This is a genomic window from Rhizobium sp. AB2/73, from assembly GCF_020871915.1.
Lineage (GTDB): Bacteria > Pseudomonadota > Alphaproteobacteria > Rhizobiales > Rhizobiaceae > Rhizobium > Rhizobium dioscoreae.
In genome coordinates this window covers 2659104-2716774 of record NZ_CP067071.1, presented here as the reverse complement: position 1 = coordinate 2716774, position 57671 = coordinate 2659104, and the positions used below count along the sequence as shown (strand labels likewise).

48 protein-coding genes (2 of these 48 cut by a window edge) are annotated in these 57671 nt (G+C 60.6%); 21 read left to right on the top strand and 27 right to left on the bottom strand.

The annotated features are described in order from the left end of the window. Positions 1–1121: the 3' portion of an FAD-dependent oxidoreductase gene (locus tag I8E17_RS13425; RefSeq protein ID WP_069613324.1), read on the top strand. 388 nt of this gene lie to the left of the window's left edge; only the last 1121 of its 1509 coding nucleotides appear in the window; the start codon falls outside the window, past its left edge; the stop codon is at positions 1119–1121. Positions 1122–1181: 60 nt separating this feature from the next. Here the strand turns inward: I8E17_RS13425 and I8E17_RS13420 are convergent, their stop codons facing one another. Further along, a complete protein-coding gene (locus I8E17_RS13420; RefSeq protein ID WP_069613323.1) occupies positions 1182–2093 on the bottom strand; it encodes a CHAD domain-containing protein in 912 nt (303 codons plus the stop codon). Then, positions 2071–2556, bottom strand: coding sequence for a CYTH domain-containing protein (locus I8E17_RS13415; RefSeq protein WP_069613322.1), 486 nt, complete (start codon positions 2554–2556; stop codon positions 2071–2073). The genes I8E17_RS13420 and I8E17_RS13415 overlap by 23 nt, the downstream gene beginning before the upstream one ends. Before the next feature lie 160 nt (positions 2557–2716). Here I8E17_RS13415 and I8E17_RS13410 point away from each other — a divergent pair, with 160 nt between their 5' ends. The 3 genes from I8E17_RS13410 to I8E17_RS13400 all read left to right on the top strand — a co-directional run bounded on the left by I8E17_RS13410 (position 2717) and on the right by I8E17_RS13400 (position 4482). After that, positions 2717–3355, top strand: a complete 639-nt coding sequence (locus tag I8E17_RS13410) for a 2-dehydro-3-deoxy-phosphogluconate aldolase (protein WP_069613321.1) — start codon at positions 2717–2719, stop codon at positions 3353–3355. A gap of 126 nt (positions 3356–3481) precedes the next feature. Beyond that, entirely contained in the window at positions 3482–4177 is a 696-nt protein-coding gene (locus tag I8E17_RS13405; RefSeq protein ID WP_113367405.1) for a tellurite resistance TerB family protein, read from the top strand. Positions 4178–4266: 89 nt separating this feature from the next. Beyond that, positions 4267–4482 (top strand): hypothetical protein, encoded by a 216-nt coding sequence (locus tag I8E17_RS13400; RefSeq protein WP_176728017.1) that lies wholly within the window; start codon positions 4267–4269, stop codon positions 4480–4482. 37 nt (positions 4483–4519) lie between these two features. Here the strand turns inward: I8E17_RS13400 and I8E17_RS13395 are convergent, their stop codons facing one another. From I8E17_RS13395 to I8E17_RS13385, 3 genes are all read right to left on the bottom strand, one after another. Further along, a complete protein-coding gene (locus tag I8E17_RS13395) occupies positions 4520–5632 on the bottom strand; it encodes a nickel/cobalt transporter (RefSeq protein WP_069613318.1) in 1113 nt (370 codons plus the stop codon). Further along, positions 5626–6285 carry a DUF1007 family protein gene (locus I8E17_RS13390; protein WP_069613337.1) on the bottom strand — a complete coding sequence of 220 codons (660 nt, stop codon included), beginning with the start codon at positions 6283–6285 and terminating at the stop codon, positions 5626–5628. Before I8E17_RS13390 ends, I8E17_RS13395 begins: the two co-directional genes overlap by 7 nt. A gap of 90 nt (positions 6286–6375) precedes the next feature. Beyond that, the gene (locus I8E17_RS13385; RefSeq protein ID WP_069613317.1) at positions 6376–7269 is read right to left on the bottom strand and encodes a LysR family transcriptional regulator; all 894 of its coding nucleotides are present in this window, start codon (positions 7267–7269) and stop codon (positions 6376–6378) included. Positions 7270–7798: 529 nt separating this feature from the next. Here I8E17_RS13385 and odc2 point away from each other — a divergent pair. After that, positions 7799–8932, top strand: a complete 1134-nt coding sequence (gene odc2 / locus I8E17_RS13380; protein WP_069613316.1) for an ornithine/lysine decarboxylase — start codon at positions 7799–7801, stop codon at positions 8930–8932. A gap of 113 nt (positions 8933–9045) precedes the next feature. Further along, on the top strand, positions 9046–9636 hold the full coding sequence (locus I8E17_RS13375; RefSeq protein WP_069613315.1) for an N-acetyltransferase: 591 nt from the start codon (positions 9046–9048) through the stop codon (positions 9634–9636). 57 nt (positions 9637–9693) lie between these two features. Here I8E17_RS13375 and I8E17_RS13370 read toward each other — a convergent pair whose 3' ends face one another. From I8E17_RS13370 to I8E17_RS13345, 6 genes are all read right to left on the bottom strand, one after another. Then, the gene (locus I8E17_RS13370; protein ID WP_069613314.1) at positions 9694–11076 is read right to left on the bottom strand and encodes a cytochrome c peroxidase; all 1383 of its coding nucleotides are present in this window, start codon (positions 11074–11076) and stop codon (positions 9694–9696) included. Positions 11077–11095: 19 nt separating this feature from the next. Beyond that, positions 11096–12724 carry an alkaline phosphatase family protein gene (locus tag I8E17_RS13365; protein WP_069613336.1) on the bottom strand — a complete coding sequence of 543 codons (1629 nt, stop codon included), beginning with the start codon at positions 12722–12724 and terminating at the stop codon, positions 11096–11098. 337 nt (positions 12725–13061) lie between these two features. Continuing rightward, entirely contained in the window at positions 13062–13877 is an 816-nt protein-coding gene (cysE, locus tag I8E17_RS13360; RefSeq protein ID WP_069613335.1) for a serine O-acetyltransferase, read from the bottom strand. A gap of 76 nt (positions 13878–13953) precedes the next feature. Then, positions 13954–14943 carry a WD40 repeat domain-containing protein gene (locus tag I8E17_RS13355; protein ID WP_069613313.1) on the bottom strand — a complete coding sequence of 330 codons (990 nt, stop codon included), beginning with the start codon at positions 14941–14943 and terminating at the stop codon, positions 13954–13956. Next, positions 14943–16046, bottom strand: coding sequence for a GTP-binding protein (locus I8E17_RS13350; protein WP_069613312.1), 1104 nt, complete (start codon positions 16044–16046; stop codon positions 14943–14945). Before I8E17_RS13350 ends, I8E17_RS13355 begins: the two co-directional genes overlap by 1 nt. Positions 16047–16186: 140 nt before the next feature. Beyond that, the gene (locus I8E17_RS13345) at positions 16187–16978 is read right to left on the bottom strand and encodes a creatininase family protein (protein WP_069613311.1); all 792 of its coding nucleotides are present in this window, start codon (positions 16976–16978) and stop codon (positions 16187–16189) included. Between the two features lie 86 nt (positions 16979–17064). Here I8E17_RS13345 and I8E17_RS13340 point away from each other — a divergent pair, with 86 nt between their 5' ends. The 3 genes from I8E17_RS13340 (at position 17065) to I8E17_RS13330 (ending at position 19725) form a co-directional block, all read left to right on the top strand. Next, on the top strand, positions 17065–17577 hold the full coding sequence (locus I8E17_RS13340; protein WP_069613310.1) for a MarR family winged helix-turn-helix transcriptional regulator: 513 nt from the start codon (positions 17065–17067) through the stop codon (positions 17575–17577). Between the two features lie 118 nt (positions 17578–17695). Continuing rightward, positions 17696–18715: a LacI family DNA-binding transcriptional regulator gene (locus I8E17_RS13335; RefSeq protein WP_069613309.1), complete on the top strand. Its 1020-nt coding sequence runs from the start codon at positions 17696–17698 to the stop codon at positions 18713–18715. Positions 18716–18756: 41 nt separating this feature from the next. Further along, complete coding sequence (locus tag I8E17_RS13330; RefSeq protein WP_069613308.1) at positions 18757–19725, top strand: 2-hydroxyacid dehydrogenase; 969 nt, start codon at positions 18757–18759, stop codon at positions 19723–19725. On the opposite strand, the gene I8E17_RS13325 is transcribed toward I8E17_RS13330, so the two are convergent. Continuing rightward, on the bottom strand, positions 19726–20514 hold the full coding sequence (locus I8E17_RS13325; protein ID WP_069613307.1) for a gamma-glutamyl-gamma-aminobutyrate hydrolase family protein: 789 nt from the start codon (positions 20512–20514) through the stop codon (positions 19726–19728). It lies immediately after the preceding gene. Between the two features lie 291 nt (positions 20515–20805). Between I8E17_RS13325 and I8E17_RS13320 the strand changes: the two genes are divergently transcribed. The 6 genes from I8E17_RS13320 to I8E17_RS13295 all read left to right on the top strand — a co-directional run bounded on the left by I8E17_RS13320 (position 20806) and on the right by I8E17_RS13295 (position 27990). Continuing rightward, positions 20806–21912, top strand: coding sequence for a TRAP transporter substrate-binding protein (locus tag I8E17_RS13320; protein WP_069613306.1), 1107 nt, complete (start codon positions 20806–20808; stop codon positions 21910–21912). Between the two features lie 230 nt (positions 21913–22142). Then, positions 22143–24458: an EAL domain-containing protein gene (locus tag I8E17_RS13315; RefSeq protein ID WP_069613305.1), complete on the top strand. Its 2316-nt coding sequence runs from the start codon at positions 22143–22145 to the stop codon at positions 24456–24458. A gap of 228 nt (positions 24459–24686) precedes the next feature. Next, entirely contained in the window at positions 24687–24911 is a 225-nt protein-coding gene (locus I8E17_RS13310) for an aa3-type cytochrome c oxidase subunit IV (protein WP_041677669.1), read from the top strand. A gap of 110 nt (positions 24912–25021) precedes the next feature. Further along, positions 25022–26185, top strand: coding sequence for a Re/Si-specific NAD(P)(+) transhydrogenase subunit alpha (locus tag I8E17_RS13305; RefSeq protein WP_069613304.1), 1164 nt, complete (start codon positions 25022–25024; stop codon positions 26183–26185). Position 26186: 1 nt separating this feature from the next. Continuing rightward, on the top strand, positions 26187–26585 hold the full coding sequence (locus tag I8E17_RS13300) for an NAD(P) transhydrogenase subunit alpha (RefSeq protein WP_069613303.1): 399 nt from the start codon (positions 26187–26189) through the stop codon (positions 26583–26585). 10 nt (positions 26586–26595) lie between these two features. After that, the gene (locus I8E17_RS13295; protein ID WP_069613334.1) at positions 26596–27990 is read left to right on the top strand and encodes an NAD(P)(+) transhydrogenase (Re/Si-specific) subunit beta; all 1395 of its coding nucleotides are present in this window, start codon (positions 26596–26598) and stop codon (positions 27988–27990) included. Positions 27991–28026: 36 nt separating this feature from the next. Here the strand turns inward: I8E17_RS13295 and I8E17_RS13290 are convergent, their stop codons facing one another. The 4 genes from I8E17_RS13290 to rpsU all read right to left on the bottom strand — a co-directional run bounded on the left by I8E17_RS13290 (position 28027) and on the right by rpsU (position 32348). Continuing rightward, entirely contained in the window at positions 28027–29682 is a 1656-nt protein-coding gene (locus tag I8E17_RS13290; protein ID WP_069613302.1) for a sensor histidine kinase, read from the bottom strand. Positions 29683–29936: 254 nt separating this feature from the next. Continuing rightward, positions 29937–31007 carry an FAD-binding oxidoreductase gene (locus I8E17_RS13285; RefSeq protein ID WP_069613301.1) on the bottom strand — a complete coding sequence of 357 codons (1071 nt, stop codon included), beginning with the start codon at positions 31005–31007 and terminating at the stop codon, positions 29937–29939. Between the two features lie 114 nt (positions 31008–31121). Then, positions 31122–31997, bottom strand: coding sequence for a tetratricopeptide repeat protein (locus I8E17_RS13280; protein ID WP_069613300.1), 876 nt, complete (start codon positions 31995–31997; stop codon positions 31122–31124). A 138-nt stretch (positions 31998–32135) separates the two neighbouring features. Next, positions 32136–32348: a 30S ribosomal protein S21 gene (gene rpsU / locus I8E17_RS13275; RefSeq protein ID WP_004117638.1), complete on the bottom strand. Its 213-nt coding sequence runs from the start codon at positions 32346–32348 to the stop codon at positions 32136–32138. Between the two features lie 350 nt (positions 32349–32698). Between rpsU and I8E17_RS13270 the strand changes: the two genes are divergently transcribed. The 6 genes from I8E17_RS13270 to I8E17_RS13245 all read left to right on the top strand — a co-directional run bounded on the left by I8E17_RS13270 (position 32699) and on the right by I8E17_RS13245 (position 38727). After that, positions 32699–32977, top strand: coding sequence for a hypothetical protein (locus I8E17_RS13270; protein WP_069613299.1), 279 nt, complete (start codon positions 32699–32701; stop codon positions 32975–32977). A gap of 162 nt (positions 32978–33139) precedes the next feature. Then, positions 33140–34393: a sarcosine oxidase subunit beta family protein gene (locus tag I8E17_RS13265; protein ID WP_069613298.1), complete on the top strand. Its 1254-nt coding sequence runs from the start codon at positions 33140–33142 to the stop codon at positions 34391–34393. Then, on the top strand, positions 34393–34812 hold the full coding sequence (locus I8E17_RS13260) for a hypothetical protein (protein ID WP_069613297.1): 420 nt from the start codon (positions 34393–34395) through the stop codon (positions 34810–34812). The genes I8E17_RS13265 and I8E17_RS13260 overlap by 1 nt, the downstream gene beginning before the upstream one ends. 15 nt (positions 34813–34827) lie before the next feature. Continuing rightward, the gene (locus I8E17_RS13255) at positions 34828–35193 is read left to right on the top strand and encodes a sarcosine oxidase subunit delta (protein ID WP_069613296.1); all 366 of its coding nucleotides are present in this window, start codon (positions 34828–34830) and stop codon (positions 35191–35193) included. Further along, the gene (locus I8E17_RS13250; RefSeq protein WP_069613295.1) at positions 35190–38186 is read left to right on the top strand and encodes a sarcosine oxidase subunit alpha; all 2997 of its coding nucleotides are present in this window, start codon (positions 35190–35192) and stop codon (positions 38184–38186) included. The genes I8E17_RS13255 and I8E17_RS13250 overlap by 4 nt, the downstream gene beginning before the upstream one ends. Continuing rightward, the gene (locus I8E17_RS13245) at positions 38179–38727 is read left to right on the top strand and encodes a sarcosine oxidase subunit gamma (RefSeq protein WP_069613294.1); all 549 of its coding nucleotides are present in this window, start codon (positions 38179–38181) and stop codon (positions 38725–38727) included. The genes I8E17_RS13250 and I8E17_RS13245 overlap by 8 nt, the downstream gene beginning before the upstream one ends. A gap of 20 nt (positions 38728–38747) precedes the next feature. Here the strand turns inward: I8E17_RS13245 and I8E17_RS13240 are convergent, their stop codons facing one another. The 11 genes from I8E17_RS13240 to I8E17_RS13190 all read right to left on the bottom strand — a co-directional run. Continuing rightward, the gene (locus I8E17_RS13240) at positions 38748–39236 is read right to left on the bottom strand and encodes a MaoC family dehydratase (protein WP_069613293.1); all 489 of its coding nucleotides are present in this window, start codon (positions 39234–39236) and stop codon (positions 38748–38750) included. Between the two features lie 67 nt (positions 39237–39303). Continuing rightward, complete coding sequence (glgX, locus tag I8E17_RS13235; RefSeq protein ID WP_069613292.1) at positions 39304–41274, bottom strand: glycogen debranching protein GlgX; 1971 nt, start codon at positions 41272–41274, stop codon at positions 39304–39306. A 209-nt stretch (positions 41275–41483) separates the two neighbouring features. Beyond that, positions 41484–43112, bottom strand: coding sequence for an alpha-D-glucose phosphate-specific phosphoglucomutase (locus I8E17_RS13230; RefSeq protein WP_069613291.1), 1629 nt, complete (start codon positions 43110–43112; stop codon positions 41484–41486). A 4-nt stretch (positions 43113–43116) separates the two neighbouring features. Continuing rightward, positions 43117–44559, bottom strand: coding sequence for a glycogen synthase GlgA (gene glgA / locus I8E17_RS13225; RefSeq protein WP_069613290.1), 1443 nt, complete (start codon positions 44557–44559; stop codon positions 43117–43119). 3 nt (positions 44560–44562) lie between these two features. Next, complete coding sequence (gene glgC / locus I8E17_RS13220) at positions 44563–45825, bottom strand: glucose-1-phosphate adenylyltransferase (RefSeq protein ID WP_069613289.1); 1263 nt, start codon at positions 45823–45825, stop codon at positions 44563–44565. A gap of 26 nt (positions 45826–45851) precedes the next feature. Then, entirely contained in the window at positions 45852–48059 is a 2208-nt protein-coding gene (glgB, locus tag I8E17_RS13215) for a 1,4-alpha-glucan branching protein GlgB (RefSeq protein WP_069613288.1), read from the bottom strand. Continuing rightward, positions 48056–50518 (bottom strand): glycogen/starch/alpha-glucan phosphorylase, encoded by a 2463-nt coding sequence (locus I8E17_RS13210; protein ID WP_069613287.1) that lies wholly within the window; start codon positions 50516–50518, stop codon positions 48056–48058. The genes glgB and I8E17_RS13210 overlap by 4 nt, the downstream gene beginning before the upstream one ends. Before the next feature lie 295 nt (positions 50519–50813). After that, complete coding sequence (locus tag I8E17_RS13205; protein WP_229002029.1) at positions 50814–52022, bottom strand: TadE/TadG family type IV pilus assembly protein; 1209 nt, start codon at positions 52020–52022, stop codon at positions 50814–50816. Between the two features lie 148 nt (positions 52023–52170). After that, the gene (locus I8E17_RS13200; protein WP_069613286.1) at positions 52171–53049 is read right to left on the bottom strand and encodes a transglutaminase family protein; all 879 of its coding nucleotides are present in this window, start codon (positions 53047–53049) and stop codon (positions 52171–52173) included. Positions 53050–53053: 4 nt separating this feature from the next. Beyond that, on the bottom strand, positions 53054–55471 hold the full coding sequence (locus I8E17_RS13195) for a circularly permuted type 2 ATP-grasp protein (protein WP_069613285.1): 2418 nt from the start codon (positions 55469–55471) through the stop codon (positions 53054–53056). Positions 55472–55484: 13 nt separating this feature from the next. Next, a protein-coding gene (locus tag I8E17_RS13190; RefSeq protein ID WP_069613284.1) for a transglutaminase family protein crosses the window boundary here: on the bottom strand, positions 55485–57671 show its 3' portion. It continues 1134 nt past the right edge of the window; the window shows 2187 of its 3321 coding nt (coding positions 1135–3321); the start codon falls outside the window, past its right edge; its stop codon occupies positions 55485–55487.

Below are 57671 nucleotides of genomic sequence, written 5' to 3'. Positions count from 1 at the left end.
AATTCGGCTGCGAACTGGTTGGTTTCGAGCAAGACCCGAGCGGCGTGACAGCGCGCCTCGCGGGCAAGGCTGAAGAGGAAATTCTTCGGGTGCGCTGGCTCGTAGGCGCCGATGGCGGTCGCAGTTTCGTTCGCCACGCCCTTAATATCGACTTTCCCGGCAAGACCCTCGGCGTTCGCGCCATCGTGGCCGATGTCATTTTGACCGGTGGTCTCACGCGCGATGCCTGGCATCGCTTCAACGACGGCGACATGTCGCGGCAGATCATGGTCTGCCCGCTTGCCGGGACCGAGATGTTCCAGATACAGGGACCGATCCCTCTCGACGGTGATATCGATCTTTCCGCCGAAGGGCTGGAAGCCATGGTGGCGGAGCGGACCGGGCGCGATGATATCCATATCCGATCCGTGTCGTGGTCGTCGGCCTACACCATGAATGCGCGACTTGCCGATCGATACCGTGTCGGCCGCGTGTTTCTCATCGGTGATGCCGCCCACATTCATCCGCCGACCGGTGGTCAGGGCCTCAATACCAGTGTGCAGGATGCCTATAATCTCGGATGGAAGCTGGCAGCGGCCGCCAATGGAGCCGACGACAAGCTGCTCGACAGCTATGAAGAGGAGCGTCAGCCCATCGCGGCTGCGATGCTCGGTCTGGCGACAAGGCTTCTCGATGCCCAGAAACAGGGCGACATGCGGCGCGGTCGCGAGGTGCGTCAGCTCGATATAGGTTATCCTTCGTCTTCGCTCGCGCTCGAAACGCTTGGGCGCAGCGGCCGCCTGTCTGCCGGCGACCGAGCCCCGGATGCGCCGATCCGTGGCGCCGCCGGCCAGGCAAAACGGCTGTTCGATCTGTTCCGAGGCCCGCATTGGACATTGCTTGGCTATGAGGTGCCGCCGGGATCGGTGCCGCCGCGCGCAGGCCTGCATATTCATATTTTCGGCCGATCAGGCGACATGGTCGACGCCGGGGGGCATCTGCGCGACATCTATGCCCTATCCCCCGGAGAATGGGTGCTCGTGCGGCCGGACGGATATATTGGCGCGATCGCTGCCGCCGACGACATTGCGATGCTGGAAGGCTATTTCGCGCAAGTGGGGCTTGGTTCGGCGGATGCGTAGAGCGCCTAAAGCAACGGCCAGGTCGTGCGATTCAACTGCCTGAGCCGGGCGCGTGGCCCCTCAGTCGGCCGCCTCCAGCCAAAGGTGCTTGATAGTCCGTGCTTCGCTCTCCGGTTTGTCGGCGAAGACCCAGCATGCTCGTTCCAGCGCTTCCCCGCGCGCGGTCTGCTGCCGGGCAATGATCGCTTCCAGCAGGCGGGCGTGATCGTCGCTCCTGTCGAAGAGATGCGGCTCGCGGTCTGCGACAGCAGCCAATATCGACATGTCGAGATAGCGGCCGAGTACGTCGACCAATGCTTTGGCCTCCAGCTGCTTGGCATGCATGGCGGCCGGCCAGACATCGCGCAGCAGCATGTGATGCATCCAGTAATCCTGGCTGCATTTGCGCAGATCATGAAAGCTCTCGACGTGGGCATCTTCCGCGTGGCACTCGGACAGCGCCTGCATCGCCTTACGGACATTCCTGCGCCAGCTTTTCTGAAAGAGACGGGCCGTGTCGCGTCGGCCGCAGTGAAAGGATACCTCCTTCAACGCCTCGCGCGCCTCGTCACATATCGCGACTGCTGCCTGTGCCCTGTCTTCGAGATCGGTTTGCGCCGCCGCCAGGCGGTCGCGCCTGGTGGTCAGTAGATCGCTGACGCGGGTCAGCGCGTGCAGTTCTTCTGCGGATCTGGCGGTTGCCTGCAGGTAATGACCGATCTCGATCAGTGCGGTCGCATCGCGCACGCCGGAAAGCGTGCGTGCCATATTCCGAAGGCGGTCATTTTCTCGCTGCTGAAATTCGCGCGCGACCGGACCGATCAACCGGTAAAGCGCGCGCACGCGCTTGATGTTCTTGCGGGCGGCGTGAACCGCTTCGTGCAGGCCCTGCGGCCTGTCCGTCAGTACGGCCATTGCCTTGCCGAGTTGATGAGCGGCTGCTTTGTGCACCTCGTCATCAAGGGCTCGGTCAGGCCGTATGCGATAGCTCATCGTACTCCTGCTCGAACTGTGTCGCGAGGGCCTGATTGGAATAGCGGTATTCGCCGGTTACCTCACGTCCGATCCAGTCCGGCAGTTCCGGATTGTCGCTTTCGTCGTCCATTTCCACTTCAGCGATCACGAGGCCGCGATGGGCGCCGCGGAAGACATCCACTTCCCAGGTAAAGCCCTTGAACTGTACCTTGTGGCGGGTCTTCTCGATGACGAGGCCGATCGCCGTTTCCAGCAATTCCTCCGCCTCGTCGACGGGAATCTCATATTCGAATTCGTCCCTCGTCATCGACTTGCCGATCTTGATCGTCAAGGTTGCCTTGGTGTCGTTCGTCAGCCGTATGCGCACGGAACGGTCTGCCATGGAGGCAATATATCCTTGTCGCAGGATCAGTCGCTCCGAAACGGAATCACGCCAGTGATCGCCGCGCACCAGAAACTTTCGCTCGATCTCTTTTGCCATGCGTTTGACATGCTCCACCGGCACAGATTGGAACAGAGTATAGCAAGTTGCCGCAATTTCCTACCCGTCGTATTTAAAGCGAGCTTTTGTCTCGACAACCACCTTCGGGAAGGCTATTCGAAAGCCGGATTTCAATCGTTTTAAAGGGAGTGCACCGACCATGGGCGAGAAAACCGAGAAGCTTCTTTCCATCCTGAAATTGCAGCCCGTTGTTCCCGTGCTGATCGTCGACGATGCGAAATCGGCGGTGCCACTCGCCCGCGCGCTCGTTGCGGGCGGTCTCAAGGCCATCGAGATCACGCTGCGCACCGCCGGTGCGCTGGATGCGATCCGTGCCGTCGCCGAAGAAGTCGAGGGTGCCGAAGTCGGCGCCGGTACGATCCTCAATGTCAAACAATGGGACGCGGCCGTCGAAGCCGGTTCGAAGTTTATCGTCAGCCCCGGCACGACGCAGGAATTGCTCGATGCTGCGCGCGGTTCGCATGTGCCGCTGCTGCCGGGTGCCGCAACGGCCAGCGAAGTGATGGCGCTGCGCGAAGAGGGCTATACGGTACTGAAGTTCTTCCCGGCCGAGCAGGCCGGCGGTGCCTCCTATCTCAAGGCCCTGTCATCACCGCTTGCCGGCACGGTCTTTTGCCCCACCGGCGGCATCTCGCTGAAGAATGCGCATGACTACCTTTCGCTGCCGAACGTCATCTGCGTCGGCGGCTCCTGGGTTGCGCCGAAGGAGCTCGTTGCATCGGGCGATTGGGCCGGGATCACCAAGCTTGCCGCCGAGGCCGCCGCGCTCAAGGGCTGAGCGGCTGCCTCCCGTCGGTTTCGAAGGCGCGCAGGCTTCTGCGCGCCTTTTTGCATTCTGCGGATTGGTATTTGCGGTTGCGCTTCCTATCTCCCTCTCACCATCAAAGGACGGAGGAGCATCCATATGATCGACGCCCGCAAGCTTCTTGACCAATTCCTGGGATCACAGGTTCCGGGAGTCCAGGGGACCGTGAGAGACAGGGCAACCCAGGCCATCAATCTTGCCAGGGACAATCCGATGGCGACGAGCGCCATCGCTGGCGTACTGCTGGGGACGAAGACCGGACGCCAGGTCGCCGGAAATGCGCTGGCGCTCGGCGGTCTCGCAGCCATCGCAGGCCTCGGCTATCAGGCCTACAAGAATTACCGTGACGGCAATCAGCCGCAGCCAGCGCCGCAGGCCGAGCCGCAGTTCCTGCCGCCGCCGTCGGATTCCGGCTTCAGCACGGCGCCGGCCGTCGCCAGCAACGATTTTGCGCTTTCCCTGGTGCGGGCCATGATCGCGGCCGCCCGTGCCGATGGCCATATCGACGATTCCGAGCGCCAGCACATCCTCGGCAAAGTGCATGAGGCTGGTGTCGGATCCGAGGCGGAAGCCTTCTTCCAGCGCGAGCTTGCCAATCCTGTCGATCTCGATGCCATCGTCGCCTCGGCCAAGACCGAAGAACAACGCGTGCAGGTCTATACCGCGTCGCGGCTGGCAATCGAGCCGGATTCGCGGGCCGAACGCGGCTATCTCGATCTGCTCGCCGGCCGCCTCGGTCTGGCCGATGCGCTGGTCGATCATATCGAAGCGACCGTTGCCGGCGCTAAAGTCTGACGCGTGTGACGATAGGGCCGGTTGCCTTTCCTCGGCAGCTGGCCTAAGCCTTCGCCGAAACTCATGTCAGGGCGTCAGGGATGGCTATATTGACCGATAAGAAAAGCGAAACCCGCTCGGCGGCAATCGCGGCCGGCGTTATCCTGCTGGTTGCGACAGCCGTGCTTTACCTGATGCCGAACGTCATCGTCTGGCTCGGAGACATTTCGCCATGGCTCGGCACCGGTTTCGGCGTGCTCGTCATCCTGGCCTTCTTCTTCGTGTTCTGGATGCGCGCACGCTACCAGCGGCGCGATGAGCCGTAAGCCCTAGCGCAAGCTCTCCCGAACCCTCGGAAATCGCTCAGTTCTGCAGCGAGGCGCCGAGCAGGATCATGCCCGTGCAGATGACGAGCAGCGCGCCGAGAATCTCGATACCGTTGCCGACCCAAACCGAAAGTCTCGAGCCCTTGCCGGTGAAACGCACGGCGGTGCCTTTCGCGAAGACCGCGATGATGGCAAGCAGCGAGACGGTCAGCGCGGTGCCGATCGACATGGCGAGGACCGATAGCAGGCCGCCAAGATAGAGCCCGTTCAGCATAGAAAAGGTCATGACAAGGAGCGCGCCGGAGCAGGGACGCAGTCCGACGGCGGCGATGGCGGACCAGGCCTCGCGGGCACTGAATTTTTCGTTCGACAGCATCTTGGGATCGGGAAGATGGGCGTGGCCGCACGTCTCGCAGTAGGCGCCGTCGCCGGTCGTATGGGCTGGATCGTAGCATTGATAGCCGCCGGCAGCGGGCATAGCGGCGCTGCTGCGCGCAAAACCTCTTGCCGAATCCGTGCCGGTTGCTGCTCCCTCGAACAGCGATAGGCTGATTGGACCGGCCGATGTCGCAAGCTGCATTTTCTGATGTTGCGCCCGGCTTTGCATCATCGCCCGCAGCTTACGGAACAGGAGCCAGCTGCCGAACAGGATGACCATGACGAAGCTTGTGATCTCCATGGCATTGGTCGCCATCGTCATGGTGATGCCGGACCCGCGCAGGACGAAGTAGGCGGCGCCAACGACAAGGACGGCGACGAGGCCCTGGATGAGCGCGGAGACGAAGGAGATGCCGATGCCGCGCTTCAGTTCGATCTCATTGGCGACCATGTAGGAGGAAATCACCGCCTTGCCGTGGCCGGGGCCGGCGGCATGGAAAATGCCATAGGCGAAGGAAAGGCCGATTAGCGTCCAGAGCTGCCAGGGGTCCTGGCGCATGGCCTCGATCGACTTGGTGAGTGCGCGATAGAAGGCCTGCTGCTCGTAATTCACGTAAAGGAAGATCGGTGCCAGCGGTCCGCCCATCGGCTGGAAGCTTGGCTCGGCGGTACCGATGCCAAGTGGCGAGCCGGCGGCATGGGCGAGACCGGCTGCCGCCAGAAGGGCGACAGCTGCGGCCGGCGCGAGCGTGCTCATTCTCGAAATCAGCATTGCACATCTATCCGCGTTGCAAAGAGTTTCGACATGGTCGTCCCCGTCGGATCGTTAAAGAAGGCATCCGTCAAGGTGGATTTGTTCTCGGCGATGACCTCATCCGGATTGGGTCGCACGACCTTATGGGTGCAGCTTTTGAAGGCATCGCCCTCCGTCACCAATTCATTGTCGCTCGGGAAATCGATCGAAGTATAGAGTGTCGGATCGTAGATGCCGAAGCTCAGCTTGTTGCCCTTGGCGAGCGGCATCGGCTCGGCCGGCTTGACGGCGAAGAACATCAGGAGCTGGCCATCGCGGAAGTCGACATTGATGACGTCAGGCTTCTCGACCTTGATCACTTTGCCATTGAGCGTCAGGTTCGCATAATAGTCGTAATCGGCCAGAGACTCCCGCACCGTCTTGCCGACCTCCTTCAGTTCGTCGGGATCGAGCTTCAAGTTGGTGTTCTTGTCGAAATCCATGAGGACGGAGGAGGAAAACACCTCGTCGAAGCGCCAGACGTTGCGGAGCTCCTGCACATTGCCGTCCCCGCCGGCGAGCACTTCCAGACGGGCTTCCACGAAAATATGCGGATGCGCCGCTGCTACGGCCGGCATGAGCAACAGGCCGCCGGTCAAGGCAACAGCGTAGGCGGTCGTGGATTTTCTCATGCGTCCGATATATTTCGCGAGCATTGATTCACTTCGTTTTCTGGTCAGGAAATGAGACGGAATTGGGACCGGCGGGCCAACCTTGCCGGTTCAGCCGTTCTTGCGGAACCAGTTGTGCAGGTAGTCAACAAAGATGCGCACCTTGGCCGGGAGGTAGCGGCGGTGCGGGTAGACGGCATAGATGCCGCGGTCCGTCGGTAGGTAGTCATTGAACAGCGTCAGCAACTGTCCGCTTTCGATCGCCGTACGGCCGATGAAATCCGGGACGATGGCAACGCCGAGATCGGCGAGCGCCGCACGCAGCGTCGCATGCGGGCTATTGACCTCGAGCGTGCCGTTGATGGCGACGTTGAAGGTCGTGCTGTCGGCATCGACGAAGCGAATAGTGCCTTGCGAGCGGGTGTTGGTGTCGATGATGAAGGGAATGCGCGCAAGGTCAGTCGGATGTTCCAGCGTCGGATAACGATCGAGGAACGCTTGCGTGGCGCAGAGGTGGACGCGGAAATCGGAAATCTTGCGGGCAATCATGCCGGAGTCTTCGAGCTTGGTGATGCGCACGGCGACATCGAAGCCTTCCTCGATTAAATCGACGAAGCGGTCGTCGGCGGCGATTTCCAGCGCAAGATCGGGGTTCTCCTTGGCGAAATCGATCAGCGATTGCCCGACATCGGCATCGACAAAGGTGCGCGGCACGGAAATCCGCAGCCGACCCTTCAGCTGCTGATTGTTCTCACGCACGAGGTCGGCGAGATTGTCGATCTCCTTCAGGATGTCGGAGGCGGTACGATAATAAGTATGCCCGGCTTCCGTCATGGAGAACTGACGCGTGGTGCGGTTCAACAGCAGCGCGCCGAGCTCATCTTCCAGTTCGCGGACATATTTCGACAAGAGGGCCTTGGAGCGGCCGGTCTTGCGGGCGGCTGCCGAAAAACCCTCGGCCTCGACCACGTCGATAAAGGCGCGAATTCGGGTCAAAGTGTCCATGGTGAAGCCTCCCGCTAACTGTTTCCGGATGTTGAACAAAATGCTTCGATTTGTTCAATTATTTTTTTCGGGCATGGGAGAAAAATTTTCTTGATTATGTCGGCGAATATTCCTATTTCGAAGTCAGCCCAAAGTCGCACGTGCCCGTGGGTGTCCGCCGATCCTCGATGTGGTGAGAAAATCGGTAAGGTACCTGGAACTAACCCCTCCAGTCGCTATTTCGGCCAACCGAAAAATGCGAGGACATCTGAAGCAACGACGGTGCGGGCCTTTTTGTTCTCTCCCGGCTTTCCATCAGCCGGGGATACTGAAGAGGCACACCTTCATTGCCGGAAGTGCGGTTGGGATATTCCCTCCAATCCATGGCAGACAAAGCGAATTAGCGCCGCTTGCGGCACTGGTTCATCATCCGCGCTTCGCGCATTTGCACGGTACCGGGGTCTCCACCGGCTGGTTCCTGAGCGAGTGAGCGTCGCCCTTTGTCCTCTGGGTTTTCCCCGGAGCCTTTGGAATTTGAAAGGGAATTGACATGACCACGCAACGTATTCGCGATTTCCTCGCCGCCCGACGTCCGGACGGTCCGTGCCTGGTGGTCGATCTCGATGTCGTCCGCGACAATTTTCACGCCTTCCGTCATGCCATGCCGGACAGCGCCATCTATTACGCCGTCAAGGCCAACCCGGCTCCGGAAGTGCTGCGTCTGCTCGCAAGCCTCGGCTCCAACTTCGATTGCGCGTCCGTCGCCGAAATCGAAATGGCGCTCGATGCCGGCGCTACCGCTGAGCGTATCTCCTACGGCAACACCATCAAGAAAGAGCGCGATATCGCCCGTGCGCATGCACTCGGTATCAACCTCTTCGCCGTCGACAGCCACGAGGAAGTCGAGAAGATTTCGCGTGCCGCACCCGGCGCCCGCGTGTTCTGCCGCGTCCTGACGGATGGCGAAGGTGCGGAATGGCCGCTGTCGCGCAAGTTCGGCTGCGTCCCGCAGATGGCCGTGGACGTTCTCGTCTATGCTCATCAGCTGGGCCTGGAATCCTATGGCGTGTCTTTCCACGTCGGCTCGCAGATGACCAAGGTCGATGCCTGGGACGATGCTCTTGCCGATGCCAAGCGGGTTTTCGTTTCGCTCGCCAAGCAAGGCATCCACCTGCAGATGGTCAACATGGGCGGCGGTTTCCCGACCAAGTACCTGCGTGACGTTCCCTCGGCCGAAGCCTATGGCAAGGCGATCTTTGCGTCTCTGCGCGCCCATTTCGGCAACCAGATCCCGCACACGATCATCGAGCCGGGCCGCGGCATGGTCGGCAATGCCGGCGTGATCAAGGCTGAAGTCGTCCTGATTTCCAAGAAGTCGGACAATGACGCCGCTCGTTGGGTCTTCCTCGATATCGGCAAATTCGGCGGTCTCGCCGAAACCATGGACGAGGCGATCCGCTATCCTATCCGCACGACGCGCGACGGCGACGAGATGGAACCCTGCGTCATTGCCGGCCCGACCTGCGATTCGGCTGACGTGCTTTATGAGAAGAACCTCTATCCGCTGCCGGTGTCGCTCACCATCGGCGACGAGGTCCTGATCGAAGGCACCGGCGCCTACACCACGACCTACTCGGCTGTGGCGTTCAACGGCTTCGACCCGTTGAAGGCCTACGTTATCTGAGGTCCGGCAGGGATCTGAAGTTCGACAAAGCTGCCCCCGTAGCCAGCCGGGGCGGCACCCTCACAATAGTTCGTCACCACCGCTGATAACGGTATTGGGCACGGGAGGCCGAGATGGCCGCTGTTCTTGATTCTGTCCGCGCATTCTTTGCGCCGTCCACATTCACTCTCGACCTGGAAAACGCAGGCGATGTCGTCGCGCGCGAAAACCTGCTGGATCGCGCTATGGGTCCTGACCGCCGCAAGAAGTCGTCGGAAAAGCTGCGCCAGGGCCGTGTACCGGCCGAAGGTCTGGCGCTCGTCGCGCGCGATCGCGCCGGCCATGTCATCGGCACGGTCCGCCTCTGGAATGTCGAAGCCGGCGTCGATCGGGAGACGCGCCCGGTCGAGGCGCTGCTGCTCGGCCCGCTGGCCATCGATCCCGCCTATGAAGGCAAGGGCATCGGCTCGGCGCTGATGCGCGCCGCCATCCTGGAAGCCAAGAAGCGCGGCCACGGCGCGATCCTGCTCGTCGGCGATGCGCCTTATTACGAGCGTTTCGGCTTCTTTGCCGCAAAGACGCGCCATCTCGTCATGCCAGGCCCGTTCCAGCGCGAGCGCTTCCTGGCCCTCGAGCTCAAGGAAGGCTGGCTCGACAGCGCCGCTGGCATGATCGTCGCCAGCGGCCGCAAACTGGCCCAGCCGCCGATAGCAAAGGCTGCATAAAGCACTCGAACAGTCTCGACGTATTATAAGGCCTCCGCCGCCCGGTCGGAGGCCTTATTATTTCGCAGCCTTCACGCTGTCCTTTGTCGGGTCATAGCCATCCGTCAGCGTTTTGAGGAAGGCGACGACATCGGCTATCTCGGCCTCGTTGAGGGCCGGGGCATCGCCGGGCTTGCGGTTCATCGGGGCGTCGATGACATCGATATTCGCCTGATACTGCGCTGGCAAATCATCATATTTCAGCACCTTGCCGCTCGCATCCTTCGGATAGATCTCATCCGGATTGGTGTCGCGCTTGACATAGAAGCGGGTGACATCCTCCAGTGTGTGGTAGACGCCATTGTGGAAGAAGACATGGCGGGTCGCGACATTTCGCAGCGTCGGTGTCTTGAACAACCCGCAATTCTGCGGCTGGACGGAATAGGTGTCATTGCGCAACGGGCCGCAAATGCCGGTGTCGTAGTAATGCGCATCGGCGTTGGCCGGAATGGCCGGATTGCGCGGTGCGCCGAGCGCCTCGAACTCGAAATCGGTGAAGTTCGGCATCTGCCCGTCGGCGGTCATCTTATCGAGATGGCAGGAGGCGCAATTGCCCTTGTCCGCATCGTCGAAGAGCTTCAGACCCCGCGCTTCCGCATCCGCCAGGATAGCCTTGCCGCGCAGATAGTAGTCGTACTTGCTGGTATAGGGATGAAAGGAGTTTTCCTCGATCTGATAGCGGGCGAGCGCGAACCCTATCTCGGAGATCGTCATGTCCTGATCGCTGAGGATATTGTCGCCGAACAGCGCTGAAATCTCCTTGCCGTAATCCTTCTTGAGCTTGGCATAGACGGTGGCGGCATCGGCATTCGCCATTTCGAAAGGCGAGATCATTGGCTGCAGGGCCTGTTCCTCCAGCGAATCGACACGCCCATCCCAGAACATGCCGCCCTGCGGCACGAGGTTTGCTGCGGCTGCCGCATCGGCCTTGACGACGGCCTGTGCCGTCAGCGGGCCGGTGACGGCGGCGGGGGTATCGGCGAGAGCCACGCCCGATGCTTCGGTCATCGGCGAGGCTTCCGCAGCTTCGTCGGCAGCGCTCTCTTCTCCGATCGAGAAGGAAGGTGTCGACATCTTGTAGGCGAGGCTCGGCACCGCGCGGATGCCCGGCTGATCGAGATGCGGGCCACCGAGCTGGACGACGAGACCATTGGCCGGCGCATAGTGGTTGGCCGGATCATGGCAAGTGGCGCAGGACATCTGACCGCTGCCTGAGAGCGACGGATCGAAGAACAGCTTCTTGCCGAGCTGGGCCACCGCGCTCAGCGGTGCCTGGTCGTCATAGCCGTCAGTCGCCGTGGCGTTCATGGCCGGCTCGCTCGCCATGCCGACAGCCGCACCCGCGAGCGAAAGGCCCGCGAGTGCGAGGATCGGCAGGAGACGGCGGTAGGTCAGGGGCATTTCCGTCTCCCTTCTGGATTTACGATGCTTGGTTGCCGGTCTTCGGATCAAGGATCAGCTTCGGCGTATCACCCTTGGACCAGTCGAACATGGTGTTCAGCGAGCCCGAGAGTGCATCGAAGGAGCCGCCGCCGAGGCGGGCGCCGCCCATCCAGTTATCCTCGATGAAGCGCATGACGGAGGTCTGGTCCGTCAGCGTGTGGTCGACGAAGTTGACCTTGGCATAGGGTGAAATCACGAGCAACGGCTGGCGTGTGCCGTAGCCGCAGCGCCCCTGCGCCGGCTGGCCGTTGACGCCGGGGAGGGCGGTGCCGGTAGAGCAGCTGTCTCCTGTCAGCACGTCGTAGCCTTTGACCGGGATTTTGGACGGATTGACGACCGCATGGGCATGGTCGTACCAGCCGTCGGAATCGTCGTAGAGGATAATGATGGCGGTGTCCTTCCAATCCGGCGAATTCTGCACGGTGTTGACCACCTCAGTTACGAATTCCTGTTCGTCGAGCGGATCGGAATAGCCGGCATGGCCATCTTGATAGGCCGGTGCCTTCAGGAAGCTGACCGTTGGCATGTTGCCGTTCTTCAGCGCCGCATAGAAGTCGGTCATGTCGTATTGGTGATTGGCCGCATCGGTCGTGCCGATCGCCGCTACGGAAGAGGGGCGCGCATGCGTCGGGTTGGCGGTCGAGGCGTAATATTGGAATGGCTGGTGATGCGGAATGTAGTCGGCGTAGTTGACCTTGGTCACGGTTGAGGTGGTCGCGCGCTTGCAGCCGGTCGTGCCATCCGGGTTGGTCAGTGACAGGTCGAAACCGCCCTCGAAGAAGCCCCAGGTGATCTTATGCTCATTCAGCATGTCGCCGATGTTCTTGCCGTACATCAGCGCCGTCTGGCCGACCGAGCAGACGTCGCCGGTCGGATCGAAATCGCTGATCGCGGTCCAGCCGCCATTGCCGTCGGGCACGATGCGGCCCTTGGAATAGGTGCCGTCACTTTCCAGCATATAGCCGGGCGGCAGGATGACGCCGTTGGTCTGACCGGAAATCAGGTTCAGCGCGCCGGGGGTCGAGGGGCCGAAATTGGTGGAGAAGGAATTATCATTCAGCGCATAATGCTGGGCATAATTCCAAAGGGCCGTGACGGTGTTGCCGTCGTAATAGCCCATGACTTGACCCTTGGTGCCGAAGGCGCCGGCAGCACCCTTGGTGCCCTTGCCGGTATTGGCGGGGAAGAGGTCCATGGCGAAGTTGTTGTAGGCCGCCTGTTCGGCGGTATAGCCATGGTTCTGCGACTGGGTTGCGGCCTGCGTGCGGTCGAGCCGGAAGGGGGCTGCCGCATCGGCGCCGTTTGCCGTGTTGGTCTTGTTCGGATTGTTGTCGAGAAGACCGGCATTGGCGAGCGTGTTGATATCGGTCGGCGTGTTGTCGGCAGCCTTGAACGCCGGTTCGCCATCGACATTCGCTGCCTTGGGGTAGGTCGCGAAATAATGGTCGAAGGAGACGTTTTCCTGGAAGATAACGACAAGATGTTTGATGGGGGTCGCTGTATTCGGTGCCGGCGCCATATCGGGGGCACCGGCGGCGGAACAGAGCAAAACAAGGCTAAGCGCGCTGCCGGCTTTAAGGGCGGCACGACGTGAAAAACTGGTCATCGTCATATCCTCTTCGAGTGGGGGCATTGCTCCGGCGCATTTGCGCCACGCCGGGCATAGAGAACCCTTTCGAGCTATCAATGGAGCATGACAGTTCCATGAAGGGTAAGGGGAGCGTTTCCGGTGCTACCTTATGTCACGGACTGGTGGCGGGGTGTTTCCTCACCTGTCCTCGTGCTTCGAGACGGCCCTTCGGGCCTCCTCAGCATGAGGGCTGATCTGCGTGCCTCGCCACGGAACTTGCTCCACCTCATGGTGAGGTGCAGCGGCGTTAAGCGCAGCGAAAACGACGATGCCTCGAACCACGAGGTGGCCACAGTCCGTCATTCAGGCGAAATCAGATATTCTGATCCATCGTCTCGGCCGGGATCTCGTCGGCGCGATGGATGCGCACGACCGCGGCGGGTACGCCCGCGACGGTGCAATGCGGCGGTACGGGTTTGACCACGACGCTGCCCGCGGCAACCTTGCTGAAGGCGCCCACTTCGATATTGCCGAGGATTTTGGCGCCGGCGCCGATCATCACGCCGTGGCCGATCTTCGGATGACGGTCGCCGCTCTCCTTGCCGGTGCCGCCGAGCGTCACATTCTGGAGGATGGACACTTCATCTTCGATAACGGCGGTTTCGCCGATGACGATGCCGGAGCCATGATCGAGCATGATTGAGGTGCCGATCTTTGCGGCGGGATGGATATCCGGGCCGAAGACGAGCGAAACGAGATTGGAGAGCCAACTCGCAATTTCCTTGCGGCCTTCCGTCCAGAGCGCATGGGCGATGCGGTGCGTCTGTAGGGCATGAAAGCCCTTTAGGTTCAGCAATGCGTGCAGGTAGGTCGTGCAGGCGGGGTCGCGGGTTCGCACCGCGACAAGATCCGCTTCCGTTGCCTGCAGGATAGCGGGATATCGCCTCAGCACGTCGGACAGCAGCGAAAGCATGTCGCCGTGCTCGATCCTGACGACGCAGAGCCGGGCGGCCAATACGTTGGCAAGGCTTTCGGCCTCGGAGTTTCCGGCAATCAATTGCGCCTGCAGCAGCGGCGCAAGCGTCGGCTCGCGCGCCGCCAGTTCGGCGGCTTCACAACGGATCACATCCCAGACGTTTTCGGCTGGGGCAGGCGCATTTCCGGCGATTGCCGTTCCTGACTGGGGCATGATCCTGTCTCTCTGCATCTCATTGTTTTCGCGCAATTCAGGACGGAAAACCGCTGCGCACTTTTCTGGAATTACTTTAACCGGAAATGTCCACAACGCCGCAATCGCCGGCTTCGGAGGCGAAGGCGAGAAGCTTGCCGGACTTGCTCCAGCTCATTGATGTGATCGCACCCTTGCCGGGCCGGCGCAAGAGCGCTTCCTTGGCATCGCCGATGCGGACCGCGAGGATCATGCCGTCGATGAAGCCGATGGCGAGGATATCCTCGACGGGATGGAACTTCACCGAAGTCGCCATGATATTGGCGCGCGTGCCAAGCTCCAGCGGCGCCTTGCCCATCGGACCATCCTTGCCCTGGAAGGGCCAGACGATCGCCGCCGGCGCGCCGGAGGAGGCCAGCCACTTGCCCTTGTTGGACCAGGAGAGCGACTTCACCTTGGCGGGATAGCCCGTCATGCGCATGTGCCTGGCTTCGGCGCCTGGCTTCGCATCCATCTTCCAGCCGTGCAGGGCATTTTCCTGCATGGTGGTGACGATGAACTGGCCGTCCGGCGAAAAGGTGACGCTCGTATGGGCGCCCTTCCATTCCAGATTGACCGGCTGCGCGCTCATGCCCACCCAATGCAGGGAGACGCCGTTATAGCGGGCAACGGCGATGCGTAGGCCCTTGGGTGCAAAGGCAATGCCTTCGACGGTGCGTTCTTCCGGAAACTCTCTCGTCGTCCCGTCGGCGAGGCGCACGAAGGTGCTCTTGCCATAGGAATAGGCGACGGCACCCTGCGGGCCGGCTGCAAGCTGGCTGATCCATTTGCGCGGCGCTTCGGCCAGTACCGTCGTGCTGCCGTCGGCTGCGATCCGCAGGACCTTGCCATCCTCGCCGCCTGAAATCAGGCTCTCGCTATGGGAATCGCGGATGCAGGTCAGCATTCCGTGGTGGGCTTCGGTGACCTTCTCTCCGCCTTCGAGGCGATGAACTGCGCCGGCGGCGCTGGCGAAGAAGGGGGTGTCACCTAAAAATTCGACGGCCAGAACGTGGCCGTCGATATCAAGCGGAGCAACAGTCGGCATCAGGCAGACGCCTCGCACGCCTTGAAGCTGGCTTCCAGCTTTTCGCGGTCGAGCTCGCGGCCGATGAAGACGAGGCGACTTTCATGCTTCTCGCCGTCCTTCCAGGGGCGCTGATGATCGCCTTCGATGATCATGTGCACGCCCTGGACGACATAGCGTTCGGGATCGTCCTTAAAAGCGATGATGCCCTTGAGGCGGAGAATGTTCGGGCCTTGCGTCTGCGTGACCTTCTGGATCCAGGGGAAGAAGCGCTCCGGGTTCATCTCGCCGCCGCGCAGCGAAACCGACTGCACGGTCACATCGTGGATCGGCGACAGGCCGTGATGATGATGGTCGTGATCGTGGTGATGATGATCATGATCGTGGTCATGATGGTGGTGATCGTGATCATGGTCGTGATGGTGATGATCGCAATCCGGGCCGCAGACGTGATCCTCGTGGCCATGCTCGAGGAAATGCGGATCATTTTCCAGCGCGCGTTCCAGATTGAAGGCGCCCTGGTTCAGCACGCGCGCGAGCTCCACGCCGGAACGGGTCGTCTTGTAGACGCGGGCAGCCGGATTGATGGCGCGGACGATGTCCTCGATCTGGGCGAGCTCTTCCGGAGAGACAAGATCGGACTTGTTGATGACGACGACGTCGGCAAAGGCGATCTGGTCTTCGGCCTCGCGGCTGTCCTTGAGGCGCAGCGGCAGGTGCTTGGCGTCGACAAGCGCGACGACGGCGTCGAGTTCGGTCTTGGCGCGGACATCGTCATCCATGAAGAAGGTTTGGGCGACCGGAACCGGATCGGCAAGGCCTGTCGTTTCGACGATGATGCCGTCAAAGCGGCCGGGGCGGCGCATCAGGCCTTCGACGACGCGGATGAGGTCGCCGCGCACTGTGCAGCAAACGCAGCCATTGTTCATTTCGTAGATTTCTTCGTCCGACTCGACGATGAGATCGTTGTCGATGCCGATCTCGCCGAATTCGTTGACGATGACGGCGTATTTCTTGCCGTGATTTTCCGAAAGGATGCGGTTCAGCAGCGTCGTCTTGCCGGCGCCGAGATAGCCGGTGAGAACGGTGACGGGAACGGGCTTTTGCGTGGCTGTTTCGGTCATGGGAGCCTCGAAATATGAAAGGTTGCCCCGGGGGAGCAGACATTGGTCGGGTTCCATATAAGGAGTTGGCGACGCCAGTTCAAAGGCTTTTATATGTTATAAGATCACATTGGATTGCGGCAGGCGGCTTGACCATGCGCTTAAGTCAGGCTCGTCGCATCGAATTTATTGATATCCTCGAGCAGTTCGACGAGACCACTGACGGCATGGGCAATCAATCGCTCGCCTTTTTCCGCCGTGGCCGCGGCCACGTTGCCGGCCACACCCTGGCTGCTCAGATCGGCCATTTTCCAGCCGAAGGCGTGAGGTCCATAGGCGCGCAGATGCTTGAAGCCCTTGATGAACTCCGATTGTCGTGACGGGAAGTTTGCTGCCTTCGACATGTCAACCTTCTCCGGATGGAGAGCGAGCATCACCGATGTCTCGATATCGCCGCCGTGAATATCGATGGCTTTGTCGTCGGGCGTGATCAGCCCATCCGGCACGCCGAAGCGGGTCCAGCTGGTGGCGACCGCCAGCATGTTGAAGCGCACACGCGCTTCCGTTGTGACGATGGTCATCAGCGGCGAGTTGCCGCCATGAGCGTTCAGCATGACGAATTTGCGGATGCCGAGATTGTTCATCTGCTCAGCAATGCCGAGCCAGCGCCGAACAGCTTCGTCGAAGGTCAATGTCTTTGTGCCGGCGACATCCATATGTTCGATGGAATAGCCAACCGGCTCGACGGGCAGGAAGGAGACGGGCAGATTTACCGGCAAGGCAACCTTGAGACGTGAGACGATTCCATCGGCAATGAGTGCGTCGGTTTCGAATGGCAAATGCGGGCCGTGTTGCTCATAGGCGCCAAGTGGCAGCACCGCGATCCATTTTGCTCGCTCTTCGGGTGTCAATGTTTCATCATTGTCATCGAAACATGGCAAAGGATGCACCATCTGAGGGTGTGCCTCTTGTTTATGTCAGTAACCTGCGCAATGTCATAGCGTGATGACTTCGCGGCGAAAAGGTCAACGGAATCACGATGGGCAAAAAGAACAAGGTCGGGAAGAAAAGTAAGTCAGGTAAGAAGAAGGATCACCGGGACTACACGCTTGCCGATCTGTCGCCGGCATTGACGCAGGCGGCGCGGTCCATGCGCACGGTGATGACGCGCAGCCTGACGGCGAGCGGCCTCTATGCCGGGCAGGACGGTGTCATTCTTGCTCTGGCGGCAAGCGACGGTCTTCCGGCCGGGACGCTGGCGCAAAAGCTCGGCGTCAAGGCGCCGACGATGACACGCACGATCGGCCGCATGGAGGCGCAAGGCTTCGTCGAACGGCGGCCGGATGCGGACGATGCCCGTCTGACCAAGGTCTATCTGACCGAAGCAGGGCGAAACAGCGTCAGCGAAATCGAAAGTTCGGCTGCCAGCTGCGATGAGCTTGCGACCCGCGGCTTCTCGGAAAAAGATATTCGTTCACTCGTGCGCCTGCTCAAAACGATCGAGCATAATCTCCAGGCCGCCGATGGCGACGAGGATGATGACGAAATCTGAGAATCCTCAAGAATTCGTGTTGCGCGGCATGATTAAAGCTTTTAATTAAAGATTTTAAATTCCGGGATCGTAAAACGAACGGGATATGTTACGGCTGCGTTTCACGGGGAGGGCGCGCGTGGCGCAAAAGATAAAGCTTTCTACGATTGCGGAAACGCTGGGTATTTCAACGGCAACGGTATCTCTGGCCTTACGCGACAGCCCATTGGTTGCGGTCAACACGCGCGAGAAGATCAAGGATCAGGCCCGCGCGTTGGGCTATATCTACAATCGCCGCGCGGCGAGCCTCAGGACATCGCGATCTGGCATCATCGGTGTCGTTGTTCATGACATCATGAACCCCTTCTATGGAGAAATCCTGAAGGCAATCGAAAGCGAACTCGATCGCAGCCGTCACACTTTCATTCTTTCCAATCACTATGATTCGGTGGAGAAACAGCGGACCTTTATCGAGACGCTGCTGCAGCTCGGCGGTGACGGTGTCATCATGTCGCCGGCGATCGGGACGCCGCCGGAGGATTTCGAGCTGGCGGAAGAAAACGGCATGCCGGCCATTCTGGTGGCACGACAGATCGAAGCGCTGGATCTGCCGACTTTTCGTGGCGACGACAGTTACGGCATCTCGCTTGCGACCAACCATCTGATCAGCCTTGGCCACCGCTCCATTGCCATGATCGGCGGCACCGATCAGACCTCGACGGGGCGCGACCGTTACCAGGGCTATGTGAATGCGCTGCGCAAGGCGGGCATCGAGGTTGATCCCAATCTACGCATTCCCGGCGCACGCTCCAAGCAGGGCGGCTTTGAGGCGGCGGTGCACTTCCTGTCGTTGCCGCAGAAGCCGACGGCCGCCGTCTGCTGGAACGATCTGGTCGCCATCGGTCTCATGAACGGCATTTCACGCGCCGGCCTCGTTCCCGGGCGGGACATTTCCGTCACCGGCTATGACGACCTAGAGGAGGCGGCGATCGCAACGCCGGCGCTGACCACGGTCTGGAACGGTCAGGCCGAGGTCGGAAGGCTTGCAGCGCGCGCGCTTTTGGATAGGCTGGCGGGAAGCCATGAGCCGGACGGTATCCATCTTATCAAGCCGGAAATGCGCATCCGCCAATCGACGGCGCCTTACAAAGCTCGCTAGCAACGGTGCGGCGCCGAACTGTCTCTCAAGAGGAAAGATCCATGTCCGATAGTCGCATCGCCGTCCTCGTTCCGGGGAAGATACACCCGCGTGTCCTCGAAAGGCTCGGGAAGCAGTTCGATATCGTTTCGGTCGAACGCGATGGCGGCCCGAAGATCGATGCGGAAACCGCAGCCCGCATCCGCGGCGTTGCCGTTGCAGGCATCTTCAATGCGAGCTGGATCGATGCCTTTCCGAATATCGAAGTCATCGCCAATTTCGGCGTCGGTTATGATGGCGTTGACGTCAAGCACGCAGCCTCCAAGGGCATCGTCGTCACCAACACGCCTGATGTCCTGAATGATGAGGTCGCCGATACCGCGATCGCCCTGCTGTTGAACACGCTGCGGCAATTTCCGAAGGCGGAGACCTGGCTGCGCGAGGGGCGCTGGGTCAAGGAAGGGGCTTTTCCGCTCTCGCCCTTTTCGATGAAGGGACGCCGCATCGGCATCAACGGTCTCGGTCGCATCGGCCTGGAGATCGCGAGAAGGCTTGAGCCGTTCAAGGTGAAGATCGGCTATCACACCCGCACGCCGCGCGACTCCCTGCCCTATGACTACTATCCGACCCTGCAAGAGATGGCGCAATCGGTGGATACGCTAATCTCGATCGTGCCGAAGACGCCCGAGACGCACAAAGTCATCAACACCGAGATCCTGTCGGCGCTCGGGCCGCAGGGCGTGTTCATCAATGTCGGCCGCGGCTGGTCCGTCGACGATGATGCGCTGATAACAGCCCTCGGTAACGGCACGCTGGGGGCTGCCGGTCTCGATGTCTTCTATGACGAACCGAATGTCCCGGCCGGATATCTCTCGCTGCCGAACGTTTCCCTGCTGCCGCATGTGGCTTCGGCCTCGGCGCCGACGCGCGATGCCATGGCCGATCTCGTCGTCGACAATATTATCGAATGGTTCGCCAAGGGTGAGCCCGTGACGCCGGTGCCCGAAACGCCGGTCAAGTCGCGCGGCTGATCATACGGCTTTTTGCGGATACGGAGCGACCGCTGGCCGCTCCTTGCCAGCCGCATAATCGCGCACGGCGTCGCCGAAGGCGGTAAAGAGCTTCAGCGACGGCGAATCCGTTTCCGCCCAATATTCCGGGTGCCATTGTACGCCGACGGCAAAGGCCCTGGCGCCGATAACGGAAACGGCCTCGATCGTGCCGTCCTCGGCCAGTGCTTCCACCTGCAGTCTCGGCGCGGTATCGGCGATCGCCTGGCGATGCAGCGAGTTGACACGCACTTCCCCTGACCCAACGACGCGGGCGATGCAGGAGCCTTCCTTGACGAAGACGCTCTGGCGGATGGAATACATCGTATCGCGATCGACATTCGGCGGCTTGCGGTGATCCCATATGCCCGGCTGGTCCTGGATTTCGCTGGCAAGCGTGCCGCCAAGGGCAACATTCAGTTCCTGAATGCCGCGGCAGATGGCGAGCATCGGAATGGCGCGATCGATGGCGCGGCGGATGAGCGGCAGCGAAGTCGCGTCGCGCGCCGGATCGAAAGGACCGTCGCTTTCAAGCGCTTCCTTTCCATAGAGCGATGGATGCACATTGGTCGCGGAGCCGGAAACGAGTAGCCCGTCCACCCGGTCGAGAATGGCGTCCGCATCGTTGCCATCCTCAAGCGCGGGAACGATCAGCGCCATCAACCCAGCCGCTTTGACCGCTGCGCGGACATATTGCAGCTGCACGGCATGCCAGCTGGTGCCATCGAACTCGCGGATATCGGCGGGAATGGCGATGATCGGTCTGGGCATGCAAGGCTCCGAAGGCTGCAGACATTTGTTCATTGGACCTCTGGACGATCATGATGTCGATCCGAGGACGGATTTACGCCTTACGAACTTACGCGAATACGGCCCGGCCGGCAACGCGCAGAGGTTTTCGTAAGGCTTTGTTTAGGCTCGTTACGCCGATGTACAGGAATCGCCATAATGCGGTGCAACAGCAAACTTGAAAGACCGGGTGCGGCATGGTTAGCTCCATCGCTTGCGCCGCGACGGGGAACGCGCCGTTCCCCGGCAATGCCGTCCGTATGGGAGAATTCGATGGATCGCCGTTCCTTCATCAGGCGGGCAGGAGCTGTTGGCGCAGGTGCTGCCGCTTCCGCGCTTGCGAGCCCTGCTCTTGCCCAGGAATATCCGAAGATCACCTGGAGGATGACCTCCTCCTTCCCCAGGAGCCTGGATACGATCTATGGCGGCGCGGAGGATATTGCCGCGCATGTCTCCGACGCGACCAACGGCAATTTCGTCATCCAGACCTATGAGGCCGGTGAAATCGTGCCTGGTGCGCAAGCCGCCGATGCGGTCAGCGCCGGCGCCGTCGATGCCGCGCACACCTGTTCCTATTATTTCTGGCAAAAGGATCCGACCTATGCCATCGGCACGGCGCTGCCGTTCGGCCTCAACGCCCGGCTGACCAATGCCTGGTTCTATCAGGGCAATGGCAACAAGCTGATGAACGAGTTCTATGCGACGCAGGGCATTTTAGGGTTGCCCGCGGGCAATACCGGTGCGCAGATGGGCGGCTGGTTTCGCAAGGAAATCAATACGCTCGACGATCTCAAGGGGCTGAAGATGCGCATCGCCGGCCTGGCCGGCAAGGTGATCGAGAAGATCGGTGTCGTCCCGCAACAGGATATTGCGGTCAACGGTGTCTATGATGCGCTGAGCAAGGGTACGGTCGATGCGGCCGAATGGGTCGGCCCCTATGACGACCTGAAACTCGGCCTGCAGAAGATCGCCAAATATTATTATTATCCTGGCTGGTGGGAAGGTGGCGCGGTGGTGCATGCCTTCTTCAATCTGGAAAAATGGAATGCCCTGCCGAAGAGCTATCAGACAATCCTTGGCGACGCCTGCGCCTTCGCCAACACCAACATGCTGGCGAAATACGACGTCAAAAATCCCCAGGCGCTGAAGGATATCGTGCAGCAAGGGGTGACGCTCAGACCTTTCAGCCAGGAGATCATGGAGGCCTGCTTCCAGGCAGCCGGCGCGCTTTATGCCGATCTTTCCAAATCAAATGATTATTTCAAGCGCATCTATGAGGATCAAGTCGCCTACAAGAAGGATGCTTATCTTTGGATGCAGCTTTCCGAGTATACTTTCGATACCTTCATGATGATCCAGCAGCGGGCGGGCAAGCTGTAATCGTATTTCATAAGTCTTTTGAGATATATTGTTTTCTTTATTAGTGATTTAAATATTATATCCGTCTCGGGAGGAGCCGGGAATCATTGTGCCAGTGCAGTGCTGATCATGATCCAGCTTCAACTTAAGCTGCCGCTTTGACTGGAAAATCTGTCCGAATGGGCTCTGTTCGGGCAAGTAAATTTTAAAGGGTTTCCACTAGGGTGTCCGCCGCATCAGGGGAAGTCTGAATGAAGCCTCCAAGCCCGGACACCGTGCCGACGGATGTTTATCTGTCGTTCGTCAGTTCGCTTTTCGGAAATCGCAAAACGCTCTTTACGGGCGTGTTCGTTCATATCCTGACATATGTCCTCGTTTTCCTGAGCACGCATGCCGGCATCTATCTGGCCTTTTGCGTGGCGATTGTGGTTGTCTTTGGCTTACGCATCCATTTGTTCCGGCTGTTCGACGCCGCGGATAAGAATGATCTTACGCGCGCCGGTATTGCCGGCTGGGAAACGCGCTATGTGATCGGCGCGGCGGCGACAGCGGCCATCCTCGGCATCGGCAGCGGCTATGCCATCCTCATCCTGCAGAATTCGCTGGCGGAATTCATCTGCGTCGCCGTCACGATGGCGTCGATGGTGTCGATCGTCGGCCGCAACTATGGTTCGCCTCGCGCGGTCGATCTTCAGATTCTGTGCTGCTGCGTGCCGATCATCGTTGCCTGCCTGCTGCTGCAGCAGCCTTACAAGGCAATCGCCTCCCTCATGCTCATTCCGTTTGGGCTGACGACACGCGCAATGGCGAATGGCATGCGCGAATTTCTCTACCGGAACATCATCGCTTCGCGCGAGATATCGCTGATGGCCGACAGGTTCGACACCGCGCTGAACAGCATGACGCACGGGCTGTTCATGCTTGATGCCCAGAACCGCATTCTGGTCGTCAATCGCAAGGCATGCGAGCTCCTTAATTTTGCCGACCCGCAGCGGCTCAAGGACTGCGAATTCGATGTCGTTCTGCGCTACGGCGCGCGCCACGCCTTCATCGACGGATCGCTGCCCGGACTCATCCAGCGGCAGCTGGCACAGCTCGTCAGCGGCACGCTGTCGCGAACGCTCATTCAATTCAACGAGGATCAGTTCCTCGAATTTTCGGCCAGCCGCCGCGCCGACGGGATCGTGATCCTGATTTTCGAAGATGTGACGGTGCGCGTTCGGGCGGAGCGCAAGATCCTACATATGGTGCGCTACGACCCTTTGACGGGGCTGCCGAATCGCGAATATTTCATGGATCTGGTCAAGGAGAGGCTGGCTGCGCGCAAGCGGGAAAGCCGCATCGGCATTCTGGTTCTCGATATCGATGACTTCAAGCACGTCAACGATACCAAGGGGCACGTTGCCGGGGACCGCCTGCTGGTCGCCATAGCCGAGCGCCTGAAGCAGCTTGCCGGCGCCGCAGCGATTGCCGCTCGTCTTGTCGGCGATCAATTCGTGCTGTTCTTTCCCAATGAAGACGATGCTCCTGATATCGATGCCCGCATCCGCACCCTGCATGCGGCAATGGCCGGCACCTACAGCGTGTCGGACAGCAGTTTCCGGATTTCCGTCAGCGGCGGATACATGGCCGTGTCCAGCCGGGAGTTTCGCCCGGAGGAGTGGCAGATCAAGGTCGATCTCGCGCTTTTCGATGCCAAATCGCGGCTGAAGGGCGGCTGCAGCGCCTTCGAGCAGGAGATGGACGCACGCTATGTCGAGCGGCAGAAGCTGAAGGATGATTTGCGCGAGGCGGTTGAAGCCGGCAGGCTTCAGGCCGTCTATCAGCCGATGTACACGCCGGACGGATCCCGCATCGAATGTTGCGAGGCGCTCGCGCGCTGGATTCACGCTGAAAAGGGCTCGATCCCGCCCGATCTTTTCGTGCAGCTTGCCGAGGAGATGGGGATCGTTGCCGGCATCACTCGCTTCATGGTCAACCAGGCCTGCAACGATTGTGCTTCATGGCCTGCGCCGCTCGCGGTTTCCGTCAATCTCTCGGCGCAGGATCTGCGCAATGGCGAGATTGTCAAAATCGTCATGGCGGCGCTTGATGCGTCAGGATTGGAGCCATCCCGCCTGCATCTCGAGGTCACTGAAAGCTGCCTGATGGATGAGGTGGCGACCGTTCGCTCCATCCTCGCCGATCTGCGTACCAAAGGCATCACGATTGCAATCGACGATTTCGGAACGGGATTCTCCAGCCTCAGCTATCTCGATACGCTGCCTGTGGATGTCGTGAAGATCGACCGGTCTTTCGTTCGTGATATCACGACGGATAGCCGCCGTTTCAAGCTGCTATGCGGTATCGTCGATCTTTCCCGCGCGCTCAGCCTTCATATCGTGATCGAAGGCGTCGAGACGCTGGAGCAGCTGGCATTGGTGGTCGAGCGGAACCTGGCGGATATCATCCAAGGCTATGTATTTTCGCCGCCGGTACCGCAGGAGCAGGTCATCGAGAGAGTGGCCAGTCTCAACCGGCGGCAGCCGGGTGCCGGCAGAATCCTGCCGTCCGATGTCACGACCTAGCCGGCGTCATCGTTTCGATGCGGGCGTCTTCGAAATCCCTGGCGATTCCGGCAGCCAATGCCCGCCTGCGACCTTCTCGTGCATTGCATTTTTCCTCGCTTTGTGTAACCCCTCGGTGGAGGAAATTGGTTGCGGCATCCCGTTGCGGGGTGTCCCAACTTTTGAGGATGAGCTCCAGCTGGCAGTTATGTCGTCTGTCGGCGGAGAGGATTGAGGGGAGAATTCTGAATGGCCGAACATCATACTGGACCCGCCGAAGTGGGCGCTCCCATGGACTACAAGGAGCATGAGAAGACCTATAATCTTTTCATCTCGGGCGCCAAGGTCGGATCTGCGATCGTTGCCGCATTGTTGATCGCCATGGCGGCCGGTTTCTTTGGCCATGCCGGTTTCCTCGGCGGCGTCCTGATATTCATTGTTCTGACCATCGCCAGCGTCGTCCTGTTGCGCTGATATTGCAGCGCTGACCGATGCCGGGCCGATCGCCCGCGCTTTCCCATGATTCTGCAGGCTACAGCGCCGCCGCATTCGGGAGCGGCGCCGTCTGATGCGAGGTGTCGTCGTTGAGCAATCTGGTTTTCGTGGCCAAGGAAAGCGTGGCGGAGGAGACGCGTGTTGCGGCTTCCGTCGAGACGGTGAAGAAGATGAAGAACCTGGGTTTCGACGTGGTGATCGAAGCCGGCGCGGGGACTTTATCGCGCATTCCGGATACCGAATACGAAGCCGTCGGCGCCCGGATCGGTTCTATCAAGGATGCGAAGGCGGCGGATGTCATTCTCAAGGTGAGACGCCCGACGAGCAAGGAGATCTCCGGCTACAAGAGCGGCGCGATCGTCATCGCCATCATGGACCCTTATGGCAACGAGGCCGCTCTTGCCGAGATGGCGCGCGCAGGGCTGACAAGCTTCGCCATGGAGCTGATGCCGCGCATCACCCGCGCGCAGTCGATGGACGTCTTGTCGTCACAGGCCAATCTCGCAGGGTATCAAGCCGTGATCGAGGCTGCTGCCGTCTATGACCGGGCACTGCCGATGATGATGACGGCAGCGGGCACGGTGCCGGCGGCAAAGGTCTTCGTCATGGGTGCTGGCGTTGCCGGGTTGCAGGCGATCGCCACTGCACGGCGTTTGGGCGCGCTCGTTTCGGCGACGGACGTACGGCCGGCTGCGAAGGAGCAGGTCGCTTCGCTCGGCGCAAAATTCGTCGCGGTCGAGGACGAGGAGTTCAAGGCGGCGGAGACTGCCGGCGGCTATGCCAAGGAAATGTCGAAGGAGTATCAGGCCAAGCAGGCTGCTCTCGTTGCCGATCATATCGCCAAACAGGATATCGTCATCACCACGGCGCTGATCCCCGGCCGACCGGCGCCGCGCCTCGTCAGCCGCGACATGCTGAAGGCGATGCGCCCTGGCGCCGTCGCCGTCGATCTGGCTGTGGAGCGCGGCGGCAATATCGAAGGCGCCGAATACGGCAAGGTCGCCGAGGTCGAAGGCGTCCGCGTGGTTGGCTATCCCAACATGGCCGGGCGGATCGCGGCCAGCGCCTCGGCCCTCTACGCTAAGAACCTCGTTACCTTCCTGGAGACGATGGTCGATAAGGATACGAAGAGCCTTGCCCTCAACCGCACCGATGAGCTGATCAAGGCGACGATGCTGACCGATGGCGGCGAGGTCGTGAACCCGAATTTCGTCGATCCCGACCAGCCGACGATCAAGAAGGGAGATCTCTGAGATGGCCAGCCAAGCAATGGATCAGGCACTCCAGCAACTGAATGATGCCGTCGCCGCGCTTACGGCCGCCGCAGCACAGACGCCCGAGGTTGCCAGTGCCGCAACCGGTGGAGCGATCGATCCTTTCGTCTTTCAACTGGCCATCTTCGTGCTGGCGATCTTCGTCGGCTATTATGTCGTCTGGTCGGTGACGCCGGCCCTGCATACGCCGCTGATGGCGGTCACAAATGCCATCTCCTCGGTCATCGTCGTCGGTGCGCTGCTGGCCGTGGGCATTTCGGCGAGCGGCCTTGCCACGGGCTTCGGCTTCGTGGCGCTGGTTCTCGTCTCGGTCAATATCGTCGGCGGCTTCCTTGTCACCCAGCGCATGCTGGCGATGTACAAGAAGAAGGACAAGTGAGGGCGGCATGCTGAGCAATATCGCGGCTTTCCTCTATCTCGTCTCTGGCGTTCTGTTCATCCTGGCGCTGCGCGGCCTGTCGCATCCGGCCACCAGCCGGCGCGGCAATCTCTACGGCATGGTCGGCATGGGCATTGCCATTGCCACGACGCTGGTGCTGGCGACGCCGTCTTTCGGCGGCTTCGTGCTCATCATCCTAGGTCTTGCCATCGGCGGCGGGGCAGGTGCTTACATTGCGCGCGTCATTCCGATGACCTCGATGCCTCAGCTCGTGGCAGGTTTCCACTCGCTAGTCGGTCTTGCAGCCGTCCTCGTCGCCGCTTCTGCGCTCTATACGCCGTCTTCCTTCGGCATCGGTGAAATCGGCCATATCCATACGGAAGCCCGCATCGAGATGGCGATCGGTGCCGCTATTGGCGCGCTGACCTTCACCGGTTCGATCATCGCCTTCCTGAAGCTTGACGGGCGCATGTCCGGCAAGCCGATCCTGCTGCCGAACCGCCATATCATCAATGCCGCTTTGCTCGTGCTGATCGTGGTCTCCATCATCAGCCTGGCAGCGAGCGAGAGTCATCTCGCCTTCTGGGCCATCGTCGCGCTGTCGTTGCTTCTCGGCGTGCTGCTGATCGTGCCGATCGGCGGTGCCGACATGCCCGTCGTCGTGTCGATGCTGAATTCCTATTCCGGCTGGGCTGCCGCCGGCATCGGCTTCACGCTCGGCAATCTCGCGCTCATCATCACCGGCGCGCTTGTCGGCTCCTCGGGGGCGATTCTGTCCTACATCATGTGCAAGGGCATGAACCGCTCCTTCATTTCGGTCATTCTCGGCGGTTTCGGCGGCGAGACGGTATCGGGCGGGACTGACCATTCCGACAAGACGGTGAAGCTCGGTTCGGCCGAGGATGCCGCCTATCTGATGGCGAATGCATCCAAGGTCATCATCGTGCCCGGTTACGGCATGGCGGTGGCGCAGGCCCAGCATGCGTTGCGCGAAATGGCTGACAGGCTGAAGGCACATGGCGTCGAGGTCAAATATGCCATTCATCCCGTTGCCGGCCGCATGCCGGGCCACATGAACGTGCTGCTCGCCGAAGCCAACGTACCCTATGATGAGGTCTTCGAGCTCGAGGACATCAATTCGGAATTCGCCCAGGCCGATGTCGCCTATGTCATCGGCGCCAACGACGTCACCAATCCGGCGGCGCGCGATGACAAGACCTCGCCGATCTACGGCATGCCGATCCTCGACGTCGACAAGGCGAAAACCTGCCTCTTCGTCAAGCGCTCGCTCGGCTCCGGCTATGCCGGCATCGACAACACGCTTTTCTACAAGGACGGCACGATGATGCTGCTTGGCGATGCGAAGAAAGTGACGGAGGAAATCGTCAAGGCGATGAACGAGTAGGCTGCCGCTGCGCCCGCAAGAGCGGTGTTTCCGCTCTCAGTTCCTTTGCCGTTCCATCATGCTGCGCGGTGCGGTCAGTATCCAGACGAGGCCAGCCGGGCGGAAATCGACCTCGACATGGCCGCTGAAGGATGCCGCGGCATGGGTTTTCGTGACGGTGGTGCCGAAGCCGGTGTCGCTCGGCGGCTTGACCGGCGGACCGCCGCTCTCGGTCCAGACGAAGCGAATCTTGGTGCCGGTTTCAGCGGCTTCGTTCGTCCATTCGATGGTGATCTTGCCCTCCGGCGCGGAAAGCGCGCCATATTTGACCGAGTTGGTGGCAAGCTCGTGCAGGACCAGGCCGAGATTCTGCACCGCTTCCGGCTTCAGCAGGAAGTCATTGCCGAGAACGTCGAGTTGCTGGGGTCCCTGCAGGAAAGTCGCGAGATGGATGTCGATCACGCGGCGAAGCGACACGCCGGACCATTGTTCGCTGGTCAGCACCTCGATCGAGCGCGCCAAGCCTTCGAGCCGGTCGGCGACAGCTCGCTGGAAAGTATCGACGCTATCAGTCTGCCGCGCGAGCTGACGCGTCATTGCCTGCGCGAGCGCCAGCAGATTCTTGGTGCGATGGACGAGCTCGTGCATGACGAAATGCAGCCGGTCCTCGGTGACGCTGCGGTCGAAGGAGGCGTTGGAAAGCGCGACAGCCACCTGGTTTGCCTCAATGACACTCGTGTCGATCGGTGCCACGATCTCGCCGCGGCCCATGCGGTCCGCCATGTCGGCAATATCCTGTATGGTGGTGCGCACCTGACGTGCCAGGGCATAGACGGCAATCAGCGCAATCAGTAGCAGCGTCACACCGCCATAGATCAGAAAGCGCCAGGTGCTCATCAGCGAAGCCTGCGCGGAGGCGATCGGACCCCAGACGACGGCCTTCCAGGACCAGCCTGAGATTTGCGCGTAACCGAGCACCGCGTTCGGCAGAACCTTGTCATCCTGATAGACGCCGCTGGATGCGATCAGGTTCGGCAGGATGTTCTTATTGAACGCGTCGCCGGGGGCGAGGGTCGTCGGGCCACCGGCGGCAACGACGTGTCCGGATTTGTCCAGAACGGCGGCAGACCAGCCGGGCGGCAAGGCTTCCGTCGTCACGAGCTTGGCGAGCTCGTCGGCATCTTGTGTTACCGCCAAAGCGGCGCCGGCCGGCGAATGCTCAAGGGGCAGGGTGACGTTATAGACCCAGCGGCGGGCGGTCGAGCCTATGAAGACATCGGATGCCTCGATGCGGCCGGAGTTCAGTGCCGATTGAAGCGCGGCGATGTTGCCGGTCTTGCCGAGTGGCTTGCCAAGCGGCCAGCGGGTATTCAGTCGGAGCTGGCCGTCCTTTTCCATAAGCAGCACGAAAAGCGAATCCGTGCGCAATACCGTTTCCGTGCGGGCGAAGAAGGTGGCGATGTCGTTTCGCTCAAGTTCCGGCGAGGAAGACAGAAGGCGCAGCGTCGTCGCCATGTCCTGCAATTGGCGATCGATGACGCGCGAAAGCGCCTGCGCATCCTGAACCGTGTCGCCCTTCAAAGCATCGCGTTCATTATTCTCGAGTTGGACCAGAAGCAGCGCGACGAAGGCGAGAATAGGCAAGGCAATCGCCAGGGCTATGGCGATCAGATAGGCACCAATCGACGCTTTCGGAAAATGCGGCTTCCTCATGGAGCGATCAACCGATCGTGCCTCCATGAGGGTCCGACGCGCTGGCAAACGCGAAGAGAATGATATTGGTCATCATGCCAAGCGCCCCCGTGCCCAGATCATCGAGCTACATGCTCCTGAAGCGCCATGTTAGGGCTCGGTAATTTTCCTTGCAACATCTGAAAAGTCATTATTGCGAAATCGTAAGCGATCTCGGGTATTTACGACTGTGGCAATGCGTCCTTGAAGTTGCGCTGGCAGGTCTTGTGTCCGAGCTAGGTAAAGCGTGAGAGACGGAAGGATGCAAGCTCGGGAGCTTCGCCACCATCGACGATTTCCTGCGCGGCGAGCAGGCCGACGAGCGGCGCCAGCGTGACGCCGGAATGGAGAACTGCGAGGTAGAGGCCAGGTGCCGCGCCGGCACCACCCAGTACCGGAAGGCCGTCTTTCGGTGTCGGGCGATAGCCGATAGTGTAGAAATCAAGCTCCAGCGCCTCGCCGCCTTTCAATGTCGCTTTGACCCTGGCGAAAAGATCGTCGGCTGCCGCTTGTGGATCGCTGCCGGGATCGGTGCCGCCGAAGTCGCCGCCGGCGATGATTCGTCCCCCTGCCGTCTGGCGCAAATGCAGTTCCGGCGCCATCACCAGACCATTCAGCATTTTCTGCACGGGGCGGGAATGGACGATAAGCCCTGGAGGCGTTTCCAGCGGCACGGGAACATCCGCCGAGGCCGCAAGTGCTGGAGTGCCCGCACCGGCGGCCAGAACGACATGATCGGCCTGCATCGGCCCTTCACTCGTTTCGATGCCGACAACCTGCTTTCCCTCTCTGAGCAGGCCCCTGACTTCGACGCCGGATAATAGGCTCGCGCCCTGACGGCGGGCGTCCTCCAGCAGCAGCTTGGCGGCGGCAACAGGTTCGACGGCGCCTTCCTCGGCAACATGCAGGGCATAGTCTGGCGGATTGGCGAGGTTCGGTTCGATCATTGCGCTCGTCGCTCGGTTGACCGGCTGTATGCCATAGCCCCAGCCATGATGCTGTGCCGCATAGGCATCGAGCTCTGCTTCCGGCAGATCCCAGGAGAGGCCGCCGCACCAGGACAAGGGAAGATCCGGTAAATTGTCCTGTAGCCGCGACCATTCGGCCATCGATCGGCGACGGACCTGGAAATAGAATTCCGGATTGCCCCAGCTCGCATTGATCCAGGCAAAGGAGTTCGGAGTTGCGACGCCGCCAGTCTTCTGAGCGACCACCGTCACGGATGCGCCCTTGCGACTCAGATGCCAGGCGATGGAGGCACCGATGATTCCGGCGCCGACGACGATGACTTTTTGTGGGGAGGGCATGTCTTTGTCTCGCTTGAACGGGTGAGCCGAGACTAAGCGGTCGACAAGGCAAAGAAAAGCCGCCGAGCGGATGGTCGCTGGCGGCTGAATGTCTTTACTGCAATATACTCCGTATCAGGCGCCGGCGCCGACACGCGCCAGGCCGTCCCTGGCAGGCTGATAGTTCGGATCGAGATTGACCGCGTGCTGATAGGAGCGGCGGGCTTTCGCCTTGTCGCCCTTGCGCTCATAGACGAAGGCCTGGTTTGCCCAGGATTCGGCGAGCTTGTTGTTCAGCTCGATCGCATGGTTGAAATCGGCAAAAGCGTTGTCGTCGTCGTTCTGCGCGAGATAGGAGATGCCGCGGCTGTTGTAAGGCTCCGGCGAGTTCGGCGACAGCGAGATCGCCTTGGAGAAATCGTCGATCGCCTTATCCTGCTGATTGCGCTTCTGGTAGATCACACCGCGGCCGTTATAGGCGCGGCCGTCCGTGGTGCCGAGGCTGATGGCCTTCGAATAGTCATTGAAGGCATCGTTGTCGCGGCCGGCCTGGCGATAGAGATTGCCGCGGCCGATATAGGCGACATCGTAATTGCCGTTGATCTGCAGCGCCGCGTTATAGTCCGCAACCGCTTCCGGCAGCTTGCCCATGTTGCGATAGATGAGCGCGCGGTTGGCATAGGCCTGATAGAACTTCGGATTGAGCTGGATCGCCTGATTGAAGTCGGCAAGGGCGCGGTTGAAATCACCGCCGCGGCCATAGGCCGTGCCACGCACGTTGTAGCCTTCCGGATCCTGCGGATTGGCATTGATGACCGACGTCAGCGAGGCGATATTTTCGGACGAGCCTTGCGCCTTGTCGATCTGGATCACGTTATCTGTGGTGGCAGTCTGGCAGCCGGAAAGGCTGATTGCGGCAAGTATCGCCAAGGCAGGCAGAGCCGCGGCGCGCTTCGAAACGAATAAGCAGAGATTCGAAGTGCGGAACTTTACGGAAGTCGTCATTGCCATTATCGGGTTCGCTTTCCCCATGCGTCATATCAGGCTGTTCTGATTTAATCCGATTTGCGTAGAGAATAAATCAAAAAGGCGGCGGCGAACGACTCGCCCCCGCCACACATGCATCTGAAAACGTCGAAAAAACGGCGATTACTTGGCAACAAGGCCTTCGCGCTGAGCGCGCTTGCGAGCAAGCTTCCGAACGCGACGAACAGCTTCAGCCTTCTCGCGAGCACGCTTCTGCGACGGCTTTTCATAGTAGTCGCGCATCTTCATTTCGCGGAAAATACCTTCGCGCTGCATCTTCTTCTTGAGAGCGCGGAGAGCCTGGTCGACATTGTTATCGCGGACAAGTACCTGCACGAGAATCACGTTCCTTTGGTTTGGTTGATGCCAGCGGCGACGGCAGCGCCAGGAGGCAAAAATATAACGTTCGCGCAGCCGCAGCCTTGCGATTGGTTAGGCGAGATAGCAGATCGGTTTGTCAAAGTCTAGCCAGATCGTGAGTTTGCAGAGGAAAAAGCTAGTTGTCGAGTACCGAATTCAGCCGGCCGCGTCTGTGACGCTTCATCGAAGCTGTTGATTAAGCCACCGGCCGACCCCGATCTTTGCGTCATTGACATGCTTATGTGAGTATGTCGGATCACAGTCATTCGTGTGCTGCGGCGATTGCATCATCGGAAGCAACAGTCCTGAGCAAGGGGGAATCACTTATGAAATCGTTCGGCTTTGCTGTCGTCGGAAGGCTGCTCGCACCGCCCATGCTGGCGATCGTCGTTCTTGCTGCGGCGGTTGTGCCAGCCACAGCCGGCGAAGTGCGTTTCGGCAAGAATGTCCGGATCGGTGGCCACGATTTTTCCAATCAGACCTTTGACAACAAACACCAGGCGAGAATTTATCTTTACAAGGGAAAGCCGCCGAATGAGGGATGTATCTGGCGCAAGGATAGCCACGGCGCGCGGGTGAAGGTCTGCCATCTGCAGCGCAAATAGATCTGCCAAGCAGTCATGGGCAGGCCACTCGGCTGGTTGGCAATTTTAACCGTGTCGAAAGACGGTCCCTAATGCGTCGCAAAAGAGCCGTTGTGTCGGTTTTCGATTTGCGATTTGTATGACCCACAAAAAGGGCGTCTTGCCTGAAGGAGTTGAGGGCGAATGCGTAAATACTCGGTTTTTGCCGTGGCACGGGAAGCGATGAGGGCTCACAAGGGCTGGGAGGCTCAATGGACCTCGCCAGAGCCGCGCAAGGAGTATGACGTCATCATCGTCGGCGCTGGCGGTCATGGCCTGGGTGCGGCCTACTATCTCGCCAAGGAGCATGGCATCACCAATGTCGCCGTCATCGAGAAGGGCTGGCTCGGCGGCGGCAATACCGGCCGCAACACGACCATCATCCGCTCGAACTATCTCTATGAAGAGAGCATGCACATCTACGAGCATTCGATGAAGCTCTGGGAGGGGCTGTCTCAGGATCTCAATTATAATGTCATGTATTCGCCGCGCGGCGTGATGATGCTGTCGCATAATGTGCACGACCAGCAGTCCTTCAAGCGGCATATCCATGCCAACCGTCTCTATGGCATCGACAATGAATGGCTGACGCCGGAACAGGCCAAGGCTTATTGTCCGCCGCTCGATATTTCCAAGACGGCGCGCTATCCGATCAATGGCGCCGCCCTGCAGCGCCGCGGCGGTACGGCCCGCCACGATGCGGTGGCGTGGGGATATGCCCGCGCTGCTTCCGATCGCGGCGTGCACATCATCCAGAATTGCGAAGTGACCGGCATTCGCCGTGGGCCGGATGGTCGGGTGACGGGCGTCGAAACGAGCAAGGGCTTCATCGGCGCCAAGAAGATCGGCGTCTCCGCAGCCGGCCATACCACCGTCGTTATGCAGATGGCCGGCGTGCGCGTGCCGCTGCAATCGAGCCCGCTGCAGGCGCTGGTTTCCGAGCCGCTGAAGCCGATCTTCCCATGCGTCGTCATGTCAAACACGGTGCATGCCTATATCTCGCAGTCCGACAAGGGTGAGCTCGTCATCGGTGCTGGCACGGACCAGTATAATTCCTACAGCCAGACCGGCGGGTTGCAGATCATCACCCATACGCTCGACGCGATCTGCGAGCTCTTCCCGATGTTCCGTCGCGTGAAGATGATGCGCTCCTGGGGCGGCATCGTCGACAATACCCCGGACCGTTCGGCGATCCAGTCGAAGACGCCGGTGCCGGGGCTCTATGTCAATTGCGGCTGGGGCACGGGCGGCTTCAAGGCGACGCCGGGTTCGGCCAATCTGTTTGCGCACCTCATCGCCCGCGACGAGCCGCATAAGTTCAATGCGGGCCTGACGCTGGATCGCTTCCGCACCGGCCGCCTGATCGACGAGGCGGCAGCCGCCGCCGTGGCGCACTGATGCCGGCGGCGGTCGGGATCGTTCTTGCGGCAGGACTTTCCTTGCCGGTCGGAGCGATCGCGACCGAAGTCAGCGATCTTATTCCGGGAGTTCGGGATTTTCGCATGCAGGTGATCCACAAGGCAAAGGACGAGGCTGACTGGCCCTTCGTGGCCGAAAGCGGAATGTTGCTCTGCGCCAAGGTGCTGAGCGAGCCAACGGTCTATTTCGTGCCGGACCCGACGCCCGAGGCGGCCAGGGCGTTTGTAATCGATACCGACCTGCTGGGCATGAGCCTGGTCAATCTTGGGATGACCAATGTGCTGAAGCCCTATGGATCGCTGGAGGCGCTGCTGAAGCGCATAACACCTTTCGTCATCATGGGACGGCAGCTTTGCGCGCAGCCTCCCGGCACAAGCCTTACAGGCTCCGAGCTTTAACACAGGTAGAAAACGATGCTGCTGATTTACTGCCCCTATTGCGAGGAAGAGCGTTCGGAACTCGAATTCCGCAACGCCGGCGACGCGCATATCGTGCGGCCGGCCAATATTGCCGGGATCTCGGATGAGGAGTTCGAGGAATATTTCTTCCTGCGCGACAATCCGAAGGGGCTGATCTTCGAGCGCTGGCGGCACATTCATGGCTGCGGCCGCTTCTTCAATGCAGCGCGCGACACGGTAAGCGATCATTTCTACCGCACCTACAAGGCGGGCGAGCCGAAGCCCGACCCTGCGACGCTCAAGCCTGGCGCTTCCGAACCGGCAGCGCAGCAACAGAACGAACAAGAACAGACGGCACAAACAGAGGGATTCGTTGAATGAGCGGCGCCAATCGTATCGCGGGCAAGGGACGTCTGACGCCGGCCAGAACCGCTCGCTTCACTTTTGACGGCAAGACCTATACCGCGCTCGAAGGCGATACCGTCGCCTCTGCGCTGCTTGCCAACGGCGTCCATCTTGTCGGCCGGTCCTTCAAGTACCACCGTCCGCGCGGCATTCTTTCGGCCGGAGCCGAAGAGCCGAACGCGCTGCTCGACATTTCCCGCGATGCGGCGCGGCGTCAGCCGAACGTACGCGCCAGCGTGCAGGAAGTCTTCGACGGCATGAAGGCACAGTCGCAGAACCGCTGGCCTTCGCTCGCCTTCGATATCGGCGGCGTCAACAATCTGATGTCGCCCTTCTTTGCCGCCGGCTTCTACTACAAGACCTTCATGTGGCCGAAGGCGGCGTGGAAGCATATTTATGAGCCCTTCATCCGCCGCGCCGCCGGCCTCGGCGTCGCGCCGACGGAAGAAGATCCGGATCACTATGCCAGCCGCTATGCGCATTGCGATGTGCTCGTCGTCGGCGCCGGCGTTGCCGGCCTTTCCGCGGCACTCGCAGCGGCTGAAACCGGCGCCGAGGTCATCCTCTGTGACGAGCAGCCGGAGGTCGGCGGCGCGCTCCGCTTTGACACCGGCATCAAGATCGACGGTGTGGAAGGCTATGAGTGGGCGCAGGTGACCTTCGCCAAGCTCAAGGCGATGCCGAATGTTCAGGTGCTGACCCGGACGACCGCCTTCGGCTATTACAACCACAATTTCTTCGGCCTCGCCGAACGGGTGACCGACCATCTGGCGAAGCCGGGCCGTAACCTGCCGCGCGAGCGCCTGTGGCAGGTCCGCGCCAAGCGCGCCATTCTGGCAACGGGCGCCATCGAACGCCACATGGTATTCCCGAACAACGACCGTCCGGGCATCATGCTCGCTTCGGCCGCGCGCGCCTATCTCAATCATTATGGCGTCGCCGTTGGTGCAAAGATCGGCGTCTATACGGCGCATGACTCGGCCTATGAGGCCGCCTTCGATCTCAAGCGCGCCGGCGTGTCCGTCGTTGCCATCGCCGACAGCCGCGCGCGGCCGGGAGAGGCTGTGTTGGCCGAGGCAAAACGGCTGGCCATCGAGGTGATGACCGACTATGCCGTCGTCGATACCTCAGGCAAGCTGCGCGTCTCTTCCATGACCGTATCGCGCAACGGCAGCTCCGCCACCCGCAAGATTCCCGTGGATGCCCTGCTGGTTTCGGCGGGTTGGACGCCTTCCGTTCATCTCTTTTCGCAGTCGCGCGGCAAGCTGAAATTCGATGCCGAGAAGCAGCGCTTCCTGCCGGGCACCTATGTTCAGGATTGCCTTTCTGTCGGTGCCTGCAACGGCACGGACGGGCTGCAGGCTGCTATCGAGGAATCGCTGGCCGCCGGTGAGCTGATGGCACGCGCCACGGGCAGCACCAATGGCGGCGAGAAGATTCAGCTTCACGCCGAACAGGCTTTCGAGTGGACCGGCGGCATGATCGGTGCTGCCGAAGGCGCCGGGCCGGATACGAATGCGAAGGCCTTCGTCGATTTCCAGCACGATGTCTGCGCCAAGGATATTCGTCTCGCCGTGCGCGAAGGCATGCATTCCATCGAGCACATCAAGCGCTTCACCACCAACGGCATGGCCTCCGATCAGGGCAAGCTTTCCAACATGCACGGGCTGGCGATCGCCGCCGAAATGCTTGGCAAGGATATTCCGCAGGTCGGCCTCACGACCTTCCGCGCGCCCTATACGCCGGTGACTTACGGCACGCTCATCAGCCATTCGCGCGGGGCTCTCTTCGATCCCGCCCGCAAGACGCCGATGCATGCCTGGGAAGAGGCTCAGGGCGCGATCTTCGAAGACGTCGGCAACTGGAAGCGCGCCTGGTTCTATCCGCGCGCTGGCGAGACCATGCACCAGGCCGTCAATCGCGAGTGCCGCACGGCGCGCGAAGTGGCCGGCGTGTTCGATGCCTCGACGCTCGGCAAGATCGAAGTGGTCGGACCCGACGCGGCCGAGTTCCTGAACCTCATCTACACCAACGCCTGGGATACGCTGAAGCCCGGCCGCTGCCGCTACGGCATCATGACCCGCGAGGACGGCTTCGTTTACGATGACGGCGTCGTCGGACGGCTGGCCGAGGATCGCTTCCATGTGACCACCACGACAGGCGGCGCGCCGCGCGTGCTGCATCATATGGAAGACTATCTGCAGACAGAGTTCCCGCATCTGAAGGTGTGGCTGACCTCCACCACCGAGCAATGGGCCGTCATCGCCGTGCAGGGTCCGAAGGCGCGCGAGATCATCGAGCCGCTCGTCGAGGGCCAGGATCTTTCCAACGAAGCCTTCCCGCATATGAGTGTCGCCGAGTGCAGGGTTTGCGGCGTGCCGGCCCGGCTGTTCCGTGTCTCCTTCACCGGCGAAGTCGGCTATGAAATCAACGTGCCGGCCGATTACGGCCAGTCGGTTTGGGAGGCCGTCTGGGCGCGTGCCGAACCGCTGGGCGCCTGCGCCTACGGCACCGAGACCATGCACGTGCTGCGCGCCGAGAAAGGCTATATCATCGTTGGCCAGGATACCGATGGCACCGTCACGCCCGACGATGCCGGCCTTGCCTGGGCCGTGTCCAAGAAGAAGACCGATTTCGTCGGCATTCGCGGCCTGAAGCGGCCGGATCTCGTCAAGGAAGGTCGCAAGCAGCTCGTTGGTCTCATTACCCGCGATCCGAAGGTGGTGCTGGAGGAGGGCGCACAGATTGTCGCCGATCCGAATGAGCAGAAGCCGATGACTATGCTCGGCCATGTTACTTCGGCCTATTGGTCGGAAAATCTCGGCCGCTCCATCGCTTTCGCGCTCGTTGCCGGCGGGCGCGGGCGCATGGGCAAGACGCTCTATGTGCCGATGCCCGACAAGACGATATCAGTCGAGGTGACGGATCTGGTGTTCTTTGACAAGGAAGGAGGCCGGATCAATGGTTGATCTCGCTACCCGCAAACTGCCGCTCGCCGGCCGCCACGGCGGCTCTTCCACCGTCCAGCTGACGCCAGCCGCTCCCGCAAGCCGCATTTCGCTGCGCGCACCTGCCGATTCCGTCGGCGCTCTTTCGCAGGCGCTTGGCCTGCAACTGCCGACCCGGCCGAAGACCTCGGCGAGCGCCAATGGTCGTCATGCCCTGTGGCTCGGCCCGGACGAATGGCTCGTCATCGACGAAAACGGTGTCGAGCTGGTCGGCGTGGCTGGATCGTCTGGCGTGCTACATTCCGCGACCGATGTCTCACATCGCAATACAGCCATCATCGTGTCCGGCCCCGGCACGGAAGCGACGCTTGCCGCCGGCTGCCCGCAGGACCTTTCGCTGAGCGCATTCCCGGTCGGCGCCTGCTCGCGCACACTGCTGGGCAAGGCGGAAGTCGTGATCCTGCGGCTCGATGACGAGACATTCCGTGTCGAAGTCTGGCGTTCCTTCTCCGATTATGCTTTCGGCCTTCTGGCTGAGGGCGCGGAGGATGCGGGTCTGTAAAAGGCCAGCATCAGCGTAGCTCAGACCTCCTCCGGCCTGTCCTTCGGATCGAACTGCGATATGGTCGTCCATGTCGCAGTCAGCGCCGGCTTGCGTTCGTTTTCGATCTCGACCGTTACGTCATAGGTCAGCATCAGCATATTGGCGCCGCGCAGCCGGGTTTCGGCGAGCGTGAAACGGCCGCGCACGCGCGCGCCGCATTTGACCGGCGACATCAAGCGGATCTTCTCGAAGCCGTAGTTAATGCCCATGATCTGTTCGCGGATTTTTGGCAGGGCGCTATAGTTCATCGCTGAAAGCAGCGAGAGCGTCAGGAAGCCGTGGGCGATGGTGCCGCCATAGGGTGTTTCCGCCTTGGCGCGTTCGGGATCGACATGGATGAACTGGTGATCGAGCGTCGCATCGGCAAAAGTGTCGATCATCGTCTGATCGACGGCGATCCAGTCGGAAACGCCGATTTCCGTTCCCGCAAGCTTCATGATTTCAACAAGCGAAATTTCGCCGGGCATGCCATCCTCGTCAGTCTGTGTCGTCAAAGCCCTTTCTGGCGAATCGAGACTGAAAGTGCAACCGCGATCAGTCTTCCAGAAGGAAGGCGACAGAGCGGGCAGGGATGGTGATTTGCCTACCGGCTGCATTCTCGGCCGCCGTCGTCAGCAGGGACCAGCCGCCGCTTTCGGAAGCCGGCAATATGACGGCGCGTTCGTCTGCGGCGCGATTGAAGACTACGGCGAGTCGCGTCGATCGGTGGGTCGCGCGATCCGTTGTTTGCAGCGCCATGCCAAGCACGGCCGCTCCTGGCGCCTCCCAATCCGGCACGGTCATTGGCGTCCCCGCGCCTGAAAACCAAAGCACGTCACCATCACCACGGAAGAAATTCATGTCGCCAAAGGCGGTGAAGCGGCGGCGCAGGCCGGCGAGCCAGGCGGTATGGGCGATCAGTTCCTCGTCCAGCGTCTTCCAATCCATCCAGGTGATGGCGTTGTCCTGGCAATAGGCGTTGTTGTTGCCCTGCTGGCTGCGGCCGCCTTCGTCGCCTGCCGTCAGCATGACCGTGCCTCTCGTGGCAAAGAGCGTCGACAGCATGGCTTCAATATCGGCGCGGCGCTTGGACTGGATCACCTGATCGCCCGTTTTTCCCTCGATGCCGTTGTTCCACGAGAAGTTCTCGTTGTGACCATCGCGATTGTTCTCGCCATTGGCCTCATTGTGCTTGTTCTCGTAGGACACGAGATCCATCAGGGTGAAGCCGTCATGGGCGGCGACGAAGTTGACGCTGCGCGTCTGCGTCCGCCCGTCACGGCTGAAGATGGACGAGGAGCCGGCCAGGATCGTTGCCAGATCGCCGATGCCGGCGTCGCCGCGCCAGAAACGGCGCAGATCGTCGCGGGCTCGGTCGTTCCATTCGAGAAACGGCATCGGGAAATTTCCGAGCTGATAGCCGCCGGGACCGATGTCCCAGGGTTCGGCGATCATGATTCGATCCTGCAGCACCTCGTCCGCCAGCATGGTGCGCAGCGTCATGCCTTCCGGATCGAAGCCCTTGCCGTTGCGGCCGAGCACGGTGGCGAGATCGAAGCGGAAGCCGTCGATCCCGGCATTCCGCACGAAATGGCTGAGGCTGTCGATGACAAGCTTGCGTGTGGCCGGCTGATCGCACGCAACGGTGTTTCCTGTGCCGGTATCGTTTACCAATGTGCCGGGCTGATCCGGCAGGCTGCGGAAATAAGTCGGGTTGTCGAGGCCGCGCAGGGATAGCGTCGGGCCCTGACGGTCGCTCTCGCCGGTATGGTTGAAGACGAGATCGAGGATGACGGCGATGCCTTCGGCGTGAAGGGCGGCAACTGTCTCGCGCAACTCCTTCATGCCGCCGGGTACGAGACGCGGGTCGAGCGCCATGAAGGCGACGGGGTTATAGCCCCAGCCATTGGTGAGACCGAGCGGCGGCAGATGCCGTTCGTCGATCCATGCTGTGATCGGCATGAGCTCGACGGCGCTCACCTGCAGGCGCTTGAGATGGGCGATGATTGAGGGATGGGCGAGGGCGCCGAGGGTGCCTCGCTTCTCAGCCGGCACATCCGGATGCAGCATGGTGAACGGCTTTACCGCGATTTCGTAGATCAGGCAGCCCGGCTGAAACAAGGGCTTGGCTGGCTTTACCGCGATATCGCGCGAGACGATCGCCTTCGGCATGAGATCCTGCGTATCGGCGCCGTAGACCCCAAGGCGCGGATCGTAGCGAAACGGCCGATCGATGTCCTTGGCATAGGGATCGACAAGCAGCTTGGATGGGTCGAACCACAGGCCGCGATCGGGATCGTAGGTGCCATGGGCGCGCAGGCCGTAGCGCGTGCCTTCCCCCACATCTTTCACAAAGAGGCGGTGTTCATCACCGTCGCGGGCGAGCGGCAGACGGGCGATTTCCTTGTGGCCCTCGGCGTCGAACAGGCAAAGCTCTATCCGCTCGGCATGCCTAGAATAGACAGCAAATTCGACACCCGAGTCAGTGAGGGTGGCGCCAAGGCAGCAGGTTGTCGGTTCGGGCATGTCTCGCGGGCTTTCCATTTTAGGACGTTGGAACGAACGTGATGCAATTTGCCGTCGTTCCCGGATAACCTCCTCATCCGTCTTTCGGCGATTTCGCTCCGCTCAATCACCGAAATCCACCTTCCCCCGAGGGGAGAAGGTCCTTATGGCACAATCCCCCTCTCCCCTCGGGGAGAGGGCAGGGTGAGGGGGTTCTGCAAAAATTGCCGTCAGGTAATCACCGTCGGTGCATCGCGGCCGGTGCGGCCCTTGATGTCCGCGATATCCTGAGCGGCCGTGATGAGATCGGCCAGCGCTTCCTGGGTCTCGATATTGTGGCGGGTCGAATCGGGCTCGTAACGCTCGATATAGACGCGCAGTGTCGCGCCCGTCGTGCCGGTGCCGGAGAGGCGGAAGACGACGCGCGAGCCGCCTTCGAACATGATGCGGATGCCCTGATGCTGGCTGACCGACTTGTCGACCGGATCGTGATAGGCAAAATCGTCGGCGGCGGAAACCGTGAGGTCGCCGAACTTCGTGCCCGGCAGGGTCGGCAGCTTTTCACGCAGCGCTGCAATCAGGCCGTTGGCAGCATCGGTATCGACGCCCTCATAGTCGTGGCGGGAATAATAGTTGCGGCCATAGGCGGCCCAATGCTGCGTCACGATATCGATGACGCTCTCGCCGCGCACGGCAAGGATGTTCAGCCAGAGCAGCACGGCCCAAAGGCCATCCTTTTCGCGAACATGGTTGGAGCCGGTGCCGGAGCTTTCCTCGCCGCAGATCGTTGCCATGCCGGCATCGAGCAGGTTGCCGAAGAATTTCCAGCCGGTCGGCGTTTCGTAGATGCCGACACCGCGCTTTTCGGCAACACGGTCGGCGGCGCCGCTTGTCGGCATCGAACGGGCGATGCCGGCGATGCCATGCGAGTAGCCGGGAGCGAGGTTGGCGTTGGCTGCCAGGATCGCCAGGCTGTCGGACGGTGTGACGTAGATGCCCTTGCCGATGATGAGATTGCGGTCGCCGTCGCCGTCCGATGCTGCGCCGAAATCGGGCGCATCGTCGCTCATCATGTCGTCGTAGAGCTCCTTGCAGTAGACGAGGTTCGGGTCCGGATGATGGCCGCCGAAATCCGGCAGCGGCAGGAAGTTGCGCACCGATCCATCCGGGGCGCCAAGACGGATTTCAAAGATTTCCTTGGCATAGGGGCCGGTGACGGCGCTCATCGCATCGAAGCAGATGCGGAAGCCGAGGCTGATCAGGTTGCGGATGGCGCCGAAATCGAACAGCTCTTCCATCAGGGCTGCATAGTCTTCGACCGGATCGATGACCGAAACGATCATGCCGTCGATATCTTCGCGGCCGATGCGGTCGAGGTTGATATCCGGGAAATCGGCAATCTTGTAGCTTTCGATCACCTTGGAGCGCTCGTAGATAGCGTCGGTGATCTTTTCAGGGGCGGGGCCGCCATTGCCGATGTTGTACTTGATGCCGAAGTCTTCCGTCGGGCCACCGGGATTGTGGCTGGCCGACAGGATGATGCCGCCGAAGGCTTTATACTTGCGGATGATGTTGGAGGCTGCGGGCGTCGAGAGGATGCCGCCCTTGCCGACCATTACCTTGCCGAAGCCGTTCGCGGCGGCCATCTTGATAGCCTTCTGAATGACTTCGCGATTGTAGTAGCGGCCATCGCCGCCGATGACTAGGCACTTGCCCTGATAGCCTTCGAGCGAATCAAAAATCGACTGGATGAAGTTTTCCGCGTAGTTCGGCTGCTGGAATACCGGAACCTTCTTTCGCAGGCCCGAAGTACCTGGTTTCTGGTCCGCGAAGGGGGTGGTGGGTACTGTTTTAATCATCGGGTTAAGCGCCTCTCGAGACTAGACTGGAGTAGAGAGCGGCGTAGCGTTCTGCGCTTCTGCCCCAGGATACGTCGGATTTCATGCCCTGCTTTTGCATCTGCGTCCAGACCTTTCGATCCGGGAAAAGATGCATGGCACGGCGCACGGCCTGCAAAAGCCCCTCCGCGGTGATGGGCGAAAATTGAATGCCGGTCGCGACTTTTGCCTGCAGCGCGGCATGGTTGGCGTCGATAATCGTATCGTTCAGCCCGCCCGTTCGCGCAACGATGGGTAAGCAGCCATAGCGTAAGCCATAAAGCTGCGTGAGGCCACAGGGTTCGAAGCGCGAGGGAATGATAATCGCATCACAGCCGGCCTGCATCAGATGCGACATGGGTTCGTTGTAGCCGGCCGAAACACCGACGCGACCGCGATGACGGCCGGCTGCGGCAAAAAGCGCGCCCTCCAGCGCCGCATCACCTGCGCCGAGAATTGCGAGCTTGCCGCCCATGTGGACGATCTCGCTGGCAACTTCAGCCAGAATATCCATGCCCTTCTGCCAGGTTAGGCGGCTGACGACGCAGAAGATCGGACCATCATCCTCGTCCAGGCCGAAATGCTCGACGACCCGATGGCGGTTGATGGCGCGATCCTTCAGCGTCGCCGCGCTATAGGTCTGCGCGATCATCGGATCGGTCGCAGGGTTCCAGATGTCATCGTCGATGCCGTTGACGATGCCATAGAGATTATAGGCCCTGCTGGCGATGACTCCTTCGAGGCCCATACCGAATTCCGGCGTCAGGATTTCTTCCGCATAGGATGGGCTGACGGTGGTCAGGGCATGTGCCGTCTGCAGCCCGCCTTTCAGGAAGCCGACATCGCCGTAATATTCGATGCCTTCCATGGAGAAAGCGTGGGCCGGCAGGCGCAGGCCGGGGAAGATGTCGGCGCCGAACTGACCCTGGAATGCGATGTTGTGGATGGTCAGCACGCTCGGCAGCTCCGGCGTCGGATAGTAGCGCATGTAGACCGGCACCAAGGCCGACTGCCAGTCATGGGCATGCACGAGATCCGGCCGCCAGCCGGGCAGGAGGCCGGCGGCAATTTCCGCACCGGCGAGCGACAGCGCGGCGAAACGACGCCAGTTGTCGGGGTAATCCTTGCCGGTCGCATCCACATAGGGGCCGCCGGTGCGGCTGTAATAGGCCGGCGCATCGAGCACGAAGAAGGAAATTCCTGCGTGCTCGACCTCGAGAATGGTGGCTGCCTCGCCAAGGAGATCCGGAAGCTCCAGACGGGCAACCGGATCGCGGATGGCTTTCATGACCGCAGGGTAGCCCGGGATGAGGGTCTTGGTTTCAACGCCATAGGGCTTGAGTGCAATAGGAAGGGCGCCGGCCACATCGGCAAGGCCCCCTGTCTTGATCAGGGGGAAGACTTCGGACGAAACCGAGAGAACCTTCATAGGTTACAAATCCAGCTTGTCGATCATCGATTGGGTGATGAGGCAGATGCCGCTTTCCGTGCGGCGGAAACGCTTGGCATCGAGTTCCGGATCCTCACCGACTATCAGACCTTCCGGAATTGTGACGCCATGGTCGATGACGACATTCTTCAGCTGCGCGCGGCGGCCGATCTTGACGCTCGGCAGCACGACGGCGCCTTCCAGCTTGGAGTAGGAATTGGCGCGGACACCGGTGAAGAGCAGGCTGTTGTAGAGGCTCGCGCCGGAAATGATGCAATCGCCGGCAACGACCGAGGAGATGGCGGAGCCGCGGCGATCTTCGTCGTCATGGACGAATTTGGCCGGCGGCGTGATTTCGGCATAGGTCCAGATCGGCCAGGATTTGTCGTAGATGTCGAGCTCCGGCACCACGGCGGTCAGGTCGATATTGGCCTGCCAATAGGCGTCCACCGTTCCGACGTCCCGCCAATAGGCCTCGCGCTCGAAATCCGAGCGAACGCACGATTGCGTGAAGCGGTGAGCGATGGCTTTGCCGTTCTTGACGATATGGGGAATGATGTCCTTGCCGAAGTCGCGGCTGGAATTCGGGTCGGCCGCATCGCGCTTCAGGCATTCGATCAGGAATTTCGTGTGGAAGACGTAGATGCCCATCGAGGCGAGCGCGAAATCCGGATTGCCGGGGATGCCTGGCGGATCGGCCGGCTTCTCGACGAAATCGATGATCTGATCCTTGTCGTCGACATGCATGACGCCGAAGCCGACAGCTTCCATACGCGGCACTTCCAGGCAGCCGATGGTGACATCGGCGCCGGAATCGACATGTTGCTGCAGCATCCATTCATAGTCCATCTTGTAGATGTGGTCGCCGGCGAGGATGACCATGTATTCCGGACCATAGGGCTCGATGATGTCGATGTTCTGATAGACGGCGTCCGCGGTGCCCTCGTACCACTGCGTTTCAGAAACGCGCTGCGAGGCCGGCAGGATATCGAAGCTTTCGTTTCGTTCGGGACGAAAGAAGTTCCAGCCGCGCTGCATGTGGCGGATCAGCGAATGGGCCTTGTATTGCGTCGCGACGCCGATGCGGCGGATGCCGGAATTGAGCGCGTTTGACAGCGCGAAATCGATGATCCGGGTCTTGCCGCCGAAATAGACGGCTGGTTTGGCACGGCGGTCGGTCAGTTCTTTCAGGCGGCTGCCGCGGCCCCCGGCAAGAACGTAGGCCATGGCATCGCGTGCCAGCGGCTGGAAACGTTTTTCTACCATTTTATTCCTCCCTGTCCGTAGTGATCTCAGAATTCCGGTTCGAGCATGATGGTCGCCAGCGGAGGCAGCGTTATGATCGCCTGTACGCCTCCGCCTGCATTGACGGCCTGGACACGCCCGCCATTCCCCTTGCCGCTGCCGCCGTAGATATCGGCATCGGTATTCAGTATCTCGCGCCACCGCCCCTCAGCTGGCAGGCGCAAGGTGTAATTCTCACGATAGACTGGCGTGAAATTGGTGATGACGGCAACCGGCTTTTCGCCTGGCGCCTTGCGGAGCCATGCGAAGACCGAGTTTTCGAAATCGTCGACGACAAGCCATTCGAAGCCATCGCCCTCGCAGTCGCGGGCGTGGAGTGCCGGCTTGCTGCGATAGGTGAAATTGAGGTCGCGAACGAGGCGGCGCATGCCTTCGTGCATGCGGTACTGCAGCAGGTTCCAGTCCAGGGCACGTTCCTCGCTCCATTCGCTCCATTGTGCGAATTCCTGGCCCATGAACAGCAGCTTCTTGCCGGGATAGCCCCACATGAAGGCATAGTAGGCGCGCAGATTCGCGAATTTCTGCCAGTCGTCGCCGGACATCTTGGCGATCAGTGATCCCTTGCCGTGGACGACTTCATCATGCGAGAGCGGCAGGACGAAGTTTTCCGAGAAGGCGTAGATCAGGCCGAAGGTCAGCTCGTTGTGGTGATATTTGCGATGCACGGGCTCGCGAGCGAGATAGCTCAGCGTGTCGTGCATGAAGCCCATGTTCCACTTGAAACCGAAGCCGAGACCGCCTTCATGAACCGGCTGGGATACTTTCGGCCAGGAGGTCGATTCCTCCGCGATGGTCATGACGCCGGGATGTGCGCCATAGATCCGGGTATTCACCGACTGCAGGAAGCGCACGGCTTCGAGATTTTCGTTGCCGCCATATTCGTTCGGGATCCATTCGCCGTGCTTGCGGGAATAATCGAGATAGAGCATGGAGGCGACGGCATCCACGCGCAAACCATCCAGGTGGTATTTTTCCGCCCAGTAGAGTGCATTGTTCAGCAGATAGGCGAGAACCTCGGTGCGGCCGAAATTGTAGATCGCCGTATTCCAGTCGGGATGAAAGCCTTTGCGCGGGTCCTCGTGCTCGTAGAGGGCGGTTCCATCGAACCAGCGCAGGCCATGCTCGTCGGTCGGAAAATGCGCCGGCACCCAATCGAGGATAACGCCGATGCCGACCTTATGGCAGCCGTTGACGAAACGGGCAAAGCCTTCCGGTTCTCCGAAGCGGGCCGTCGGGGCGTAAAGACCCGTGGTCTGATAGCCCCAGGACGGATCGTAGGGGTGTTCGGTGATCGGCAGGAATTCGATATGGGTGAAGCCCATGTCGACGCAATAAGGGATGAGGCGCGAGGCAAGCTCGTCCCATGACAGCATCGAACCGTCGTCGCGGCGCTGCCAGGAACCGGCATGCACCTCGTAGATGGAGATCGGCTGGCGGCGCTGGTCGACGCTTGCCCAATGTTCGCGATGCGCCGAATCGTCCCAGACCTGAAGCAGTTCGTTGGCGGTGACCGAAGCCGTCTTCGGGCGCAGCTCGCTGCGTCGGGCAAAGGGATCGGCCTTCAGCGGCAGCAATACGCCATCATGGCCACGGATCTCGAACTTGTAGGCGACTCCGGCGGGCACATCCGGGGCGAATATCTCCCAGATGCCGCTGTCGGCACGGAAGCGCATGACATGCCGGCGGCCATCCCAATTGTTGAAATCCCCGACGACCGAAACGCGCTGCGCATTTGGCGCCCAGACGGCGAAATGAAAGCCCTGCACGCCCTCGTGCTTCAGGGGATGGGCGCCCAACTTGTCGAACAGGCGCAGATGCGTGCCCTGGCGGGCAAAGTAATCGTCCATCGGCCCGAGAACCGGACCGAAGCTATAGGGATCGGTTACCGCCCATTCTGCATCGCCGCGCCGTGCGCGATAGCGGACCGGCTGCTGCTTGGCGAGCTTGACGTCGCCGGAAAAGAAGCCTGCCGGATCGAGGCATGCGAGCTCGCCGATGACGGAACCGTCGAGTGCCGTGGCGGTGACGGCTTCCGCGCCAAGGATGAAACAGCGGGCGACATAGCCGTCATCCGTCTTGTGAACGCCGAGAACGGCGAACGGATCGGAATGGGTGCCTGCGAGAATTGCAGCAATATCCTCTGCCGAAATATCGCTCGAGCTCGTGGCGTCAGCGGTTTTTTTCGGCTTTTTCATCCGGCTCTCCAGATTTCCTTGGCGTATTGACGGATCGTCCGGTCGGAGGAGAACCAGCCCATGCGAGCGGTATTGTTGATTGTCTTTGCGTACCACTCCGACGGGTTGGCCCAGAGAATGTCGACTTCGCGCTGTGCCGAGGCATAGGCGTCGAAATCGGCGGCGACCATGAACCAGTCGTGGCTGTAGATGCCGTCGATCAGGCTGGCGTAGCGGTTGCGATCGTCGGGAGAGAAGACGCCGGAGGCAATGGCCGAAAGTGCTTGAGCCAATTCGCGCGAGCGCTCGATAATGGCGCGTGGATTGTGACCGTCGCTGCGCAGGTTTGCGACCTCATCAGCCCGCAATCCGAAAATGACGATATTGTCCTCGCCGACATTGTCGCGCATTTCGACATTGGCACCATCCAGCGTGCCGATGGTCAACGCGCCGTTGAGGGCGAATTTCATGTTGCCGGTGCCGGAGGCTTCCATGCCGGCGGTCGAAATCTGCTCTGAAAGGTCGGCGGCCGGAACCATGACTTCCGCCAGCGAGACGTTGTAGTTCGGCACGAAGACGATCTTCAAGAGGCCGCGTACGGACGGATCGTTGTTGATGACGCGGGCGACGTCGTTGATCAGCTTGATGATGAGCTTCGCGTTGTGATAGCTCGGCGCCGCCTTGCCGGCAAAGAGCTTGACGCGCGGCTGCCAGTCGAGTTCCGGATGCGAGCGGATCTGGTCGTAAAGTGCCACTGCCTCAATGACGTTCAGAAGCTGGCGCTTGTATTCATGGATGCGCTTGATCTGGATATCGAACATCGCGTTCGGATCGAGCTTGATGCCCATGCGGCTGGCGACGAGGTTGGAGAGCTGCACCTTGTTGGCGCGCTTGACGGCGGCGAACTTCTCCTGGAAGGCGCTGTCGCGGGCGAACTGATCCAGCGGCTTCAGCTGTTCCGCATCGTCGAGGAAGGCGTCGCCGATGGTTTCCCGCACGAGATTGGTCAGGCCGGGATTGCACTGCATCAGCCAGCGGCGCGGCGTAATGCCGTTCGTCTTGTTGTTGATGCGGTCCGGATAGAGCTTGTGCAGGTCGGCAAAGACGGTGACCTTCATCAGGTCGGTATGAAGCGCGGAAACGCCGTTGATCGAATGCGAGCCGACGAAGGCGAGATTGCCCATGCGCACGCGGCGATCGCCATTCTCGTCGATGAGCGAGATCGAGCGGATTTCGGTATCGCTGAAATTGCGCAGCTTGCGCGCTTCCAACAGTACCTTGGCGTTGATGGCGTAGACGATCTGCATGTGCCGCGGCAAAAGCCGCTCGAAGAGCGGTACGGGCCAGCTTTCGAGCGCTTCCGGCAGCAGGGTGTGGTTGGTGTAGCCGAAGGTGTTTCTGGTGATATCCCAGGCCTTGTCGAAATCGAAGCCGTGGACATCGATCAGCAGGCGCATCATTTCCGTGACGGAGACGGCCGGATGCGTGTCGTTCAGCTGGATCGCAACCTTGTCGGCGAGATTGGTCAGGTCGTCATATTGCTGCAGGTGGCGGCGCAGGATGTCCTGCAGCGAGGCCGACGAGAAGAAGAATTCCTGGCGCAGGCGCAGTTCCTGACCGGCCGGCGTCGCATCGGCGGGATAGAGAACGCGGGTCAGGCTTTCGGCCTTGTTGCTTTCGCGTAGCGCGCCGATGTGGTCGCCGGCGTTGAAGGCATCAAGCAGGATCGGGTCGATCGGTTGCGCCGACCAGAGGCGCAGCGTGTTGACGCGCTTGCCGCGCCAGCCGACGACGGGCGTGTCGAATGCCGTGGCGATGACGCGCTCGGCCGGCTTCCAGACGTAACGCGGCTGATCGTCGTGACCGCCGATGGTCTCGACAGCACCGCCGAAGCCGATTTCATAGGAGCTTTCCTGGCGTTCGAATTCCCATGGGTTGCCGTGCGCCAGCCAGGTTTCGGGCAATTCCACTTGCCAGCCATCGGCCATCTGCTGACGGAAGAGACCATGCACGTAACGAATGCCGTAGCCATAAGCCGGCACATCGACGGTTGCCATGGATTCCATGAAGCAGGCGGCAAGACGGCCAAGACCGCCATTGCCGAGCGCTGCGTCGGGCTCAAGGCCGGCGATGACACGAATATCGACGCCCAGCGAAGCGAGAGCGTTGGTGATTTCCTCCATCAGGCCCAGATTGGAGATGGCGTCGCGCATCAGGCGGCCGATGAGGAATTCGAGCGACAGATAGTAAACGCGCTTGGCACCCGTCTGATAGGCTTTTCGGGTGGATTCGATCCATTTGTCGATGACGCGGTCGCGGATGACAAGGATCGTTGCCGTCAGCCAGTCGTGCGGCTTGGCGACCTTCGCATCCTTGCCGATGCGGTATGTCAGGCGCTCGATGATTTCCTCGGCAAGGATTTCGGGGCGGGAACTGCGCGGGGCTGGAACGGGTAGATCGGCTTTCGTCAAGTTAGTCATACTATCAACTCTCGCCATTTATGATTTATATTCAGCGTGTTACACTTAATTAAATCGATTTGCCTTTCCGTGTCACTATCAGTTTACGCACTGATGTAAAGCAGTTGCAACAAGCGAGTTGGGCGGATGCGAAAAATGCCGCCCAAGGTCTGCCCCGAGTCGGAAAAGACTTGATTCCGATGATGTTTCGGGCTTTTATTCGCGCATCGATCAAACGAAAAACCGCGCGATACTCGCATCGCGCGGTTTTTCCTTGTCTTCTATTTATGGTTGCTTGAGGCTCTTGCCAGCGAGATCACTTGGTCAGCAGCGTCATCTGCTTCGATGTTTCCGTGGCGATCGTCTTGAAGGCGGCGACCAGATCCGACATCTGTTGCGCAGCAAAGTAGTTTGATAGACCCGTTGCGCAAGCCTGGAGCAGACTTTGGCCGCGTGCTGGAGCCATGAAGGCAACAGTATAGATTTTGATACCAGCGGCCTTTGCAGAATTGCAGGTTGCCAGTGTCTTCTGATCCGAACTGGTGTCGTTGTTTTCTCCATCTGTCATCAGGACGATGTACTTCTGGAAAGTCTTGTTATTGTTCTTTGCTTGTGCAGCTGTTTCGGAAGTCGACATAAGGTTGTTGAAAGCCATTGTCATCGGTGCACTGGATTCGGTACCGCCCTCAGCATTCAATCCGCTGACGACGTTGGTGCGAGTCGACTTTGTTCCCCAATCGAGATTGCTGTAGCTATCGACTTCGCTGCTCCACGCGATGGCCGCAGTGCGAACGTATTGCGAGGTGGGATCGGCCGCATCCAACTGGTCCAGAAGGCTGCTGACCGCTGTTTTCAGTGCCGCAATCTTTTTGATGTAGCAAGGGCTCTGAGGCTTTGAATACTGATACAGATAATTCCCTTTAGTATAATATTGGATACAGCTTGCTTGAGTAGTGTCGATAACTTCCGTATTCAGGAGCATCGAACCCGACTTATCGAGCGCGATCTCCATCGACAGGGCATTCTTCTGGGTTTCGGTAGTCTTTCCGCTGGTTGACGTGCTGGACGCAGAAATGTTCAGGGAACTCTGCCCCGTCAGGCGGGTCATGCTGTTCACGGACATCGAATAGGATGCATTTACAACGACCGTGTAACCCGAATTCCCGGAGGAATCGGTCGTTTTTGTTACCGTCGTGCTGGTGCCCGCTTTTAGTGAATTCGTAGCATCCGTATCGCCGGCGAGATAGTTCGACATTTGGCCGAGGACAAAATTGTTGGCGAGATCCTTGGCGGTCGTGGTGGTCGCACTGCCGTCCGCAAGCGCGGTTGCCGTAGCGAGCGCGGCGGCGTCCGTTGATTCCTGAAGCTGGCTGCGTGTCAGCGACATGTTCGTAACATCGACCGCTACACCTCCCGCCACAGCCAGCACAGGTACGGCAATCGCCGTCAGGATGCCAAAATTTCCGGCTCTATCGCGTAGAAGTTGTTTAAATGCCCAAAGCATATCGGAGCCGGCAATCATCATGTCCGCCTATTGGAAAGAGTTAGATTCTCAAGAACGGCGGGACTATCAATTACAAATATTAGTTGAAGGTTTAAGCGCTCATTTGATTTTTAACAAACTACATAATCTGGCGCGATTTGCTTCAGATTTTTACTACTTCAAGTATATTCTATTTTAGTGGAATGACATCTACTGCCTGAACGGCTTTCTGATTGCCATAGCTCTTCAGCACGCCGATAACGGGGGCAACGTCCGAATAATCGCGACCATAGGCAACGACGATGTGATCCGTGCCGGCGGGAATATTATTGGTCGGATCGAGCTCGATCCAGCCTGCCGTCTCACCGCACCAGACGCGCACCCAGGCGTGCATGGCGTCGGCGCCTTCCAGTCTTTCCTTGCCGGGCGGCGGAATGGTGCGCAGGAAGCCACTGACATAGCCGGCGGGAATGCCGAGGCTGCGGAGCGCGATGATCATCACATGCGAAAAATCCTGGCAGACCCCGCGCTTGAGGCGAAATGCCTCCTTGGGGGTGGTATCGACCGTTGTCGCCTTGGGGTCGTAGGTGAAGTCCTTGTGGATCTGCGCGCAGACCGCATGCGCAATCTGCAGGGTTGTCAGTTTGGTCGATTTCCATTGCCTGGCGTAATCGGTGATTTCGCCCGTCTCCGGCAGACGCGGGCTGCCGCCGAGGAAATGGTGGGGTGAAGACGGATCGATCGACCAGCAGTCTTCGATCTCTTCCGGCAACTTGGCCAGCAGCGGCGAAAAGTCGGCCCCGACGGGCTGGCTTTCCACCTGAACGCGCGCCTGCATGCGGATGTCGAGCCTTTCATGCGGATCGCGAACCAGGATCGAGGTTGCCGGATGCTGGAAGAAATCCGTGAAGTTGGATTGCTCGTCCGGCCCCGGGTTTATCTTTACCGAGCCGGCGATCAGCCTTTGCCGATTGGGCAGTGAGAGCGGCATGACGCGCAAGATATGCCGCGCGCCGCTTGCCGGCACGTCGTAGATATAGCCCATGTGAAGCGAGAGGTCGTAGAGCATCACGTCATCCGAGGTAGGTGCGTGCCAGCAGGTCGGACAGCCGCTCCAGTTCGCGCGCCAGCTGCTGGTAGACTTCGACCGTCATCGCTTCGGGCGTCATGACAGCCAACCCCGAATGCAGCCGCATCGCCTCGCGGAAGAAAGGCGACATCTGGCCGTTGACGTAAGCGTTCGGGAGCTGCTCAACCTCGCGGTGGATCTCGTTCATCTGGAAGAGGATCGAGCGCGGGTTGAGAGGATCGAGCGCGAGCAGGTCCGTCACTGTCAGCCGAGCGGTATTGACGTTGTAGCGGCGGCGATGGGTCATGACGCTGTCGCCGATTTCAAGCAGCATGTCGAGCGCGCCGTCGGGCGCATCGGGGCCGGACATATGGCCGAGCAGCCGGGTCATGTGCAGGCCGCGCTCGATGTAGCGGCCGAGCGACAGAAAGCGCCAGCCGGTGAAGCGGTACATGTTTTCATGTACGAGACCGGCAAAGCCCGCGAGCTTGCGCAGCAGGATCGTCATGGCGTGGCTGGCATCGTCGCCAGGTTTCACCCCTTCCCTGAAGCGGCGTGCCGTCTTGGCGAGATCATTCAGCGCCAGCCAACCGTCGGGGGAAAAGCGATCGCGGATGTTGCTTGCCGAATAGACGGCGCTCTCGATGTTGCGTAGCAGGTTTTCCGGTACCGCCTGCTTGGTATCGATGTCGATGGCGGCAAGATAGGCGCTGACATCGGCAAGCAGCGGCTGGTTCGGATCGGCCGCCTCGGCGAAACGGCCATGCCAGGCGCGCAGGATGCGCAGGGCGCCTTCAGCGCGCTCGATATAGCGGCCGAGCCAGAAAAGGTTGTCGGCCGCCCGGCTCGGCAGGCTGCCCGGCATGTTGCGGGTGAAAGTTTCTTCGGCCGGCAGAAGCGTGTGCGCCTCGACGGGCTTGTCGGAGACGATCCAGACATCAGCCGCCGAACCTCCTGCCTGCATCGCGATGGCCGCGACATCGTCGCCGCTGCCGATGCGGGCAAAGCCGCCCGGCATGATCTGCCAACCATTTTCCGTGCGGGCGGCGAAGACACGCAGGCTCATCGGCCGCGGCGTCAGCCTGCCGTTGACCCAGGCCGGCGTCGTCGAAAGTGTCACGACCTCCTGGCCAACCAATTTCTGACCTTCGGTTGCCAGCCAATCCGCAATCGAATTGCGGGCGGTGCTGCGCAGGGTCGAGCCCAGCACCGACTGGCCGTTGTCATCGAAGAAGGGCATGCAGGAATAGGCCGGGCCGATGACCATCTTCTCGATGTTGGCGGCGACATGCTCGCGCTCGGCCTTCTGGCCGCACCACCAGGTGGCGATCGACGGCAGCTTCAATTCCTCACCACGCAGATGCCGGCAGATGGTCGGCATGAAGGCGAGAAGGGCGCGCGTCTCGAGAATGCCGGAGCCGAGCGCATTGACGATAGTCACCGTCTGCGCCCGCAGAGCCTCGACCATGCCCGGCGTGCCGATATGGGAATGCTGGTTGAGCTCCAATGGATCGGCATAGGAGGCATCGAGGCGGCGCCAGAGGACACTGATCGGCCGCAGCCCCGCGACGGTGCGCACCATCAGCTGATCGTTGACGACCGTGATATCCTCGCCCTCCAGCAGCATGAAGCCGAGATAGCGGGCGATATAGGCGTGCTCGTAATAGGTCTCATTGGCCGGCCCCGGCGTCAGGACGGCGACACGTCCTTCGGCTCCGCGCTTGCCGCCAAGAAGCGCATCGCGAAAGGCACCGAAGAAGGAGGCAAGACGATGAACCTTGGTTTCGGCATAGATATCGGAAAAGGCACGGGTGGTAGCGACCCGGGTTTCCAGCGCAAAGCCGGCGCCGGATGGTGCCTGTGCGCGGTCGGCCAGTACCCACCAGTTGCCATCAGGACCGCGGCCGACCTCGAAAGCCAGGAAATGCAGATAATGGCCACTTGCGGGCTTGACGCCGACAAGCGGGCGCAGGAATTCCGGATTGCCGGCAATCAGCGCCGGTGGCAAAAGCCCTTCGTTCACGAGCCGATTGTCGCCATAGATATCGGCGATGATTGATTCCAAAAGGTCGGCGCGCTGCTGCAGGCCTTCGGAGAGAGCCTGCCATTCGCGCTCGTCGATGAGCACAGGAATATGGGAGATTGGCCAGTTACGCTCGCTGACCCCAGCCGTTCCATAGGCGCGATAGAAGACGCCGGCGTCGCGCAAATAGCGGTCGGCGCGGGCGAACCGCTCGGTCAGTTCCTCTTCCGATAGGCGCGAGAGCGCCGACAGAAAGTTTTGCCAGACCGGGCGGACGGCACCATTGTTGTCGACCATTTCGTCGGCGACGCCGGGCAGGGGACGATAGGCAAAGGCCGGCGCCTTGGCAGTGCCGGTCTTTATCTCATCCCGCCGTTCCGTCGCCGGTTTTCTACTCATGTTTAGTTCCGTCTCAAATTCCTGCCGGACGCCTGAGGTCGAGCGTCAGCGGGAATTCCACCGATGCAGTCTCCGGTCTCACAGCATAGCTACCTGCTGTATGCCCCCAAGGCTCGAAACGCGCAAGACGTCGCGCTTCCGCCTCGTTGCCATTGACGGGGAAGGTGTCGTAGTTGCGGCCGCCCGGATGGGCAACATGGTAGATGCAGCCGCCGATCGAGCGGCGTGACCATGTATCGTAGATATCGAAGGTCAGCGGCGTATCGATGGGCAGAACCGGGTGCAAGCCCGAGGCCGGATGCCATGCCTTGTAACGCACACCGGCGACCGAGACGCCTGCCATTCCCGTCGGTGTCAGCGGTACGGGACGGCCGTTACAGGTTACCGTATAGCGGGAGGGATTGGCGGTTTCGAACCGCACCTGCAGACGTTCGACCGATGAATCGACATAGCGCACGGTGCCGCCGATCGCGCCTTCTTCCCCCATGACGTGCCACGGTTCCAGCGCCTGACGCAGTTCCAGCTTGCTACCCTCGTATTCGACTTCGCCACAGAAGGGGAAGCGGAATTCGAGCTGCGCCTGAAACCATTCCGGTCTGAGGTGGAAACCGTTTTCTCGCAGATCGGCGAGGACGTCGAGGAAATCCTGCCAGATATAATGCGGCAGCATGAAGCGATCATGCAGTGTCGTGCCCCAGCGTACAAACTTCCCGTCAATGGGGTTGCGCCAGAAGCGGGCGATCAGCGCGCGCACCAGCAATTGCTGGGCAAGGCTCATGCGGGCATTGGGTGGCATTTCGAAGCCGCGGAATTCCACGAGGCCGAGGCGTCCCGTCGGTCCGTCAGGCGAAAACAGCTTGTCGATGCAGATTTCGGAGCGGTGCGTGTTGCCGGTGACGTCGGTGAGAAGATTGCGGAAAAGGCGATCGACCAGCCAGGGAAGTGGCTGGATGCCGCGACCGGGCGCCGGCACCTGCGCCAGCGCGATTTCCAGCTCGTAGAGGCTGTCGTGACGGGCCTCGTCGATACGCGGCGCCTGGCTGGTCGGGCCGATGAACATGCCGGAAAAGAGGTAGGAGAGCGAGGGGTGGCGCTGCCAGTGCAGCACCAGGCTCTTCAAAAGATCGGGACGGCGCAGGAAGGGGCTATCCATGGTATTGCGGCCGCCGACGACCACATGGTTGCCGCCGCCGGTACCGGTGTGGCGGCCGTCGATCATGAACTTGTCGGCGCCGAGCCGGCTGGCGCGTGCTTCCTCGTAAACCGCCGTGGTGATATCGACCGCTTCCTTCCAGCTCGATGCCGGATGGATGTTGACCTCGATCACGCCGGGATCGGGGGCGACACGAATGACATTGATGCGCTCATCCTGCGGCGGCGGATAGCCTTCGATATGGACCGGCAGGTTCAGGGCTGCCGCCGCACGCTCGGCCGAGGCAACGAGATCGAGGTAGTCCTCGACGCTGACTGTCGGCGGCATGAAGATGCAGAGGCGCCCGTCGCGCGGCTCGACGCTGATAGCGGTGCGCACATAGCCGCCGATCTCATCCAGGGATTGCGGCATGATGGGCTGCTGGCCGGTGAAGGGCTGGAAATGGGCAGCCTGCAGCGGCCGGCCCTTGTCTTCATTGTAATCCGGCAGCGCTTCACGCGGGATGGTCGGGTCCATCGGGTTGATGTAGGGATATTGAGATGCCGGTATCCAGCCAAGCGAGTTCAGCGGCAGGCGATAGCCGACCGGGCTATCGCCGGGCGTCAGGAAGATGCGGCCACGACGCGTACGCCATTTCTCGCTCGTCCAGCGGCGGCCGCTGGCGCGCGCATTCCATGCCTGTATGGGAAGGACATAGCCCGTGGGCCGAGTCAGTCCACGTTCGAAGACGCGGGCCATGCGCGAACGCTCTTCCGGATCCTTCAGTTTCGAATTGGATGGATCGACATTTTCGGGCAGGTTCGCTTCCTTGACCAGCCATTCGGCCGGGTCCTCGAAGGCGGGCGCCACATAATCCGGTTCGATATCGAGTTCGCCGGCAATGGCCGTCAGCAGTCGGCCGGCATCGTCTTCGGTGACGCTGTAGTTGCGGCCCTCATTGGCGATCAGATCGGGATTCGACCAGATCGGCCGGCCGTCGCGCCGCCAGTAGAGCGAGAAGGTCCAGCGCGGCAGGCTTTCGCCGGGATACCACTTGCCCTGGCCGTA

What these genes read in the sequence shown, in the direction of transcription:
- I8E17_RS13420 (WP_069613323.1), bottom strand. Translation starts at nt 2,093, where the DNA reads ATGAGCTATCGCATACGGCCTGACCGAGCCCTTGATGACGAGGTGCAC.
- I8E17_RS13415 (WP_069613322.1), bottom strand. Translation starts at nt 2,556, where the DNA reads ATGGCAAAAGAGATCGAGCGAAAGTTTCTGGTGCGCGGCGATCACTGG.
- I8E17_RS13410 (WP_069613321.1), top strand. Translation starts at nt 2,717, where the DNA reads ATGGGCGAGAAAACCGAGAAGCTTCTTTCCATCCTGAAATTGCAGCCC.
- I8E17_RS13405 (WP_113367405.1), top strand. Translation starts at nt 3,482, where the DNA reads ATGATCGACGCCCGCAAGCTTCTTGACCAATTCCTGGGATCACAGGTT.
- I8E17_RS13395 (WP_069613318.1), bottom strand. Translation starts at nt 5,632, where the DNA reads ATGCTGATTTCGAGAATGAGCACGCTCGCGCCGGCCGCAGCTGTCGCC.
- I8E17_RS13390 (WP_069613337.1), bottom strand. Translation starts at nt 6,285, where the DNA reads ATGAGAAAATCCACGACCGCCTACGCTGTTGCCTTGACCGGCGGCCTG.
- I8E17_RS13385 (WP_069613317.1), bottom strand. Translation starts at nt 7,269, where the DNA reads ATGGACACTTTGACCCGAATTCGCGCCTTTATCGACGTGGTCGAGGCC.
- odc2 (WP_069613316.1), top strand. Translation starts at nt 7,799, where the DNA reads ATGACCACGCAACGTATTCGCGATTTCCTCGCCGCCCGACGTCCGGAC.
- I8E17_RS13375 (WP_069613315.1), top strand. Translation starts at nt 9,046, where the DNA reads ATGGCCGCTGTTCTTGATTCTGTCCGCGCATTCTTTGCGCCGTCCACA.
- I8E17_RS13370 (WP_069613314.1), bottom strand. Translation starts at nt 11,076, where the DNA reads ATGCCCCTGACCTACCGCCGTCTCCTGCCGATCCTCGCACTCGCGGGC.
- I8E17_RS13365 (WP_069613336.1), bottom strand. Translation starts at nt 12,724, where the DNA reads ATGACCAGTTTTTCACGTCGTGCCGCCCTTAAAGCCGGCAGCGCGCTT.
- cysE (WP_069613335.1), bottom strand. Translation starts at nt 13,877, where the DNA reads ATGCCCCAGTCAGGAACGGCAATCGCCGGAAATGCGCCTGCCCCAGCC.
- I8E17_RS13355 (WP_069613313.1), bottom strand. Translation starts at nt 14,943, where the DNA reads ATGCCGACTGTTGCTCCGCTTGATATCGACGGCCACGTTCTGGCCGTC.
- I8E17_RS13350 (WP_069613312.1), bottom strand. Translation starts at nt 16,046, where the DNA reads ATGACCGAAACAGCCACGCAAAAGCCCGTTCCCGTCACCGTTCTCACC.
- I8E17_RS13345 (WP_069613311.1), bottom strand. Translation starts at nt 16,978, where the DNA reads ATGGTGCATCCTTTGCCATGTTTCGATGACAATGATGAAACATTGACA.
- I8E17_RS13340 (WP_069613310.1), top strand. Translation starts at nt 17,065, where the DNA reads ATGGGCAAAAAGAACAAGGTCGGGAAGAAAAGTAAGTCAGGTAAGAAG.
- I8E17_RS13330 (WP_069613308.1), top strand. Translation starts at nt 18,757, where the DNA reads ATGTCCGATAGTCGCATCGCCGTCCTCGTTCCGGGGAAGATACACCCG.
- I8E17_RS13325 (WP_069613307.1), bottom strand. Translation starts at nt 20,514, where the DNA reads ATGCCCAGACCGATCATCGCCATTCCCGCCGATATCCGCGAGTTCGAT.
- I8E17_RS13320 (WP_069613306.1), top strand. Translation starts at nt 20,806, where the DNA reads ATGGATCGCCGTTCCTTCATCAGGCGGGCAGGAGCTGTTGGCGCAGGT.
- I8E17_RS13315 (WP_069613305.1), top strand. Translation starts at nt 22,143, where the DNA reads ATGAAGCCTCCAAGCCCGGACACCGTGCCGACGGATGTTTATCTGTCG.
- I8E17_RS13310 (WP_041677669.1), top strand. Translation starts at nt 24,687, where the DNA reads ATGGCCGAACATCATACTGGACCCGCCGAAGTGGGCGCTCCCATGGAC.
- I8E17_RS13300 (WP_069613303.1), top strand. Translation starts at nt 26,187, where the DNA reads ATGGCCAGCCAAGCAATGGATCAGGCACTCCAGCAACTGAATGATGCC.
- I8E17_RS13290 (WP_069613302.1), bottom strand. Translation starts at nt 29,682, where the DNA reads ATGAGGAAGCCGCATTTTCCGAAAGCGTCGATTGGTGCCTATCTGATC.
- I8E17_RS13285 (WP_069613301.1), bottom strand. Translation starts at nt 31,007, where the DNA reads ATGCCCTCCCCACAAAAAGTCATCGTCGTCGGCGCCGGAATCATCGGT.
- I8E17_RS13280 (WP_069613300.1), bottom strand. Translation starts at nt 31,997, where the DNA reads ATGGCAATGACGACTTCCGTAAAGTTCCGCACTTCGAATCTCTGCTTA.
- I8E17_RS13270 (WP_069613299.1), top strand. Translation starts at nt 32,699, where the DNA reads ATGAAATCGTTCGGCTTTGCTGTCGTCGGAAGGCTGCTCGCACCGCCC.
- I8E17_RS13265 (WP_069613298.1), top strand. Translation starts at nt 33,140, where the DNA reads ATGCGTAAATACTCGGTTTTTGCCGTGGCACGGGAAGCGATGAGGGCT.
- I8E17_RS13260 (WP_069613297.1), top strand. Translation starts at nt 34,393, where the DNA reads ATGCCGGCGGCGGTCGGGATCGTTCTTGCGGCAGGACTTTCCTTGCCG.
- I8E17_RS13255 (WP_069613296.1), top strand. Translation starts at nt 34,828, where the DNA reads ATGCTGCTGATTTACTGCCCCTATTGCGAGGAAGAGCGTTCGGAACTC.
- I8E17_RS13250 (WP_069613295.1), top strand. Translation starts at nt 35,190, where the DNA reads ATGAGCGGCGCCAATCGTATCGCGGGCAAGGGACGTCTGACGCCGGCC.
- I8E17_RS13245 (WP_069613294.1), top strand. Translation starts at nt 38,179, where the DNA reads ATGGTTGATCTCGCTACCCGCAAACTGCCGCTCGCCGGCCGCCACGGC.
- I8E17_RS13240 (WP_069613293.1), bottom strand. Translation starts at nt 39,236, where the DNA reads ATGCCCGGCGAAATTTCGCTTGTTGAAATCATGAAGCTTGCGGGAACG.
- glgX (WP_069613292.1), bottom strand. Translation starts at nt 41,274, where the DNA reads ATGCCCGAACCGACAACCTGCTGCCTTGGCGCCACCCTCACTGACTCG.
- I8E17_RS13230 (WP_069613291.1), bottom strand. Translation starts at nt 43,112, where the DNA reads ATGATTAAAACAGTACCCACCACCCCCTTCGCGGACCAGAAACCAGGT.
- glgA (WP_069613290.1), bottom strand. Translation starts at nt 44,559, where the DNA reads ATGAAGGTTCTCTCGGTTTCGTCCGAAGTCTTCCCCCTGATCAAGACA.
- glgC (WP_069613289.1), bottom strand. Translation starts at nt 45,825, where the DNA reads ATGGTAGAAAAACGTTTCCAGCCGCTGGCACGCGATGCCATGGCCTAC.
- glgB (WP_069613288.1), bottom strand. Translation starts at nt 48,059, where the DNA reads ATGAAAAAGCCGAAAAAAACCGCTGACGCCACGAGCTCGAGCGATATT.
- I8E17_RS13210 (WP_069613287.1), bottom strand. Translation starts at nt 50,518, where the DNA reads ATGACTAACTTGACGAAAGCCGATCTACCCGTTCCAGCCCCGCGCAGT.
- I8E17_RS13205 (WP_229002029.1), bottom strand. Translation starts at nt 52,022, where the DNA reads ATGATGATTGCCGGCTCCGATATGCTTTGGGCATTTAAACAACTTCTA.
- I8E17_RS13200 (WP_069613286.1), bottom strand. Translation starts at nt 53,049, where the DNA reads ATGCTCTACGACCTCTCGCTTCACATGGGCTATATCTACGACGTGCCG.
- I8E17_RS13195 (WP_069613285.1), bottom strand. Translation starts at nt 55,471, where the DNA reads ATGAGTAGAAAACCGGCGACGGAACGGCGGGATGAGATAAAGACCGGC.